Below are 55,050 nucleotides of genomic sequence, written 5' to 3'. Positions count from 1 at the left end.
TGGATGTTCCCCAGCAGCAGCACGAACTCATCGCCACCCATCCGCGCAACGGTGTCTGATTCGCGCACACAGCATCTCAGGCGTCGGGCAATTTCTTGCAGCAGCAAATCGCCCACCGCATGGCCCAAGGTGTCGTTGACCTGTTTGAAGTTGTTTAGGTCGAGGTACAGCAGGGCGAATTGGCTTTGTTCGCGTCGCGCTCGAGTGAGCACCACTTGCAACCGATCATGAAAAAGCCCGCGATTGGGCAGGCCGGTCAATAGATCGTTTTGGGCCATGTGCTGCAGCCGCGCCTCCATTTGCTTGCGGTCAATGGCCGCAGCAAGCTGAGTGGAGATGAATTGCAGCAGCTCAAGATCCTTCTGGGTGTCCCGTAAGCTACCCGCTTCGCTTCTGATGACCAGTGCGCCAATAGTGCCGCGTTGAGCGAGCAGTGGCACGCCAAGCCAACACAGTAAATCGGTCTCCACAACGTTGTTTAACAGCGCGGAAATGGCGTCGGTGGTCTCCGAGTTCAGGCACCGGGATTGTCCGGTACGGACCACCTCGGTACTCAGGATTTGGGCGACGGAGTTCGGCGTTGTCGGCTGGTCCAGCTCATCCATGTGGTAGGCGAAACTCAACTCGCCGGTGTTTTCATCACGCAGGGTTATGGAGAAGCTAAGGGCAGGCAGCAGTTCGCCAACGATCTGATGACTGCGCTGAAACAGCGTCAGTAAATCTTCGGCGGCGTGAGCGGCTTCAGAAATCGAATACAACGCTGCTTGCAAGGTTTCAGCCTGTTTGCGCTCCGTGATGTCACGCGCGACGCCGATCCGCAGTTGATCAAGCTCTGACCAGCGCGCCGACCACATGATGTGAACAACTTTGCCGTCTTTACGCACATAGCGATTTTCGAAGTAGGACTTGGCATTCCCCGACGAGACCTCTTTGGCAACCGCCAGCGTACGTTCGCGATCTTCGGGCAAGACCATATCTATCATCAATCGCCCGACCATTTCCTCAGGGGTATAGCCAAAAATTCGTTCGCACGCAGCGCTGGCAAAGGCAAAGCGGCCACCCGTGTCGACAACGCAGACGGCATCGAGCATCAGGTCGACCAAATTACTCAGCGGCGCGTAGTTTTTCTTCATTGAGGCGGCGACTTATTGAATAGTGAGCAGCCAATATCGGCATTCAATTGGGTAGGCTGCTACAGAAAGTCGTTAAAGCAAAGCACGATCTTTTGGATGTCGTTAGATTAAGTGCTTTGACGCGCAGGGCAGCCGCTTAATGGGGCGCCAAGTGAGCGTTTTCGCCAACTAATGGGGGGCACCGAAGTATCAATAAGACAGCCCGCACCCAAATGGATGCGGGTTTCGATTGCTTGGAGGCGGTTAGAAGGGTTACGCCAGTGTGCGGCCCGTCAGACGTTCTAGCACTCGAAGCGGCGCTTGGGCGGGATGTTGCATGTGTTCGACTGGCAGTAAAAACGTTTGCTCCAAAACGAATTTACCGCTCATGGCTGCATGGGGCACCTGATCGGTGAAGACCATCCAAGTCGTGCCTGAGGCAAATCGATGTTCCTGGTGCGACGGTTGAGTCTGGTATTCCTGATCGGCTTTCATGTGGTCATGCAGACGCAGCATGTAGTGATCGTAGGCGCTGCGCGGGCTTTTGGTGATGCCCAACGCGTTCATCACCGTACTGGCGCCCCACAAAGGTTTTGGCAATGACGCCAAATAGCGCTGTGCAACCGCCTCGAACTGATCGCCAAGCCGCCATACGCGAGGTTGATTCTGCGGATTGACGTTGCTGAAGACACGAAGAATGCGTTTGCCCGACGTCGGTGACGACGGGAAATTATCAACGTGCAACCGAGTGTCATCCTTGCGCCACGAGCTAGCGCGCCCAGAGATCTCCACTGGTCGAAAGCTGGTGCGAGCTTGTTGCAGGCTGTCTTCGTAATGGCCGAGCAGGTTGGTAGTCAAGGTTTTGGTCGACATCGCGAAGCGCGTCATCATCGACTGTAGCTGGCGCTGTTCAGCTTCAGTGCCCTTGCTGCCTTTAAACGTGCCGTTGGCGGGTGTTAGGCTGACGTTCTTGATGCCCTGAATCACAGTGGATTTGAGCAGTGTACGTTCATCCTCACGAACGACGAATGGCAGTTGAGGCAGAAGGACAACATTGCCCGACTCCAACGCCTCAAGGGCGAGGGCTTGGTCGGCACTGCTAATCGGTTGGTCCCACGACCTGATTGGTAGACTGACAATTGCAGTCATGTTACTTGCCTCCGGAGTTACGCTTGCGCTCGCAGTCACAGGGAATGGCTATCGCGTGAGTGCGTCAAAAAAAGTTGCCACCGCCGCTTAGCAGTGATGTAACAAGCTATGTATCATTCGGTGTAGCCTACAAATTAGTCGTGCAAAGGGCAATTGATTTGCCGCAACCCTTTGCAGGATTCGACAGACGTCGTCTGCAAGCAGGCCTTGCCACCGTTGTGTGTTCAGTCTGCGGAACGATCTAAAAGGCCTTTAAGAAACCGAAAAACTCAAGGGCGCTGATGGCCTCTAAACATGGTGAATTATGCCCGGAGTCCTATCATGTATCCTGTGCGACGGCGTAAGTAACGTCTGACTGTTGCGTCAGATGGGTCACTGGCCTTAGAGCGATTCAACAGTGAGGGGTGTGTGTAATGAACGGAAGTGGCCTGACCAAGGATCTGCTCCATCTCAGCCTGTACTTGGTAACTATCGTTATCTGGATGCACCTTTGGCTGATTTGCGTGTTCAACGCCAAAGGGCCCTTAAAGCGTTTTTTTGGCGCCCATGCATTAATTATCTGCGTATTGGGTGTTCCGGCAGTGGCCGCGCTGCTGTTCGGGTGTGCGTACGGTATTTTTGGCCGTGAAGGCATGGTCGGTAGCCTGGTCATTGTCGGACTGGGATTCCCCATTGCCGCCCTTATGTTCCTGCGCAGACAGGCTCGACACGCCCACTCGTAATACGTGTTTATCCCGCGCAGCTCTTTGAATGCGCAGACGGGCTGGGCCATAATCGCGCCTTTATTCGTATCGGTAGTCCTTATGAAGCAGATCACCCCCGCCGACCTGGATGCGCTCGCCGCTCAGGCCCAGCAATCATCTCGCCTGCGCGCCAACCGCAATCTTCATGTGGAGCTGAGCGACCCAATCCAGCGCCTGGCAATCGCCATGGAGCCTGGCACTTACGTTCGTGCGCAACGTCACCCCCATACGTGGGAATTGCTCTACCCACTGAGCGGTCGTTTCGTCGTCTTGAATTTCGATGACGCCGGTGCTGTGATCGAGCGCACCGTGCTGGGCGAAGATTGCGCTGTTCTGGAGATTCCTGCAGGTTGCTGGCATGCCGTGCTTTCGCTGGACGTCGGCGGGGTGATCTTCGAAGTGAAACATGGCCCGTACATGCCCGTTGCCGAAGAAGACTTTGCCGACTGGTCCGGCGCCGAAGGCAGTCCGTTGGCAAGTACCCTTATGAGTTGGTACGCGACGGCGCAGATTGGCCAGCATTTTTCGGGCGTTTAACCTTCAGGACTCAGCGACGCAGGGCATCAATTCTGCTGTTTTCCACTCGGTTTTGGGTCCGGTTTTTAACATGATCCATGTCAGTGACGACGGTCAGCGGTTCAGGTATTCTGCGCGGCTTCGGCGACCCCACCACTTGCGGTAAGGGTCCCAAGTCCTCAATGGACAGGAGCAATTGCATGACCGATAGCCCGGCGCCTGTTCTGGTCGAAGCCACCCATTCGGCGGCGAGCCTGCGCGAACGGATCAATTACAGCATCGCCGTTCTGGATCTCAAAGGACGCGGCTTGTTGTTGATCGGGGGGCTCATCGTATTGGCCTGGATCTTCTCGGGCATTTACAAGGTTCAACCGGACGAGCAGGGCGTGGTGCTGCGCTTTGGTCGTTGGGCGGACACCACTGACTCTGGCCTGCATTACCACTTTCCTTTCCCCATCGAAACCGTGCTGTTGCCGAAGGTGACTCAAGTCAACCAACTGCAGTTGGGCACTGCTAGCACCGCGTTGACGACGGGTAATAGTGGTTCGCGGGACAAACAGATGCTGACCGGCGACGAAAACATCGTCGAAGCCGATTGCACAGTATTCTGGCGAATAAAAGACGCGGGGCTTTACCTGTTCAAAATCAGTGAACCCGAGCGCTCGGTTAAAATTGCAGCTGAAAGCGCTTTGCGCGAAGTCATTGGCCGCACGCCTATTCAGGCGGCTATGTCCGACAAGCGCGCACAAATTGCCGATGAAGCTCGGGAGTTGCTCCAACAGTTGCTGGACAGTGAGCAAGCCGGCATTTTGATCACTCAGGTTCAGCTGCAACGGGTTGACCCGCCACCGCAAGTTATCGACGCCTTCAACGATGTTCAGCGTGCGCGTGCCGACCAAGAGCGCGCGCGTAACGAAGCCGAAGCCTACGCTAACGATGTCATCCCCCGTGCGCGCGGCGACGCGGCGCGAATCACCCAAGACGCCGAGGCCTATAAATCCCAAGTCGGTAACCTGGCCGAAGGCGAGGCCAAGCGCTTCCTGTCTGTGTATTACAGCTACGTGCAATCCAAAGACGTCACGGCTTGGCGTTTGTACATGGAAAGCATGGACGAAGTGCTGAAAAAAGCCTCCAAAGTCATTATCGATTCTTCAGGCAAAGGCATGTCCGGCGTAGTGCCCTACCTGCCGCTTTCCGACCCTGGCAAGACCGTGCAAAAGGACGCCAAATCGTGAGTTCGACGCTGAAGTGGCTTCTGGCAGGTCTAGGCATCGCCGTACTCTGGGCCTTGGGTTCATCGGTGTATGTGGTTGATGAAACCCAACAAGCACTGATTATTCGATTTGGCGCGCCCATGGGCGTGGCCGGTGCGCCGGGGCTGAAATTCAAAATCCCGTTCAGTGACTCGCTGGTGTTCTACGACAGCCGTTTGCAAATGCTCACCTCGCCTGCCGAACAGGTCATTCTCGGTGACCAGAAGCGTGTGGAAGTGGTCACCTACACTCGCTTTCGGATCAGCGACCCGCTGCGTTTCTACCAGGCGGTGGGCACCCTGGACCAGGCCAATGCTCAACTGACGCAAATGGTCAGCTCGTCGTTGCGCCGGGAATTAGGCCAAGTGTCGCTGCGGTCATTGCTGTCGGACGAGCGTCGGCCGGAAGTTGCGATTATTCAGAAAGACGTTGCTGACAAGGCGCGCGCGCTGGGCGTCGACGTCACCGAAGTGCGACTGCACCGTGCCGATTTGCCGTTCGAGGCCAGCCAAGCGATCTACGACCGGATGAAGTCCGAACGTAACCGTGAAGCGAAAGAACTTCGCGCCCAAGGCTTCGAGTGGGCGCAACAGATTCAGGGCAAAGCCGACCGGGACCGGACCGTGTTGTTGTCCGAAGTGCAGCGTCAATCGGCAATTACCCACGGCGAGGCCGACGCCGAGGCTAACCAGGTGTTGTCGGCAGCGTTTAGCAAAGACCCCGAGTTCTACAAGTTGTACCGCTCGTTGCAGACGTACCGGCAAGCGTTGGCCGACAGCCAGCCGATGTTGGTATTGACCCCGGACGCCGAGTTCCTCAAGCAGTTCCGTTCGGGCCCTGCAACGACGCCCCACAAGTAATGACGCGAGTGATCAAGCTCCATGGTGTTTGAAGGTTTACTGCACGCGCTCAGCATGATTTTCCAGATCGGTTTGCTGGACCTGATTTTGTCTGGAGACAACGCGCTGGTGATTGCGCTGGCTTGCCGTGGGCTGCCGGCCGAACAGGTCAAAAAAGCGGTGATGATTGGCACCAGCGGCGCGATCATGTTGCGCGTCTTGCTGACCACCCTTGCCGGGTGGTTACTGCTGGTCCCTTTTTTGAAAATCGCCGGCGCCGGTTTGTTGATCTTCATCGCCATCAAGCTGTTGATCGAAGAGCGCATGGATGACGACAGCAGCCCTGTCGAAAACGTTACGACTACGTTATCCGGTGCCGTGGCCACCGTGCTGATCGCCGACTTGGTGATGAGCATGGACAACGTCGTCGGTCTCGCCGCCGTCGCGCAAGGCAGTGTGTTCTATCTGGTACTGGGCCTGTTTTTAAGCGTGCCATTGCTGATGTTCGGCAGTATCCAAATCGTCCACGTGCTTCGACTCAATCCGATGTTGGTGTCGGTGGGCGGCGCATTGCTCGGGTACGTCGCGGGCGATATCGCCGTGTCCGACCCAGCAATCGTGGGCTGGGTCAACACCCAGTCTCCAGCGTTGAACGTGATCGTGCCGCTGCTGTGCGCGGCGTTCGTGGTCCTGCAAGCGCGCATCATCCGCGTCCGGCGCACCCAGCTTCCGAGGCCGGCGCCACGCCTGCGGGTCATCGCACCGGTGCCGGAACCCGTGCGGCCGCGGGTGATCGCCGAATCGCCACTCGACAGCGTAATGGCCGTCGCCGTAGTGGCTGCCGTCGAGGTCAGCGAACCGCTGCCGATTGACGTGCCCGAGGGCCCGTTGGCCCCATTGTCTGAAGCAATCACACCAACCCCCACACCCGTGCGCCCACGTCGGACCCTTAACGGCCCGGCACGCATTATATTGACCCTCTGCGCGATCTTTACGGTGAGCTGGCTGGTTTACAGTTTTATCGGCAGCATCGCGAACGGCTTGCTTCCCAAGCCTATGGCTGACAGTGCTTACATTTGCCCCGGTTCGATTGCCACCATTTACTATCGCCCTGGTGGCAGCTCAATCCGCATCGTGACCGGCGACGGTGAAGCGTCTGGTTATGTGAGCCTGCAAAAGATATTGTGGGAAAACCCGACAGCGGCCGTCAGAGATCTTCACCTCTCGCCGCCTACCGAGCTGGAGAAGACCAACAACAATGTGGTGACGGTCAGCGGCGGTAGCTTCTCGCAGATCCAGTGTGTCCGCCCCCATTAACCGCCATGCCTACGCACGTCAGGGATAAAGGCGTTGCGCGACGTTAACGGCGTCATCGACGCTCAGGGCGCATAACGTCTCTATCGGCAATCCGGGAATGGCGGCTCGCACCAACACCTGTTGAACGGGCGGTTTCAGGCGTGCAAACAGCAAGTGCTTATCCTCACTGATGAGCGCCGTGCAGAACTCCGTTAACGCTTCCACGCTTGAGCTGTCCAGATCCGGCGACTCTTCCAGGCTGATAATCAAGGTATGCACCGTGTCCCCGGCGGCGGTGATGTAGTTGCGTATCTGCGCCAGAACCCGTTCGGCATTGGCAAAGAACAGAGCCGTGTCGGGGCGCAAAATCAAAATATGGCTAACCGCTTGTGCGTTCGGATGCAGGGCGCGACTGACAAAATCATGACCATGATTGAGCTGGCCGAGTATCGTCACCGATGACTCAGACATCCGTCGCAACATCATCACCAAACTGACCGCGATGGCGGCGAGCAAGCCATCCATCACCCCCAAGGCCAAGACCGCCAGAACTGCGGCGATGACCACCGTTCGGTCACGGTGCAAGATGAAGTTAGGCGCAAAAACTGCGGGCCGCAGTGTATGGCTGACGGCTTGCACGACAATCGCTGCCAGTACCGGCTCGGGTAATAGCGCGATACTCGGCAACAGCGTCAATACCACGATCAATAAAATCAGCGCTGCACTCCAACCTGCCAGACGGGACGTCGCACCTGCCGCCTCGTTTGCCGACGTCGCCGAATACCCCGCGCCCACCGGCATGCCATGGAACAGACCTGACAGCAGATTGGCGGCGCCCAATGCCAGCAAATCACGGTTGGGCGAAACATTGTCGCCATACTTCATTGCGAAGCTACGGATCGAACCATAAGACTCTGCGTAGAGGATCAGCAGCATGGCGACGCTCAGCTCACCGATGCGCAGCCATTGCGCGTACGACAACGAAGGCAGTGTCGGGGCGGTCAGTTGCAGGTCGATAGTGCCCACCAGACCGACACCATATTGCGCCAGATTCAACCATTGACCGGCGGCAATGCCGATGACGATCACCACTAGGCCTCCGGGCAAACGTGGTATCCGGGCGAACAGCAGCAGAAGCCCCCACGCCACCAGCGCCACTGCCCCAGCAGCCCAATTCCATTGGCCGATTTCGCCAAATAATTCCGCGAGGAAACGCACCAGGTCACTGTGTTGCGGGTGAACGCCCACCACACTGGCGACCTGTTTGAAAATGATCACAATCGCCAGGCCGAAGGCAAAACCGCGCAACACCGGCTTAGCGATAAACGCCGACATGCTGCCTGCTCGTGCCAGCCCGGCGAAGGTGAAAAACAACCCCGTCACGAGGACCAACGCTACCGCAATCATCAGCCTCAGGCCGTTGTCCGGTCCAGCCATGGTAGCTGAAGCGGCGGCCAGCACCGCCGCTGAAGACGAGGTGGCGGAAACGATAGCAAAGCGACTGGTACCCATTAAGCCGTAGCACACCAGCCCGGCGAACAAGGCAATGACCCCGGCTTGTGGGGGCAGGTTGGCGATACTCGAGTATGCCACCGCTTCTGGCAGCAACAAGCCCGCCAGCGACAATCCGGCAATGATATCGGGCCATGAAACACGGTCTAACAGGCTGGTTTTACCGGGATTTGAAAGGGGAGCGGGTGTTGACATCAATGTCGCCTCAATCACGCCATGCCGGAAGGCAAAATACGCGGCCATTATGAGCCACGCGGGGCCAGCAGGGACGGCTAAGTTACGCAAGAATTAGCCTGTTTTTGAGGCGTTAACGGCGATGTCCTAAAGTGTTCGAAACCGAGCCGGTTTTGGCTGGAACATACCCGGATGTTGACGAATAATGGCGCCATGGCCGAACCAGCCTGTGGGTCGGCTGATGGGTAACTTTTAGCGTTATGGAGACTTCTATGCTTGAACTCAGACCGAGCTGCGAACACTGCAATGTTGCACTACCTGCCGACAGCGCCCAGGCGATGATTTGCTCGTATGAGTGCACGTTTTGCGCGGACTGCGTGGATAAGGTGTTGGGCAATGTCTGCCCCAATTGTGGTGGCGGCTTTGCTCCGCGCCCGGTTCGTCCGTCCCATGTCGATGTCGGCGGCAGTACGCTGGCTCAGAACCCCATGAGCGCCGTGGTTCGGCATCGTCCGGTCGATCCGCCCACGCAAGCCCAGTTGATCGCAACCATTGGCGCCATCGCTGCAGAACATCGATGACCCACGACGGCCAGTTGCTTATCGAGGTCTTGTTCGTCCTTTTGCCGGATAGCGTTCTGTTGGATTGGGCTGGCCCGGCGCAAGCGTTTCGGCTGGCTAACCAGTCCCTCGGACGGATGGGCAAACCTCCCAGTTTTGCGGTCCGAGCGGTGGGGCCGCAAACGGAGATGCGTTCTTCGGTTGGTATCATGCTCGCGCACATTGAGCCGCTGCCGCAAACCCTGCGTCATCCCACCTGGATCATTCTGGTTGGAAATACCGACGAAAGCTTCGCCCCGCTCAACGCAGCCTTCGGTTTACTCTAGTGCGGGTATTACCACCGGCATCGACCTTGCGCTACACATGGTCGGACAGGTCTGCGGCGCACCGCTGGCCGCCCGCATCGCTGAAACCATGGTCGTTGCGTTACGCCGAGGTGTGGACGACCCGGCTATTTCTCCCTTTCTGAAATATCGACACCACATGCACCCGGCGTTGCATCGCCTGCAAGACGCAATCAACCAAACCCCTCAGGCAGACTGGACGCTGCAGGCCATGGCCGCCGTCAGTTGCACGTCGTCCCGACACCTGACGCGCTTGTTCGCCCTTCACTCCGGCATTTCACCGCTGCACTACCTGCGCAGCATCCGCTTGGCGGTGGCTGAGATTGCGTTGATGTCCGGAAAAAACGTCACACAGGCAGCCGAGATAGCCGGGTTCAAATCGGACACGCAATTACGCCGCAGTCGCCGTAGCGTGGGCGGTTGATTACCTAAAGAAGTCTGGTTCGCTGCGTTGGAAGTATGGTGTCCATCGGCCGATCAAAATAGACTGGCTCGCAGACCATAAGGGGCCGATATGCACACCGACTTTCCGACACACGTCAGTTACCGCGCTCAACGTGAACAGTTTTTAGCGGCGGCGACGGCTGCGGGCGCGAGCCTCACTGAATATTCGCACCCGCTTCCAGGCCCCTTCGGCGAGCCGTTAAGCACCGACGTAGCGGTGCTCGGCGATCCCGGCGCCTCTCGCTTGTTAGTCGCAATCAGCGGAACCCACGGGGTTGAAGGCTTCTACGGCTCCAATTGCCAGGCTCAATGGCTACAACTGCTGGGCGGTCGCCCACTGCCCTCCGACACGGCCATCGTGATGATCCATTTGATCAATCCATGGGGCACCGCTTGGCTGCGCCGGGTCAACGAAGACAATATCGACCTGAACCGAAATCATCTCGACTTCAATCGTCCACTGCCAGCCAACCACGCCTACGCCGCACTTCATTACATCTACGCGTGCACTGAATTGCGCGGACCGCTGCGAGAACGCGCCGATGCGTTGCTCGATGAGCAGGTCCAAAAACACGGCTGGCCGACGGTGATGTCGATTGTCGAAGGCGGCCAACACAGTCATCCGGATGGACTGTTTTACGGCGGACTGTCGCCCAGTTGGTCTAATACAACTCTGCACGCCATCATCCAGAAACATCTTTCAAACGCCAAAACAGTCATGTGTTTTGACCTGCATACCGGCGCAGGTGCTTACGGTCATCCGATGTTATTGACCATCGCCGAGCGGGCCTACTTCGCATTAGCCGATGCCCAGGCGGCCTACGGTCCTTGGCTCTATACCCTGCTGACCGGTGCCGAACATTTGAGTGAAACCGGAATCGCAGCCACCGCAACCGGTTACACCTCGCAAGCCCTGATCGATGCGTTGCCCCAGGTTCGCGTGATGCCCTTCGTCATCGAATGCGGCACCTATCCGGGCGAAGCTGTTCATCGCCACCTGCGCGACGATCAATGGCTGCACCTGTACGGTGATCCCCTTGATAACGTCGGACGAGACATCAAGCTCGGTCTGTTGGAGCAGTTTTATCCGGCGGATAAAGACTGGCAGGAAATCGTCTGGGTCAGGACTCGACAGATTTGGGAGCGTGGGTTGCTGGAATTGAACTCGATCAAATAACAATGAATAAGGAACATTCAAATGTGCATGATGGAAACACTCCGCGGCCTATGTCTGTTAAGCAGTTGCGTCTTTTTCGGCAGTGTTGGCGTGGCGAATGCCGGACAACAAGAGATCGATACCCTCGTTAAAGACGCCGCTCAGGATGTCATGCAGCGGTATAAAGTCTCTGGATTGGCCATCGCAATCACCGTGGACGGCAAGCCGCAGTTCTACAACTATGGCGTTGCCTCCAGAGAAACGCAGCAGCCGGTTAGCAACAGTACGCTGTTTGAAATAGGTTCGATCAGTAAGACGTTCACGGCAACCCTGGCGACTTACGCTCAAGCCAGCGGCAAGCTACTGCTGACTGATCGCCCAAGCGCCTATGTGCCTGAACTCAAGGGCAGCCCGTTTGACAACGTGACACTGATCAATCTGGCGACGCATACGGCCGGCGGTTTCCCACTGCAGTTTCCCGATGACATACAGAACGCCACGCAGATGATGGCGTACTTCAAAGCATGGCAACCGACGTTTGCCCCCGGCACCTACAGAACCTATGCCAACCCAAGCGTCGGAATGCTCGGAATGACTGCCGCCAAGAGCATGGGAATGCCTTTCGACCAAGCCTTGGAGCATCGGCTGTTTCCCGAACTCGGCATGCCCAACAGCTTCATCACCGTTCCGGCGAACAAGTTGCCCGCCTACGCTCAAGGCTACGACAAGAACGACAAGCCCGTCAGACTCAGTCTTGGCGTGCTCGGCGCCCAAGCCTACGGGGTGAAAACGACTTCCAAAGACATGATTCGCTTCGTCGAAGCCAACATGGGCCTTGCAGAAACGAGTCCATTGCTCAAGCGCGCGATGGCCGACACCCACACCGGTTACTTCCAGTTGAGGGCCATGACGCAGGACCTGATCTGGGAGCAATACCGCTATCCAGTCTCACTGGACGCATTATTGGAAGGCAACTCGAACAAGATGGCATACGAGAGCAACGCCGTCACAGCGCTAAATCCGCCTCTGCCGCCGCAGCAATCTGTCTGGATAAACAAGACCGGATCAACCAACGGATTTGGTGCGTATGTGGCGTTCGTGCCAGCGAAAAAGCTCGGTATCGTGATGCTCGCGAACAAGAACTTTCCCAATGAAGCCCGAGTTCGCCTGGCTTATCGCATCCTGACTGAACTTCAACCCTGACGGTCATTGGATGGACTCGTCCACGCCGAGGCGTCAATGCGCCACGGTGGCAGTCTAAGAATCCAACGACAATGCGGACTTTTTAAGATGACGCGCTGTGATGCCGGGATACCTGAAAAGCTCAGGTGTAAGGGATTAGTTGGATTTTTCCACGGCTTTACCGACAAAGCCCAGTTCAATGGGCATCTTGATATAAAACAATGCGACGTCTTCGATGGCCAAACGCTCAAATAGCCGCTGGTCCTCCTCGTCAGTCATTGCCAGTCGTACTTCCATCGGTTGATCGGCCAGCTCGAAAAAGTGAGCTGAATGGATCTTGCCTGTGTGCCCAAACCCCTCGATGCCAGACACCATTGTTGCGCCACGCAGACCCAGTTCTTTTGCCAGGTCGACAATCCATTCCCCGAGCATTTTCCCGTCATGGCGACGGTTCTGCTGGGTGTAGAAAATCACTTGAAAGCCATTCATGGGGTCTTCCTTCAGCGTCCGCTGATGAGTTGAAAGGTCAGCAATCCTAGTGCGGTCATCGCAAGGGAGCCGAGTACATGCACGGCGATCGAACTGAGCGCCCAGAGCAGCCGCCCTTGTTGAATCAAAATAATGGTCTCGGCCGAAAAAGTGGAAAACGTGGTCAGACCACCGCAAAAGCCGGTGATGACCAGCAGTCTCCACTCGGCACTGAGGGTCGGGGTTGCCGCAAAGAATGCCACTGCCAGACCGATGATGTAGCCACCGACCATGTTGGCGACCACCGTACCGGGGGGAAGCGTCGGAAACACCGAGTTGAGCTTCATGCCTAATTGCCAGCGCATCAACGCGCCTACGGACGCTCCGAAAGCGATGGCGAAAATTGACTTCAGCATAGGCGTAACGCTCCCGACCATTGGAGAGCAGGCTGATGCCAGGGGCGCGAGGTTTTATCGAAGGGGAGCTGGTAGGTCGTATTCAAGGGCCTGTTCTCATAAGGAACAAGGCGCACACCTACGCGCCTTGTTCAGGATTCACGTAGGCATCATCAGCACAAGGCGGTTAGAGGAGGAATGCCATCTCCTGCGTGCATCCTATAGCACGGCGGGGAAATGTATCAAGGTATTAGCCGGGAGCGCTCCCGGCTTTGTTGCTGGCACTTAATGATCTGCCGCGATTAACCCTCGGAGCGCTTGTGTCGCCCGGAGAACATAGTCTGTTTGAACTGCTCGCGTTCTTCGGCCGTCATCGCTTCCCATTTGCGCCAGTCCCGACGACCGTGCCAGCCACCGCGCCCACGGAATCCGCCAAACAAGATCCGGCTGAGCAACAGCAACCCTAACGCATGCCCATAGTCGATCACTCGCCCACCTGTGAATAACTCTGGAATCACCCAGTTCCACAGCGCCATGACCACCCAGCCCAGCATGGCCACCGCCACGATCCCCAACAGCACCCGTGCCGCAATTCTCAGTCGATATTTCATGTGTGCTCTCCGTTACGAGTCAAGTTCGTCATAAACCGTTTGCAGCCGACTGCGCAAATGCAGGACGGCATAGCGCTTTCGTGCCAATAAAGTGTTCACCGCAACGCCGCTTTGCGCCGCGATTTCCTTGAAACTGATACCCGCGATTTCGTGGGCGATAAACACATCGCGCTGATTCTCTGGAAGTTCGTCCAACGCTTCTTGCAAGGCGTTAAGTACAACCGAGCGGGCGAATACAGCGTCCGGCCCGGCGTCCATCGACGGCAGCGCGAGGTCCAGTCGATACGCCTCATCGTCGCCATCGAGGTCTTCGTTCATCCCACTGATGGGCAGTTCTTTCTTCTTGCGAAACCGATCAATAATCCGATTTCGCGCCACCCGGAAAAGCCATGCACTGGCCTGCTCAATCGTTGCCGGAAGGCGATAGGCTTGGACGAACTCATAAAACACGTCCTGCAAAATGTCCTCGGCTTCAGTGGCGTCGCGCACCCGCCGCCGGATGAAATTCCCCAGCTTGGTGCGTTCGCGCAAGACAGTCGCGGTGATGTCGCTGTTTCGATCGGTCATCAGGTTCTGGCTGTGCGAGGGGTCCATGACATTGAAGACGTTTCATCGGCGGAAATATTGTAAGGGGCGATGTTTTATTGTTGAGGATGGGCGAGATGGGAGTGGGGTGACTGAAGAATAGGAACTCCAGAAACAATAAAACCCGCAGTGGGCGGGTCTCAGCGATACGGCTCAAAGCGATCATGGCTGACGTCGATACAGACAGGTACAGCCCAAGACAAACTCCGCTGAAGCGGGGTTTGCTTCGTTCAGTTATTTCAACAGCATTTTATGCAGTGACGCTGATGGTCTGGCCAATGGCCTGGCCGTTGCTGTCTACAGACGGTGAAGACGTAGGCGTTGCGGTTGAGCTGCTGGCGGTGCTGCTTTGTGCTGAATGGTGGTGGTGATGATGAGGTTTGCTGGTTGCCGTGGTGTTGCTGGCAGTTGTGGCAGTCGTGGCAGTCGTGGCTGCGGTCGTGCTGGCAGTCGCGGTTTGCGTAGCTGCCTGGCTCGACGCCGTAGCTGCCTGAGTGGAAGCGGTGGCGGTTGAAATCGAAGCTGAGATTGCACCAATAGACATCGTTACCTCCTGGACACTTGGAAAGCCTGGGCAAGTCGTAGCAAAGCGACGAGGTGGACAAGTAACCAACTGTTATCTCTGAATTTTCGACCATTCAGACGGGCCTGCTACGGGAAATCCCGCAGCCGACCAAAGGTAACATCGGCGCTTTGTCAGGTTTGTCAGCCTCAGGTCAGGCCTGAGTAAAGTTTTTTCTACACGTTGTTCAGGTTGGTTTTTTGTCATCAAAAAACGGCTGCGCCATAGCGTTTTTGTTCGGGTTCTAAGCCTGATCGCTGATCTGCAGCGACGGTCGCACGACAGGCTCGACGCATGGTATCGGTTAGGGCTCGCAGCCAATTGTCGATATCAATTATTGTGGCTACAATAAATAAATGCAGATTACTTATGACCCAGCCAAAGACGCACGAAACATTGAAGAGCGTGGACTCCCATTCGCACAGGTGCTGGAATTCGAATGGTCTACTGCGTTGATCGTGGAAGATGAGCGATTTGACTACGGAGAGTGCCGCTACCAGGCAATGGGATTCATAGAAGATCGACTGTATGTTGTGGTGTTCACCCCTCGGGGCGATGCAGTTCACGTCATCAGTTTTCGTAAAGCCAATAAGCGGGAGGTCAAAAGCTATGACCAAGAAACCCAATCCTGAAAGGGTTGATTCGACCAACCCAGAGTGGTCCGCCAAGGATTTCGCAAAGGCCAGGCAGGCTAGTGACGTGCTGCCGTATTTGTTCGGCAAAGCCCAAGTGAAAGAGATGCTTCAGCCAAAGCGTGGACGTCCCAAGTCAGGGATCACCAAAGAGCATGTCAACTTGCGTCTTGATCCAGAGGTCTTGGCGCAGTTCAGAGCATCCGGCCCGGGTTGGCAAACACGCATGAATGAAGTCTTGGCCGACTGGCTTAAGACACATACGCCCAACGAGGTGAAGGTGTGACTGTTGGGTTTGCCAAGTGGAATACATGTCAGGTTCCAAGCTGCTGAGAATCGTGCTTGGCTGAAGCGCTGCTTTTTTCCTAAAAAGCGATTGCCATCCATTGAGCTTTTGCCAACTCGCCACGAGCCTGATGTATTTCGTTCAGCGCGGGTATGAACTCATCATCCTTCTGGCTCGTGGTGATAAGGCGAGCCAGGCCAAAGACATTAGGGCCGCGCTCAAGTTGGCCCGCGATCTTTAGGAGACCGTCATGATAACTATCAAGCTGACCAAATGGGGTGCTGTGGACCATTTGAAAACCAATGCCGACAAGCGGTACTGATTCTAGAGGCCTTCCCCAGAAACGGCTGGACGACGGTTAAGGGTTTTCCAGGGGCGCCGGTATGAAGCCCTGCTCTCTCAGTGATTTGATCACGCCTCGAATCAGATAATTGTTCGAAAATCCCATCGTGTACTGCCTGGCTCCGGGATTAAGCGGAAGGAGCATTCCCTGATCGACGAGTTTCTTGATCAGATACGTTACCTTCCTTTGTGCCTTTGTCGGCCATGGAAAGCATCGCGTAATAACGCTCGCGATTGTTGGAAAATACGGCCGTTGGATTTAAGACACGACCTCCCTTGTTTACGTTGAAGCCATATTTCATCAAGAGTGCATAGGTGAGCAGCCTCACAACCCGAACATTGCCAATGGGGTGTATCCATCCAAACCTGTGGTGCGCCAGTGCAACTTTCATAAAGTCATATTTCGGAGAATCTTCACGATTCACGAATTCCACCAGATCCTGCATACAAGCTTGAACCTGGATGAAATCTGGAGGCAGGTGTTCAGATTGAGATATTCGAACAGCTCCGTTGCGATAAGCTCCGGGCGTTTTGTCGCCTTCTCGCAGAAGGTCATCGACAGTCATCGCATGTAACTCTCGAATCATTTGCTCGGTCAGCGCTACGCCTGGCTTCATGATTTGCTCGATGTACTCCATCGCTTTCTCGATATTGGCCACCTCGCGTAACTGATCTGTATCTTGAGCCTTGCCTCCACCTTGCTTTCTGTGTAGTCGGCCAAAGTAGTGTGGTTGCCTTTTATACGGGCCGAACCAAGGCTTTCCAGTGTGGAAAAGCGATTTGAGTTGATAGAACACCTGCGACGGGGTATCGCCCTCGAGTCTCAAGCGACGCAGATGCTCCAGCGCACTCAAAACATCAAGACCATTTACCGTCAGGCCTTACGCGGAATTAAAGGCCGCCGATAAGGGCGCCGCTTGATTTCTTTGCATTTCATAGTGTGTATCCCCTCTGTTCGATAACTATCAAAGGACACACGTGGGGATACGCGGAGGGGATAGATCGGGTGAAAAAAGAGAGCCAGCCAGAAACAAGAAAGCCCGCACGAGGCGGGCTTCTTGTTGTTTCATGAGCATCGAGCGATGCCATGAAACAGTACTTGGTGGTACACAGTCATTTGAACTGGGTCGTTAAGTGGCTGTATTTAAGGGGTTTTGTTCTGTGTGTGTTTTATAGGGATACACCGGGGGATACACGGCGCTCGCTGCTGGTGGCTGTTTCGTCATCACAATGCTCTCAACGCCGTCCTGGCAATCCCCACCACCTTCCAGATGAGCGGTACTCCGCTGGCGTCTCGATTGTGGCGGTTTCACCACAATAGCTCGCTGGTACCGATGACTTCCTCTGAATCGTGGAAGGCGTAGTGGACGAACTCATATGGATTGCGACCTAAATTAATCCAATGCTTTTGGATGATTAGCCTACACTGGCTTGTGAGCGCCGGGCCAGATTTACCTCAGGCAAGCTCATCAAGTCGTAAATAATTACGGCTTCCTTATCATCTGAGGCGAGAGTCATTTGGGCTGACTTTTGTTAGGATTATTTTAAAATGATTTCGACACTGGAACTACGACATATTGTGGAGCAAAGCTTCCTGCCAAACCGCTGTGAATGCACTCTCTCGGCCGATTCGTCTTTGACCGTGCGCGTTTTTCAAGAAGGTGGAGACAGGGAGAGTCTGGTTGTCACCGGAATCACCACTGCGTCGCTCAATACCAGTCGTACTATTTCAAGTTTCATTGCGGAACTTCAGCAAGACCTTGAAAACGCTAGCTCCTCTCATAACCATCTTGAGCCAATAGGCACAGGCTATTCAGTTGCAGCACCCTACCTGGTGAAGTGACAATCCTACGACGGATACTCCCCTGTCATCCCTCTCACTGCCATGCCCTATCTATATCAACCTCACTGACGAAGGAATAAGTGAGGTTGCGGCCTATTCCTGTGAATCTTGTTCGAAAAGGGTCGAAATCAATTTTTTGATGTCGTCTTGTACGTCTTTCGGCAGGCCGTCCAGCTCATGCAATACCTTAGTGTCCATAATGGTCATGCTATCCGTTGGCCGTACTTTCTTGACTCCCGTCACCACAAATAAAATATCCACACCTGCTTTTGCGACTGAAGACAGATAGGTGGCATTCGGAAACCGCGCACCTCGCTCGTACATGCCCTGAGCGTTTGGTTCTATTTCACCGATAGTCGCCAATGCTTGCTGCGAAAGGCCGAGGCGTTTTCGCTCTTCCTTCAATCTTGCACTCATACCGTGCATGGGAATTCCTTCTAGCTCGTCTAGGTATTTCTATGAGTGTACGAGCGATTGGCTAGTGTGTGAACCGCGCACATGGTTATCACAAACTTCACATCTTTCCACTTTGTATATAACTCCCTGGTCTATCGGTAGGGGTGCGCTAAATATCATCCGAGAGATCCCGACGTACCAATGGTTCATCAGGTCGTGACTCAGGCTCTACGCAAAGCTTCATCCCGAGCGCAACCGCAGACGTATGAGACTTACCCCGGAACCCTTTCTTAATTCCGTACAGCACCTGATAAGTCGTAGCAGGATCAAGGCCATGAGTTCGAGCAAAGTCCGAAACGCTAATTCCCTGCGCTCGAAGCCAACTCCTTGCCTCTTCAGGCGTCCGTATAGTCATTATGTTTCAGTTCCAATCTGCATAATTTGTGTCCAGCCGAGTCAAAAGGATTTTTCATACTCGTGAATTGGTTGACCGATGGACATCAGAGGAATTCAAAGCGTTTTGGATGAAAGTGACATTCTATTTGACGTCTATGATGAGGATGACATCGACTTTTGGTCCGCACGAAATAACAGGGAGGTTTTCCGCTGTCAGACCCAGAACGCGCTTACTGGTTATCTTCAACTATGAGCGACAGCGCCGACCTTGGCGAGCAGCTGATCGGTTGGAATGGGCGGTGGTTGATGATGGGCAATCTTGTCGTCTGTTATACGTGCCTGGCTTCGCAACCCGCGTCTCTTGCAGGAATGTCTTTTACGAATCTTCCGGGATGCATAGCGGGCAGGGACAAGCTTTATCCGTAGCGCGAGCTGGCTGAAATCCTTTCTGAGTTCCCGCCAATGCTTGATTGATTAAGTACATCAATTGTCCCGCCGGCGGGACACACCGTCTCGCGCCGCTCCTTTTTTCTCATGCTTTGTGGGGCTGATTGCCTGTAATACGGCTTTTACAACTTCTGACAAATGGTTCAATACAGTTCAACTTCGTTAGCTAAAATTGAGTGAATAGTAGAAGCTGCGGAAGACACATGCTGGGTGCGAAGATGAATATCACTATGCTTAGGCGAGCAGTGCGCTTGCGGATAGATGCGATTCTTGAACAAGCGAACGAGGATGATCGTCTGTACGAGAAGGGTGTCGCGGATGGCTACATTGCCGCACTGGTGGATTTTAAAGGGTTAAGCGCAATTGAAGGTGTTTCAATGACGGAGGATGCCAAGCAGGCTTATCTAAAACAGTAGCTCAGGCAGGCATAGGTTGCGAATTTGTCGCTTATGCAAGACTAGGAAAAGGATTACTTCATGGGCTTTTTAGTAACGTACAAAATAGGAGGACGCATACGCTTGGTATCGGTGGTTCCGATCGCGTGAGCGACTTTGACTTACAGTGGGTGGTGGCACTTAATGTCTGTGCAAGGTCATCACCGGCAGAGGCTAAAAGGCTGGATCTCACGCTGGATCAGCTCCTAAGGGAGCGCCTCACTCATGCTGGCGTGTCTGATATCGAGATCAGCCAATAGTTGAGAGTTCCAGTAGGGGATGTTGTCTAACGCGGATAGTCGACAAAGCATGTCGACCTGAATGCGGAGTACAGACGATGTCCGATGAGAAGTACCTTCATCGACTAGATGTGTCAAAGAGCGCAAACGAAGACGTAGGCGATCGATTGATCACCTGGAACCACCGGTGGTCAATGATGGGTAAATTCGTCATCTGCGATTTTTGTCTTGTGTCTTGTGGGGCGAAGGACGCTGCTAAACCGTTTGTGCATTTATCCGGATGCAGATCCTTAGCAACCAGTCTTTATCCTTGGCGAGAGCTCGCCAGTATATTGTCAGACCTTCCGCCGATACTTAATTAACTTGATGACCGCAGCGCCAGCAGTGTTGTAAGCCTGCTGGTTCTCAGCTTCCCCGTAACCATCAGCGTAACCTTGCCCGTAACGAAGCGGCGCCCGACACCGGCTTATCCGTGGATACTGCTCCTTGGATGCCGCGTGTAAATATTACGGAAGTAGCTGTTTGCGCATGGGGGGGGCTGTATCGAATAGAGCGGTGCTGTCTATCGAGCTTGAAGCGCCCAAACGGACATGAACGTGTTCCGCCTCATAGCTGATTTCAGCACCGTGCTTCGTGGGCGCTGAAACCTGCCTTGTGGCTTAGCTGGGCCTCGACATGATCGGCAGAGAAACCATGTTCGTTCAGCGTGGTGCTGGCGATATGGCGGAAGCCGTGGCCGGTCTGGCGACCTTCGTAACCCAAGCGGCGCAGTGCCATCAGGAAAACCGTATCGCTGCGCGACTTGGTGCGATCACTCCGGCCAGGGAACAGCAGAGGATATGAGCCGGTGAGTGCCCGCAGTTCCGTTAACGCTTCCACGGACTGGCGGCAGAGCGGCACCAAGTGTTCGAAGCCCTTTTTGCGGCCTTTGCGATCTACTGGGATCGTCCAAAGCTTTTTGTCGAAATCGAATTCAGACCATTGCGCCTCGCGCAACTCGCTTGGACGCACCGCCAGCAGGGTAAGCAGACGCAGACCAAGCTGTACGTCTTGGGCGTGCGGATAGGATCGAATGGCGCGAAGGAGGGCGGGTAGTTCTTCAATCGAGACGTGGGCGTAGTTTTCGGCTTTGCCAGACGAGAGGAAATTGTGGACGCCTTCCAGTGGATTATTTACGGCACGGCCAGTTACTCGGGCCAGGTCGTAAACGTCCTCGCAGTAAGCACGCACCCGGCTCATTTGCTCCAGGATGCCTTGCTTCTCAAGTCCGCGTAGAAGATCCATCCATTCCATCGACAGAATTCCAGTGTATCGACGCTTTCCGAATTCCGGGAATACATGACGCTCAAGGGCGCCCATCACACGCTTGGCCGTACCTGCGTCCCAGTTGCTGATGCGGGAAGTGTGCCATTCGCGGGCTAGTGTCTCGAAGGTGTCGTTTGCGGCCTCAACCTCGGCAGCCTTGCGCTCCTGCTTGGTCGCCATCGGGTTTTTCCCTTCTGCGGCGTCCGAGCGAAGATCCGCCGCTTTTGCCCTTGCCAATGCGCCGCTGATTTCGGGGTAACCGCCAAGCCCAAGCCAGGACCATTTGCCGTCCGACTTCTTGTAGCGCAATTGCCAAGACTTCTGTCCGTCCGGTTTTACGCGGAAATACAGGCCGCTGGCGTCCAGCTCGCGATATTCCTTCGAATCGGGCTCTAGGCCGCTGAGAGCCTTGTCCGACAAGGGGCGCCGCTTGATTTCAGTGCGTTTCATGGCGTGTATCCCCTCGGTTCAATTATTTTCAAAGGATGCACGTGGGGATACACGGAGGGAAGAGATAGGGGGATACAAGGAGAGATAGCCAGAAACAAGAAAGCCCGCACTAGGCGGGCTTCTTGAGGTGGTTTATAGACTGCTGTAGACGTCTGTAAACCGGTACTTGGTGGCTACACAGGGACTTGAACCCCGGACCCCAGCATTATGAATGCTATGCTCTAACCAACTGAGCTATGTAGCCAAGTGGCGCGCATTATTCGCGGATACGGGAAATGTGTCAAGCGTTGTTCTTGAAAATTTATCCGTGCGATCAAGCGGTTAGCCCTCGCTACGGTTAAACCCCACATTTTTCCACGCTCTCAGCGAGCAATCGCGCAGCCTCTATCTCTTCAATTCGTCAAAACTGCTCGGCATTCAACCCGTACAACGACTCGCTCCCGGCACGAATGCTGTGTTCCAGGCTTAATATTCGCGGCAGCATCCGGCTGAAGTAGAACTGGGCCGTGGCGATTTTTGCGCCATAGAACGTCTCGTCTTCAGTTCGTTTGCTTTCGGCGACGTGGGCCATGCGTGCCCAGAGGTAGGCGTAGGCGACGTAGCCGAACAGGTGCAGGTACTCGACCGAGGCGGCGCCGATTTCGTTGCGGTTGCTGTCCGCCCGTTCCTGTAACCAGTCGCTCAGGTTTTCCAGGCGTTCTACCGCGTCGAGCAATTGCGCCGAATAAGTCACGTTTGGTTGGTCGGCGAAGGTTCGAATTTCGGCGGTGAACTGACGCAGCGCGACGCCTTTGTCCATGACGACTTTGCGCCCTAGCAGGTCCAGCGCCTGAATGCCGTTGGTGCCTTCGTAGATCTGGGCGATGCGCACGTCGCGCACCAGTTGTTCCTGGCCCCATTCGCGAATGTAGCCGTGGCCGCCGAGTACTTGTTGGCCGTGGATGCAGCTCTCCAGCCCAGTGTCGGTGAAAAACGCTTTGGCGACGGGTGTGAGCAGGGCGACCAGCGATTGAGCGTCTTGGCGCTCTTGGGCGTCGTCGGAGAACTTGGCGAGGTCCAGTTGTTGCCCAACGTAGCTGGCAAACGCGCGGCCGCCCTCAGTCATGGACTTCATGCTGAGCAGCATGCGGCGCACGTCCGGGTGGACGATGATCGGGTCGGCGATTTTGTCCTTGGCGACGGCGCCGGTCGGGGCGCGGCTTTGGATCCGCTCCCGGGCGTAGGCAACGGCGCTTTGGTAGGAGGCTTGGGCGCAACCAATGCCCTGAATACCGATGGACAGACGTTCGTAGTTCATCATGGTGAACATCGCCGCCAGCCCTTTATGCGCCTCGCCGATCAGCCAGCCGCTGGCGCCGTCGAAGTTCATGACGCAGGTGGCCGAGGCCTTGATGCCCATCTTGTGTTCAATCGAGCCACAAGTGACCGCGTTGGCCTCAGCCAGCGAGCCGTCGGCGTTAACGCATATTTTCGGCACCAGAAACAGCGAAATACCTTTGGGGCCGGCCGGAGCATCGGGCAATTTGGCCAATACCAAATGGATGATGTTCTCGGTCAGGTCTTGCTCGCCGCCAGTGATGAATATCTTGCTGCCGCTGATACTGAAACTGCCATCGGCTTTTGGTTCGGCGCGGGTGCGAATGATGCCCAGGTCGGTGCCCGCATGGGCTTCGGTCAGGCACATGGACCCCGCCCAGCGACCTTCATACATCGGCGGCAGGTACAGGCTTTTCAGGGCTTCACTGGCGTGGGCGTCGATGGCCAGGCACGCGCCGGAACTGAGGGCTGAGTACAGCGCGAAACTGGAGTTTGCGCCGTAAAGCATTTCTTCAAATTGCACAGCAAGCATTTTCGGCATGCCCATGCCGCCGAACTGATCGTTGCCGGACAGGCCGACCCAACCTCCTTCTATATAGGTGGCGTAGGCCTGCTTGAAACCGGCGGGCGTGCTGACTTGGCCCGCGTGCCATTGCGCGCCTTCTTCATCACCGCTGCGGTTCAGTGGGGCGATCAGCTGTCCGGTGACTTTGGCCGCTTCTTCAAGAATGGCGTCTGCGGTGGAAGCGTCGACGGTTTCGGCCAAGGCGGGCAAGCGTGCCCACAGCGCTGGGGCGTCAAATACTTCGTGCAGGACAAAGCGCATGTCCCGCACGGGAGCGTTGAATTCAGGCATCAGGTGAACCTCGTTTTAACAGTTAAAGGTTCTTGGCGGTTTCGCGCAGCACGAACTTTTGAATTTTACCGGTGGAAGTTTTCGGCAACAGGCTGAACACCACCGTGCGCGGAACCTTGAAACCCGCCAGGTGTTCGCGGCAGAAGCTGATGATGTCGGCTTCGCGAACGTGCTCGTGATCGGCTTTGAGGGTAACAAACGCGCAGGGCGTTTCGCCCCATTTCTCGTCGGGGCGCGCAACCACAGCGGCTTCGAGTACCGCTGGGTGGCGATACAGCACGCCTTCGAGTTCGATGGTGGAGATGTTTTCGCCGCCGGAAATGATGATGTCTTTGAGCCGGTCCTTGATCTCGACATAACCGTCGGGGTGACACACTGCCAGGTCGCCGGTGTGGAACCAGTCGCCTTCGAACGCTTCAGCGGTGGCGCTTGGGTTCTTCAGGTAGCCCTTCATGATCGTGTTGCCACGCATGAATATTTCGCCGATGGTTTCGCCATCGCGCGGGGTCGGCTCTAGGGTTTTCGGGTCTGCGACCATCAACCCTTCCAGCGTCGAGTAACGCACGCCCTGGCGAGACTTGACCTGGGCGCGCTCGTCCAGCGGCAGCTCATCCCATTCGCTGTGCCAAGCACAAATCGTGACCGGGCCATAGCTCTCGGTCAGGCCATACACGTGGGTGACTTTAATGCCCATTTCTTCTACCGCGCCAATCACTTTGGCGGGCGGCGCTGCACCCGCGACCATGGCGTGTACCGGGTGATCGATGGCGGCTTTGGCTGAGTCCGGCATGTTGATCAACGCGTTGAGCACGATGGGCGCGCCGCAGAAGTGGGTGATCTGATGCTCATGAATCAAGGTCAGGATTTTTTGTGGGTCGACCCGGCGCAAAAATACATGCACGCCGGCCATGGCGGTAATGGTCCACGGGTAGCACCAGCCGTTGCAATGAAACATCGGCAACGTCCAAAGGAAAATCGGGTGGTTGCCCATGCTCCAGGTCATTTGGTTGCCCAATGAGCTCAAGTAAGCGCCGCGATGGTGGTACACCACGCCCTTCGGGTTGCCAGTGGTGCCAGAGGTGTAGCTCAACGAAATCGCGTCCCACTCATCCGTTGGCCACTGCCAGGCAAAGTCCGGGTCGCCTTCAGCCAGCAAGGCCTCGTAATCCAGCGTGCTGACGGCCTGACCTTCGCCATACTCGGGGTCATCCACGTCAATCACCAGCGGTGGATGCTCCAGCATGCTCAGCGCGGCGTGCACGACATCATAGAATTCACGATCAGTAATCAACACTTTGGCTTCGCCATGCCCCAGCATGAAGGCAATCGCCTCGGCGTCCAGACGTACGTTAAGCGGGTTCAAGACGGCGCCGATCATCGGCACTGCAAAGTGCGCTTCCAACATGGCCGGAATATTGGGCAGCATCAGTGCCACAGTATCGTTTTTGCCAATGCCACGACCTTCAAGCGCCGAAGCCAGGCGCCGACAGCGGGCATAGGTTTGCGCCCAGGTACGACGAATCGAACCATGGATAACAGCAGGATAGTTAGGGTAAACGTGGGCAGTGCGCTCGATGAAGCTGAGCGGAGACAACGCGATATGATTGACCGCCGCAGGGGCGAGCCCTTGCTCGAAGATCGACATGTAGGGGTACTCGGTTGGCTGATTGTTAGCTCTGTCGCTGACCCTTTAGGCATTTGCCGTATCGGGTAGCTTTAAGTCCGGCGTGTTTTATATATCAATCGTTGTCAGGTATGGAAGTAATACCTTAATCATATAGTATTTATACTATATGTATTTTTTGCCACCGTTTGGCTGCCTTCGCAAGGAATGAGGCGGACATCCGCGTACTCATTTCACGACAGGGCATCTGATGACTTCCCCCCGGACTTTCCCTTTGCACACCTCGGTGCTGTTGAGCCACGACCCGCAACCCAGCCTATTGCTCGATGGTCAGGCGCGTCCGATTGAACTCAACCCAGCGCTGCTGAAAGTACTGGCGCAGTGGCCCAACACCGACGTAACGGCGCTGTTGCCGGTGAATCAATTTGCGCTGGTACGCGCCTGCCTGGAACAGCAACGGGCGATCGAAGACGTTGAAGCCTGTTGGGAACAACGAATTTTTTTATGGACGTTTATTCCCGTTCCCCAGGGAAACCAGGTGTTGGCGCGCTGCCGAGAGGCCACTGAGCAGGTTGTGGCCGAGCGTGAAGCGGCCAAAGCGCGACGGCTGTATCGATTGATCACCGAAAACACCACTGATCTTATTTCCCGGCACACGCCTGAAGGTCATTTCATTGATGCGTCACCCGCGGCCTGGACGTTGCTGGGTTATTGGCCCGAGGAACTGCGTGGTTTATTGGCCCAGGGTTTGTTTCATGGGCAGGACTTGGCGGGACTGATCAACCGGGCCCGGGATGCGCTGACCCAAGAGGGTTATCACACGATGACCTACCGAATCCGCCACCGCGATGGGCATTACTTGTGGTTCGAAACCGCCAGCCGGGCGATCCGCGAAACCTACACCGGTGCCGTGGTCGAGGTGGTCAGCGTGTCCAGGGATATCACTGCTCGAGTTCAGGCGGATGAGCGTCAGCGGCGTCTCGAAGATGAGTTGGCGCACACGGCGCGGCTAGTGACCTTGGGCGAATTGGCCTCGGGCATTGCTCATGAAATCAATCAGCCATTGGCGGCAGTCGTCAATTACGCCAGCGCCAGCCAGCGTTATTTGCAGGCCTTGGGCACTCACCCTCAGGCCGCCGAACGGGTGGCCCAGGGTTTAGAGCACATCACCGACCACGCCAATCGCGCGTCTGAAGTGATCAAGCGGCTGCGGGCTTTTCTGCGCAAAGGGCGGCGGCAAATGCAGGCCTTGGACGCCAGCGAAGTGGCCCGTGGGGTGGTTCGTTTGTGTGGGTGGGAAGCGAACGATTGCCAGGTCACGATAAAAGAGCGATTGCCGGATAATCTTCCGCCGATCTACGCCGATAGAGTGTTGTTGGAGCAGGTGTTGCTTAACGTATTACGCAACGCCATCGACGCCAACCGCGAGGCTCATCCCGGTCGATCATCGACCATTGTATTAGCGGCTGAAGTGGCGCGTGACGGGCGCATCGAGCTGAGTGTTCAGGATCAAGGACCGGGGGTGAGCGAGCCGGAACTGGAAAAGATTTTCACACCGTTTTACACCAGTAAAGTCGATGGCCTTGGCCTGGGATTATCCATGAGTCGCAACATCATCGAAGGGCTGGGTGGCGAGCTAAAGGCCCGGCGCCTGCCGGTTGGCCTGATGCTGTTGTGTTCTTTGCCTCGCGTGGGTCCGTCGGCAACCGCATCAGGAGTGAGTGAATGACCCGCGTCGCGGAGCAAGTGGTGTATGTGGTCGATGACGACCAAGGCATGCTCGACTCGACTGTCTGGTTGCTGGAGTCGGTGGGCCTCAAAGCGCTGCCGTTTACCAGCGGGCGGGCTTTTCTGGAAGCGTGCGATGCCGAGTTGAATGCGTGCGTGTTGCTGGATGTGCGGATGCCGGGTATGGGCGGCCTGAATGTGCAGGAAGAGATGCGTGCGCGGGACCTGCGTTTGCCCGTGATTTTTGTCAGCGGCCACGCTGATGTGCCAATTGTGGTCCGGGCGTTCAAGGCCGGCGCCCATGACTTCATTGAAAAACCGTACAACCAACAGCTGTTGTTGGACAGCGTGCAACAAGCGCTGCAAAGCGCGGATGCACACCCGTCAGACGCTCAAGGTCAGGCGGCATTGCAAGCGCGCTTGCTGACGTTGACGCCCCGCGAGCGCGACGTATTGCTGCCGCTGGTGCAAGGCTACACGACTCGGGAAATTGCGGAGCAATTGGGTATCAGTGCAAAAACCGTGGATCTGTATCGGTCGCGGGTAATGAAACGCATGCAGGCCGAGCATCTACCGGCATTGGTAGGCATGGCGATAGTCGTCAAGCTCGTCAACCCGCTGGCGCTGCGCTCAGGTCGCGATTGAAGGGCTATCCGTTCCGTATTAGCGGTCTGGTTCTTGCTTCCCAATCGAATATAACGGCGATCCGCCGGGTTTTTTGCAGTTGGCGCCTCCATGGCCACAAGCGATGGGAGGGTGTCCAGATGAGAGGTTTTAAATGCTGACGCTTTTGTCCCCGGGGATCCGCCTGCTAGGGCGTTTTGGATTTGCTCGAAAGTTTCAGCTGCTTTTCCTATTGTTCATGCTGCCGTTGGTGGGCAGTTTATGGATGATCGGCCAGGATTATCGCGACAAGCTGGCCCTAATATCTGGGGAGCGCGCGGGTGTTCGGCAGTTATTGGCGCTGGATTCGCTGGATGATCTGTTGGCGGCGCAACGCGACCGAGCCGCACGTTGGAAGGCGGCCGATATTCTCCACGAGCCCACCCCGGCGGCACGTGAAGCGATGGCCGCACTCGATGCCGCGAACCCTGTTGTAGGTCAGGCGCTCGTGCAATTGGGCATTGATTTGCACAGCAATGGTGCGCAAGCCGACACACTCAATCGTTACCAGACGCTACAAAATGCCACCACGGGTTTGGATTCTGCGGCCCTACGCACGGTAGGCTGGTGGCCGGACGGATACGAGCGTTTCACCACGGCGTTGACCGCACTGCAAAACCTGCGTGAACAAATCGTTTTGGACAGCGGCCTGAACATCGACCCATGGCGTGAAACCTATGTGTTGATGCAAATAGCTACACAGCAAACGCCGGACCTCATCGAGCGTGTTGGTCGGCTGGCCAGTGTCGGGCAAACGTCGATCTCGTCCGGCCAGTTCACCATGCAAAGCCGCTTGCAGATGCGTGACCTGCGCAGCCGCCTCAGCGACGCGCGTGATCAGCTGAACAAAACTGGCGCGTCATTGGAAGCCAAACTACCGCAAGAAATGCAGCCGTGGTCCGACCAGTACCGCAAAAGCCAGCAGCGGCTGGACAGTGAATTAAAAGTGCTGGATGACGGGGTGTTTGGCGGCAGTATCAGCCTCAAAACCGATGGTTTCGAGCGCAGCATTGACGCATTGCTGAGTGACCTGGCCGCATTGCGCCACCAATCGTTGGCGTCATTGGATGATCGCTTGGGCTATTACCACGACCAGTCCATTAAGCAGTTCATTCCAGTCGCCGCCGTGTTCGGTTTCTTGCTATTGGCGGCGCTGTATTTGTTTGTGTGTTTGCAGGCTTCTATCCGCCGCAGCGCCAGTGGCATCACGACCCTGGCGCAATCGCTGCGTGACGGTAACCTCTGCGTTCAAGTGCCGGTGGAAGGGCGCGATGAACTGGCCGCGATCAGCACCGCACTCAACGTCGCGGTGGTGCAATTGCGCACCAGTCTATTGGGTGTCGATCACGAAACCCTGCAATTGAGCGGCGCGGTACAAACGCTCAATACCCAGTCCAGCCGCACGCTGAACGAAGTCGAAGATCAACAGCTACAGATCAGCCAGATCGCGACGGCGGCCACTCAATTGGCGGCGACCTCCCAAGGCGTGGCGAAAAGTTGCGAGCAAGCATCCGCCAGTGCCCAGCACACCCGACATGTGGCAGAAGAAAGCAGTCGTGACAGCCTTCGGACCACCGAAAGTATCCAGCAGCTTAATCAGCGCCTGACCGACACGGCCGCAGCGTTGGGACGTGTCAGTGAGCAAGGGCAACAAATTCAATCGGTGGTGGACGCCATTCGCGGTATCGCTGAGCAGACTAACTTGTTGGCACTCAACGCAGCCATCGAAGCGGCGCGAGCTGGCGAGCAGGGCAGAGGTTTCGCAGTGGTTGCCGACGAAGTGCGCAGTCTTTCACAGCGCACTCAGGCGTCGACTGCGCAAATCGCGGGTACCGTCGACAGCTTGCGCAACACCGTCAGTCAGGCCGTGGGGCTGATGGACGCGGCGTGCGGTCAGGCCGTCAATGACGCGGCAGCGGTGACCGGGTTGGGCCAGCGTTTGGGTGAGATCGCCAGTGCAGTGCAGGGCGTAACCGACACCTTGGCGCAGATATCCACGGCGGTTGAAGAACAGGCCAGCACGGCGGATGAAGTGAGCAGTAATATTCAACAGGTCGATCAAGCTGCCGGGCGCTTGCTGGATGGCGCACGGGCGGTCAATCAAGCGGCCGACATGCTCAGCAAAGGCAGCCGGGCGCTGAGTGACAATACCGCGCGTTTTCAATTGAACTGATCGCGTGGGCGTAGGCCTTAACAGAGCGTCCTCAGCGGGTGGAGGCGCCTGGAGGTCGGATGAATGTAACCAGGATCGCAATCGCAACGGTGTTTGTTGTCCTCTGTGCCGGTGCGGGGTTTTGGTTCGCGAGCGAGCCGGAGATGCCTGTCCTTAGCGCTGCCGCCCGCCAGAAACCGATGGTCGAAATCGGCCCTAACGTCATTCAGCACGGCGCTCAGCTGGTCGCGCTGGCCGACTGCGCCGTGTGCCACAGCGCCAAAGGCGGCGCATTGTTGGCCGGTGGTCTGAAACTGGAGACGCCCTTCGGTGCGATTTACTCCACCAACATCACCCCGGACGACGAAACCGGTATCGGTACTTGGTCCCTGGATGCGTTCAAGCGTGCGATGCGCAATGGCGTTTCGCGGGACGGGCATTTGCTGTACCCGGCTTTTGCGTATCAGCACTTCACCCGAGCCCGTGACGCCGACATCGCGGACATTTACGCGTACCTGATGAGCCGACCGCCGGTGCACGCCATCGCGCCGGACAATCACCTGATCTTTGCGCTGAACATTCGTCCGCTGCTGGCGGGCTGGAACCTGCTGTTTTTGCATCCGGGTGAAGTACCTGCCGACCCCGCACAGAGCGCCGAGTGGAATCGCGGACGCTATCTGGTGGACGGCCTCGGGCACTGCGGCGCCTGCCATTCGCCGCTGAACCTACTGGGCGCTGAAAAGGCCGGCCAAGCGTTCGCCGGTGGTTCTATCGATGGCTGGGACGCCCCCGCGTTGACCCGGTTATCGGGCGCGCCGGTGCCGTGGACCCAAACGCAATTGGTCGCCTACTTGCAAACCGGTTTAGCGTCCGAGCACGGCGCAGCGGCTGGACCGATGCGGTCGGTGAGTCGTGAACTGGCCGAGGCGCCCCGTGGGGATGTCGAGGCGATGGCGGCGTACCTGCTGTCGCTGCAAAACCCTGCCTCACCGATGCGCACGGCCGTGGAACAGGCCAATCCGGTCATCGCGCCCTCGCAACAAAGGGCGCATGCGTTATTTGTTGGTGCGTGCGCTGCCTGCCATGAGGCTGGCGCGCCGATGTCGGCAATGGGCGGCAGGCCGTCGTTGGCGCGAGGTACGGCGATCAATGCCGACAACCCGAACAACACGGTGCGCATGATCCTCGACGGCAATGGTTGGCAAGGCAGTGACGCCGCGCACTTTATGCCCGCATTTGCGGACAGCCTGACCGACACGCAAATTGCCGACCTCGCTCATTACCTACGCGCGCGTTACAGCGCCCAGAGACCGTGGAATTCGGTGGATGAAACCTCGGTCGCCAAGATTCGCAAGGAGACCCCAACGCCATGACCACGCTTACTGTGAACGGCGTGCAGCACACGATTGATGTCGATCCGTCATCGCCGCTGCTCTACGTGCTGCGTAATCAGTTGCAACTGAACGGCGCCAAATTTGGCTGCGGCTTGGGTCAGTGCGGTGCCTGTACCGTGATCGTCGGCGATAAGCCGGTGTTCTCATGTTTATTGCCGGTGTCGGCGGTGGGCGAACGGCCTGTTCGGACCATCGAAGGCTTGGGCACTGTCGAGCATCCGGGTCCGCTGCAACAGGCATTTATCAACCAGCAAGCCGCGCAGTGCGGATACTGCATTGCCGGAATGGTGATGCGCGCCCAGGCACTGCTCGACAAAGTACCAACGCCCAGCGACGGGGACATTCGCGACCACCTGCAACCCCACCTATGCCGATGCGGTACGCACATGCGGATTCTTGCAGCGGTCCATGAGGTGGCTGAAGCAAACGCGGCGACTAATGCGCAGGCGCCGTCATGAGGCCCGATGACGCGCAAGACGTATTGAGCAATCCCGGCCGCAGGCACTTTTTAGTTGCCAGTTCGCTGCTGGTCAGTTTTTCATTGCTGGCGAGTTCCCGGGTATTCGCCGTAACGTCGACCACCGAAGCTGGGACGTTCACCACCAGCACGCCGAGCCTGCCGGGTAGCTTGAAGACCGAGCCGAACCTGGATGCGTGGATCAAGATCGATGGGCAAGGGCAGATCACGGTGTTTACCGGCAAAGCTGAATTGGGCACCGGCATCCGCACGGCACTCATTCAGATTGCCGCCGAGCAGTTGGACGTCGCGCCACATACCCTGCGACTAATCACGGCCGATACCGCCCAAACCCCGAACGAAGGCTACACCGCCGGCAGCCATTCGATTGCCGACAGCGGCACGGCGATCTTCCACGCAGCCGCTCAAGTGCGTAGCCTGTTGGTGCAAGCCGCCGCTATCGAGTGGGACGTCGACCTCGAGACGTTAGCTGTGAAAGACGGCATCATCACTTCATTCGACGGCCGTCGTATCAGTTACGGCGAGGTGGTGGGGCGGGTCGAACTGCACCAGGCGGCCAGCGCTGTTTCCGCGTTGAACGATCCGAAAACCTTTGCCGTCATCGGCCAATCGATGCCCCGAGTCGATATTCCCGGCAAGGTCACGGGCGGTCCCAGTTACGTGCAGGACATGCGCCTGCCCGGCATGCTCCATGCGCGGGTGGTGCGTGCGCCGTCGATTGGCGCGACCTTGGTCAGCCTCGACACCCGCGAGGTAGAGAAGATGCTGGGGGTGATCAAGGTCGTGCGCGACGGTAATTACTTGGCGGTGGTGGCAGACGATGAGTGGCGAGCCATTCTGGCAATGCGCGCATTGACCGCCGCCGCCACTTGGACACTCGGTCCGCCGCTGGCTGATCAGGCGACGATTCATCAGCACTTGATCAATTCTCCGATTCAGGAAATACCGGTCGCTGATCAGCACGGTCCTGCCGCGCCAGCGGTTAAAACCGTGCGTGCGCGATACAGCAAACCGTATTTGACCCACGGCTCCATCGGACCGTCTTGCGCAGTGGCGCACCTCGACCGTGACCGGCTCACGGTCTGGACCCACACTCAGGGCGTTTACCCCATGCGTGCGGGTTTGGCGGAAATGCTGTCGATGCCGCTCCAGAACATCCGCTGCGTTCACGTCGAAGGATCCGGCTGTTACGGGCATAACGGCGCCGACGACGTTGCCGCTGATGCTGCATTGATTGCACGCGCATTACCCGGACGTCCGGTGCGCGTGCAGTGGATGCGCGAGCAAGAACATACCGGCGAGCCGTTCGGTCCGGCCATGACTACTGAGGTTGCCGCTTCGCTCGACGCCGCTGGAAAAATCGTTGATTGGACCTTTGAGGTCTGGAGCAACACCCACAATTTCCGCATCGCGAACGCCGGGCGTTTTATCCCGGCTTCGCTGCTGTCCAAGCCATTTACCCCCGCACCGCCCCAGCCGATCCCAATGCCCGAAGGCGACGGCCAACGCAACAGTGTCCCGCTGTACACCCTGCCCAATCTGCGGGTGCAGTACCACTTTCTGCCGATGATGCCGATCAGGGTATCGGCCATGCGTTCGCTGGGCGCTTACCACAACGTCTTCAGCATCGAGAGCTTCATGGATGAACTCGCATTGGCAGCTAACGCTGATCCGGTGGCGTTTCGCTTGGCGCACCTCGACGATCCACGAGGGCGCGACGTCATTACGCTGGCCGCGCAAAAGTTTGGCTGGCAACCCGGCGTGAAGCTGCCCACCGGACACGGCGTCGGCTTTGCGTTCGCCCAATACAAGAACCTGATGGCGTATTTTGCCATTGCGATGGAAGTGTCGGTGGAACCGAAAACCGGGAGTGTGCAGATAGGACGGGTTGTTGCGGCGTGTGATTGCGGGCAGTTGGTCAACCCCGATGGCGCGCGTAATCAGATCGAGGGCGGCATCATTCAAGCCGCAAGCTGGGCGATGTTCGAGCAAACCACTTGGAACGCGCAAAACATCACCAGCTACGATTGGAGCACTTACCCGATCTTGCGTTTCTCGTCAGTGCCTACGTCGATTGAGGTTCATATGATCGACCGCCCTGGCATGCCGTTCCTCGGGGTTGGCGAAGCGTCGCAAGGCCCAACGTCCGCCGTCATAGCCAACGCCATAGCCAACGCGACGGGTAAGCGGCTTCGAAACACGCCGTTGACCGGGGAGCGGTTGAAGCTGGCGCTGCAGGCGCCGGACGTACACGGAATCTGATCAAGCGGCGGTCTTTGAGCGTCCGGCCCGCAAAAGAACGATAACCCCCAAAATGGCGGACAGAATCGAGCCCATAAGCACGCCTACCTTCACCTCATCTACCAGATGCGGAGCACTTGAGAATGCCAGCGCCCCGATGAAAAGGCTCATCGTGAATCCGATACCGCACAAAAGGGCGATCCCATACAACTGAAACCAGCCACAGTTTTCGGGAAGCTTTGCCAAACCTAATCGAATGGCCAGTGCTGCCAGCCCGAATACCCCAAGCTGCTTGCCTACCAATAGCCCTAAAGTGACCCCCAGCGGTACTGGGTCGATTAGATTATTGGGCGAAATACCAGCAAGGGATACGCCGGCATTGGCAAAGCCGAAGATGGGCACCACGGCGAACGCGACCCATGGATGCACTTTTTCTTCGAGGTAAAGAAGGGGCGACTTGCGCTCGCTATTTGGATCGCCCAGCGGAATGCAAAGGGCAAGAATAACCCCTGCCAGGGTTGCATGGATGCCAGATTGAAGCATGAAAAACCACAGCAGGGCGCCAGCTACCAAATAGGGAAGAAGTCTTCTCACGCCGCAGCGGTTGAGTATTACCAGGAAAACGATAACAGCGAGTGATGCCAGCAGCATGCTGATGGACAGGCCACTGGTATAGAACAGGGCAATGATCAGTACGGCGCCGAGGTCATCAAGAATCGCTAACGCCGACAGAAAGATTTTCAAGGAAAGGGGAACGCGCTTGCCGAGCAGCGACAGTACGCCTAAGGCAAACGCGATGTCGGTAGCTGCAGGAATGGCCCAGCCGCCCATGGTTTGGGTGTTGCCCCAGTTGACGGCGAGGTAGATCAACGCAGGAAACACCATGCCGCCCAGTGCGGCGAAACCGGGAAGCGCGCGCTGGCTCCAACTTGACAGCTGGCCGGCCAGCATTTCACGCTTGATCTCAAGACCCACTAACATGAAGAAGACGGCCATTAGGCCATCATTCACCCAGTGCTCAATCGACAGCCCCACGATTTTGATATGCAGAGTCGAAAAGTAAACGGCAGACCAAGGCGAGTTCGCCACGATCAGCGCCGCCAGAGCAGAGGCCATCAGGATCAAGCCACCTGCTGACTCAGCGGCGAAAAAACGAGAGATAAACGCCAGGGCGGAGGGTGATTCACTAGGCTCTTGGGTGTTACGAACACGCGAAGGATCAGAACTCATAGGCACGGCAGCTCCGCGTGGCGGCCCGACCTACGCATAATTAAACCTGCCTACCGCGATTTTGCGGCGACACCCAAGGCGGCATTCTACACCAGAGGCCTCCCATTGGGTTTCGCCAATGACGGATCATCGGATGCCCAGTCGTCGATCCAGCGAAAGTGATCCTGCGCCACGCGCGACGATGAGCAGCAGCAGACCCGCCCAGGAAAGATGCGTCGGCCAGGCGTCAGGGTACACAAACACCTCAATGACAAATGTCATGCCCAGCAACGCCAACGCTGACAGTCGGGAAAACAACCCCAGCACCAGAAGCACCGGAAACAAGTGCTCGCTGTAGGCTGAAAGGTGCGCAGCCAGTTCTGGAGAGATCAACGGCAGGGCGTATTCCGTGCGGAACAGTTCGTAGGTACTTGGTGTGATCGTCAGAAAGCCACTGACTTTGGTTCGTCCTGACATAAAGAAAATAGCGGCAATTGACAGACGAGCTATCAACGCCAACAGCGAATCGCCAATCAGCGACTCCAGTCGGCCTGCGACGCGGTTCCAGAGTCCACGCAGGGATCTATCGCCAGCAGATGGGTGAGTGTGGATAACGTCCATGAGGTGCTCCATCAGTTACGTGGGTACGTTTTTAGAAAGGTCGACCTGAATTCGCCGCGACGAATGCGTCAGCGCTCACCAAGCGGATGATCAGGTTTTCCAGGTTCAAGTCAGGCTCGACTGCACTGGCTCGATCGGCAGCTTTATCGAGGGGCAGGTCTGCCGCGCACGCATCGAGAAAGGCACATTCGGCAGCACTGGCAGCCTGCCAATGAACGCCGCCAACCTTGCGCGTCAGAAGCGCACCTTCGCCCTGCCAGTTGAGTTCGTCAGGCATCTCCAGCTGCTCACGATTGACACGCCAGATCGTGTACGCCGGACAGTCAGGTAACCAAACCCAGCGGCAAGCCGCACGGGGTGTAAGTCGGCTGTTGGCCAAGTCTGTCGGCGACAGCTGGGCCAAGGTACTCATTTCCAAGACGGGTTCATCTTTAGCGCAATGCACGTGTGTCCACAGCAGATCTAGAAGGGCGACGTCGCCCAGATAGGGCATTTCTCGTGCGTGCTCAAAGCCGTCGAGAAAATGCGGAAATTCGGCCCCGTAGTGCAGCAACCGGGCGTCCGTTGGCGGCGAAATTCGGGCATGGATTGCGGCGGCGCTCCGGAGCCAGTCGGTGCCCACGAGTCGTTCTATGGTCGGGAAGTTGGCGAGCAACGCGTCGGTTGCACCTTTGAGCACTGTATTGCGATAAACCGCAAAGCCGGGCTGTTGGGTAAGCGCTTGCATCTCGGATGAATCGGCACCGTAGAGTGCTTCTACGAACGCATCTTGAAAGTGTTCGAGGGATGGCTTCATATCGCCAGCCCCCGTTGCAGGCTTTGCCCAAGATTCAGGCGTGATTGCGCTCTGTCGCGTTCGGCGAGCAGAACATCGAAAGCAGGGATATGGTCGTCACGTTCGATCAATGTCGGGCGCATACCGATTCTATTAATCAAGCGTTCATACAAAGACCAGACATCCTCAGCGATGGGCGCGTCGTGAGTATCGATCAATAACGTTGAATTTCCCGGATCCTCAGTGTGCCCGGCCAGATGTATCTCCATGATTGCCGTGGCCGGAAAAGCATCCAGATAAGTTGCCGCATCGAAGCCCAGGTTGTGGGCGCTGATGTGTACGTTATTGACATCCAGCAGCAAGCCGCAGCCAGTCCTTTTACTCAATTCAGTCAGAAAATCGACTTCGCTGTAGTCATGACCAGCAAGGTGTAAATAGTGGGTCGGATTTTCAACGGCAATACGACGTCCAAGGGCATCTTGTGTGCAGTGGATATTGCTTGCTATGCGCTGCAATGCCTCGCTTGTGCGGGGAAATGGCAACAGGTCAGGATGGTATTGACCGCGCCAGGCGGACCACGCAAGGTGCTCGGAAATCAAGGCGGGTTGAATGCGATCAGCGAGCGTGTTCAAGCGCTTTAAGTGCTCTGCATCGGGCGGACAATCGGCCGCCAGCGAGAGTGATACGCCGTGTAATGACAGCGGGTGCCGGTTGCCAATTGCCTCTAGCCACGCCAAGCGGGGGCCACCACCGACCATGTAGTTTTCCGGATGAACTTCGAACCAGAGCCCGTCAACCGTGCAGTCGAGGGCGTCCTGGTAGTGAACCGGTTTGAGGCCGAGCCCGGCCCCCATCTGGAATTGATTCTTCATGATTGGCGTGTGCCCCGTGGTGCAGAAGTTACATAGGTGTCAGAGTGCCCATGCCTTTTGGGGTCTTGATGGACGTGCACGTACCCGCTGGAACGTTTTTCCAAGAGTTGGCCTGGTAATCCATTTTGGCGGTGCCTGCACAGGTAGTGCCTGCACCGGCTTTGCAATCGTTATGACCGGCCATCGAGACGCCGTAGCATTTTTCCATGGCGCCAGCAGCAGGGGTCTCTGCGGCCATAGCACCGGCTGCGAAGGAAGAGAAAGCAACGGCGAGGGCGGCAAGTTTCAGGGTGTTCATGGTTATTTCTCCGGACAATAATGAGCGGTCGTCGTGTCAGTGCGAAAGTGCGCTGTGCTTGCGATCCGAAAGGTAGTTCGCTGACTGTTCATATCCGGTTACAGCAATCGCAAAAAAATTCTCAGGTGCGTGAAAATAAATCCGCTGATTGCCTTACGCCGTTCAACGCAAGCATGATCCGCTGCCCGTTACTGGCATTGCCGTTATGCAGGTATGAAATATATTTACCCTTCGTGTAACCAGGGCGGACGATGGAACGAACTACAGATAACAATACGTTGCGCAGCCGGGAGCTCCATCTCCAAAGCGTGTTTCTCGCCGGTTTAAACGGAGACGAACGGGCTTATCGCGTATTCCTGTCTGAGTTAAGCGGTCATTTACGTGGCTTTTTGCGAGCGAAACTTCAACGACAACCTGATGAAGTCGAGGATTTGCTGCAAGAGGTTTTGCTCGCTGTTCACAATGGGCGCCATACGTACCGAGACGATCAGCCTCTGACAGCGTGGGTTTTTGCTATTGCGCGCTACAAGCTCACCGATTTTTTTCGAAGCCGGTCACGCCGTGAGGTGTTCAACGATTGTCTCGACGATGTGTCCGAGCTATTTGCCGAGCCCGAGCTTGAGCCCGCGCAGGCCAGTCGCGATCTGAGCAAGTTGCTGGAGCAACTGCCTGAGCGTCAGCGTCTACCCATCGTGCATGTGAAGCTTGAAGGGTTGTCGGTGACTGAAACCGCACAGATGACAGGTTTGTCGGAGTCCGCCGTAAAGGTAGGCATACATCGCGGGCTCAAGGCGCTGGCGGCGAGGATTATAGGTGCACGATGAAAACTGATGATTTTATTACCATGCTCGCCTCGGGCATTACCCCAGTCGACCGGAATACGCTGGCCAAACGCTTCGGCGTCGCTGTATTGGTCGGTTTAGCGGCGGCTACTTTGCTGGTGGCGATGAAGCTGGGTATTCGCCCTGATCTGGCTGAGGTGTCGGCAACGCCAGTCTTCTGGGCGAAGATAGCGTTTCCTTTGTGCCTGATGATCGGTGCGCTAAGTACCGTGGTGCGGCTGGCAAGACCTGGGATTACGGCTGGCTCGGGACAACGCCTGATCGTTGCGGCGGTTGCAGCGGTGTGGGTCGGCACCCTCTATGTTCTCCTGACTGCTGCGCCCGGTGAGCGTGTCGAAATTGTCCTTGGCAAGACATGGCGGGTGTGCGCGTTGAACATTACCCTGCTGTCGATTCCGGGCTTCATTGCGGTTTTCTGGGCCCTACGCGGGTCCGCGCCCACGCGCCTGGCATTGGCAGGTGCCTGTGGCGGATTGCTGGCCGGTGCGATGGCTACGCTTGCCTATTGTTTGCATTGCCCAGAAATGGAAGTTCCATTTTGGGGTGCCTGGTATTTGCTGGGCATGTTGGTCCCGGCAGCTATCGGCGCGTTACTCGGGCCGCGCTGGCTTCGCTGGTAACAAAAAAAAACCCGTATCGGCAAGCGATTACGGGGGTTTTTTAGGTTCGCCAAGCGCCGTGGAATTCCACGGAATTTGTCAGACGTTAAAGCGGAAGTGCATCACGTCGCCGTCTTTGACAATGTATTCCTTGCCTTCCAAACGCCATTTACCGGCTTCTTTAGCACCGGCTTCGCCTTTGTATTGAATGAAATCGTCATAGGCGATGACTTCTGCGCGGATGAAGCCTTTTTCGAAGTCGGTGTGGATCACGCCTGCGGCTTGAGGGCCGGTGGCGCCGACGCGAACGGTCCAGGCACGGACTTCTTCAACGCCTGCGGTGAAGTAGGTCTGCAGGTGCAGCATCTCGTAGCCGGCGCGGATTACCCGGTTTAGACCCGGCTCTTCGAGGCCCAGGGCTTCGAGGAACATGTCTTTTTCTTCGCCGTCATCCAGCTCGGCAATTTCTGCTTCGATCTTGTTGCAGACCGGTACCACGATCGCGCCTTCTGCTTCGGCGATGGCGCGAACCACGTCCAGCAGCGGGTTGTTTTCGAAGCCGTCTTCGGCGACGTTGGCGATGTACATGACGGGCTTGGTGGTCAGCAGGTGGAAGCCGCGAATGGCGGTCTTCTCATCGGTGCTCATGTTCTTCATCAGACTGCGCGCGGGCTTGCCTTCAGTGAAGTGAGAGATGAGTTGTTCCAGCAGACCTTTTTGAATGACCGCGTCCTTGTCACCGCCTTTGGCGTTGCGCGCGACTTTCTGCAATTGCTTTTCGCAGCTGTCGAGGTCGGCGAAGATCAATTCCAGATCAATGATCTCGATGTCGCGTTTCGGGTCGACGCTGTTGGAAACGTGAATCACGTTCTCGTCTTCGAAGCAGCGGACCACGTGAGCGATGGCATCGGTTTCGCGGATGTTGGCGAGGAACTTGTTGCCCAAGCCTTCACCTTTCGAAGCGCCCGCCACGAGGCCGGCGATGTCGACGAACTCCATGGTGGTTGGCAGAATGCGCTTCGGTTTGACGATGACGGCCAAGGCATCAAGACGCGTGTCAGGCATCGCCACGATGCCGGTGTTCGGCTCGATGGTGCAGAAGGGAAAGTTCTCTGCCGCAATACCGGATTTGGTCAGGGCGTTGAACAGGGTGGACTTGCCGACGTTAGGTAGGCCGACGATGCCGCAATTGAATCCCATGGTGTTTCCCCTCGGAGTTAGTCAAGCCTTCTGGCTGTGCAGGTTTTTCATCGCACGGTTCCATTCACCGGCGAAGATATCCGGCAGCACGCCGAGGGCAAAATCGATACTGGCGTCCAGTTTTTCCTGTTCGGCGCGAGGCGCTCGACCCAGAACAAAACCAGAGACCTTACTGGCATCGCCCGGGTGGCCAATGCCAAGCCGCAGGCGGTGAAATGTATTCTGATTGCCGAGCTGAGCGATGATGTCGCGCAACCCGTTATGACCGCCATGGCCGCCGCCTTGCTTAAGCTTGGCAACGCCGGGTGGCAGATCAAGTTCGTCGTGAGCCACCAGTATGGCGTCTACCGGGATGCGATAGAAGCCAGCAAGCGCCGCGACGGATTGACCGCTGCGGTTCATGAACGTGGTGGGAATCAGCAGGCGAACATCCTGACCCAGATGACTAAAACGCCCGGTCAGGCCAAAAAATTTGCGCTCAGGCAATAGGTTGACGCCTTGAGCCGCAGCAATACGCTCAACAAAAAAAGCCCCTGCGTTATGCCGGGTCTGTTCGTATTCGGCGCCTGGATTTCCCAGGCCAACGATCAGTTGTATGGCAGTCACGACAGGGGCTCTTCCTTGGAGTTGTAGATAACACCGCTATAGACAGCGGCAACAGCGGGCGAAATAAGCTCATTTACCATGATGCAAACTCCGCGACCTCACCCGCTTTGCCTGGCTATCGCTCGCGATGCTTCCTGAGCAACTCCGACGTTACCAAGTAATGAATTACTCGGCTGCAGGTGCTTCTTCAGTAGGTGCTACGCGTGGTGCGTGAACGTTGGCTACAGCCAAGTCGTTACCGTGCACGAGAGCAACAAACTCAACACCTTTTGGTGCTTTCAGGTCTGACAAGTGAACGATCGAACCAACTTCGGCGTTAGCCAAGTCGACTTCGATGAACTCAGGCAGATCTTTCGGCAAGCAAGTCACTTCAACTTCAGAAATAACGTGCGAGATTTCGCCGCCTTTCTTGATTGGCGCTTCTTGATTGATGAAGTGCACCGGTACGTGAGCGATCAGTTTCTGACCAGCAATTACACGTACGAAGTCAGCGTGCAGCACGTGGCCTTTAGCTGGGTGACGTTGCAGTGCCTTGATAACGACGTTCTGCTTGGTGCCAGCAACATTCAGTTCGATAACGTGGCTGAAAGCAGCTTCGTTTTCGAGCAGTTTGGCTACGTCTTTGGCGGTCATGCTGATGGATTCCGGGGCGTTTTCGCCACCGTAAACTACAGCTGGAACCAGGCTCGCGAGACGACGTAGGCGGCGGCTCGCACCTTTCCCCAGGTCGGAACGCAGTTCAGCATTTAAAGTAAATTCATTCATGGTGTTTCTCCAAAATAACCACATTCGCCCAGCGTTTGCGACCGGCGCTCAGGCGATATGGGCAAAAAAGCCCCGCCCCAACAATAGGTTGGGGCGGGGCGCTTTTCGACAACGAGATGCAGCGTAGGGCAGAGCCCTTAGCGGAACATCGCGCTGATCGATTCTTCGTTGCTGATGCGGCGAACCGCTTCGGCGACTACCGGTGCAATATCCAATTGACGGATACGTGAACAGGCTTGTGCAGCAGCGGACAACGGGATGGTATTAGTTACCACCAGTTCGTCCAGCATGGAATTTTCAATGTTCTCGATAGCCCGGCCCGACAGCACAGGGTGCGTGCAGTAGGCAAAGACTTTGGAAGCGCCATGCTCTTTCAGGGCCTTGGCCGCGTGGCACAAAGTGCCGGCGGTATCGACCATGTCATCGACCAGAATACAGGTACGCCCTTCAACATCACCGATGATATGCATCACTTCAGAGTGATTAGCTTTCTCACGGCGCTTGTCGATGATCCCGAGGTCGACGCCCAGAGATTTGGCAACAGCACGTGCACGCACGACGCCGCCAATATCCGGGGATACGATCATCAGGTTTTCGAAGCGTTGGTCTTCAATGTCATCCACCAATACCGGGGAGCCGTAGATGTTATCTACCGGAATATCGAAGAAACCCTGAATCTGGTCAGCATGCAGATCAACCGTGAGAACACGATCGATCCCGACCACGGTAAGCATGTCAGCCACAACTTTCGCGCTGATAGCTACACGTGCGGAACGCGGACGGCGATCCTGACGGGCATAACCAAAGTATGGGATTACCGCAGTGATACGAGAAGCCGAAGAGCGGCGGAAGGCGTCAGCCATCACTACCAGTTCCATCAGGTTATCGTTCGTTGGGGCACAAGTCGGCTGGATAATGAAGACGTCTTTACCGCGAACGTTTTCGTTAATCTCAGCGCTGATTTCGCCATCGGAGAACTTACCGACAGAGATATCACCTAGTGGGATATGTAGCTGACGTACTACACGTCGAGCTAGATCGGGGTTGGCGTTCCCCGTAAAGACCATCATCTTGGACACGCGCACTACCTGCCGGCTGAGGGTATACCTGGATGAGTATAGAAAATGGCAGGGGCGGCTGGATTCGAACCAACGCATGGCAGGATCAAAACCTGCTGCCTTACCGCTTGGCGACGCCCCTGTAATTGATGCATCTGAGTGCCCAGCACTCAGTTCTTAGAACAGCTCTTGCAGCTTGCGATGCAACATCGAAACGTTGCTTCCCTTTGCTACAAACCCTGTAAGGGTCTCTGTTAGAAGGGCCGAGACTTTATCAGCTTCAGCTTTGTTTGGGAAGGCCCCAAACACACAACTTCCAGTTCCGGTTAATTTTGCGTCGACATATTTGCCTAACAAATTCAAAGCGTTACGAACAGCTGGGTAACGCCTCTCTACAACCGGTTGACAGTCATTTCGACTGTTTCCCTCAAGAACGGGGCGCACTTTAATTGGAGGAGTGTCACGTGTCAACAGCGGATCGGAAAAAATTTCTGCTGTACTTACAGATACTTGCGGCACAAGCACCAGATACCACGGTTCTTCGGGGTCTACAGGGGTCAATATTTCTCCGACGCCTTCGGCAAAAGCCGCGTGTCCGCGCACGAAAACCGGGACGTCTGCGCCCAATGTCAGGCCTAAAGCGGCCAGGCGATCTTCGTCCCAGCCAAGTTTCCAAAGGTGATTGAGGCCCAGCAGCGTCGTCGCTGCATCGGAGCTTCCGCCACCGATTCCTCCGCCCATGGGCAAACGTTTTTCCAGCCAGATGTCTACGCCGAGGTTGCTGCCGGACTGTTTTTGCAGTGCGCGGGCGGCCTTGACAATCAGATTACCGTCGTGGGGGACGTTAGGAATGTCGGTCTGCAGACAAATTTCGCCGTCATCGCGCACGGCAAAACTGAGTTCGTCGCCATAATCGAGGAACTGAAACAACGTCTGCAGCTCGTGATAGCCGTCAGCACGTCGCCCGAGAATATGCAGCATCAAGTTGAGTTTGGCCGGTGCAGGCAGCGTCAGGCGGTCAGGAATCATGCTCACTGCCCCAATTTGCGTGGCTGCCAGTCCTTGATCACTAGCGTGACGTCAAGGTCTTGGCCGTGAAGCTTGATGCGTTCGGGTAGCCAGTAGCCGTTCTGTTGCGAATAGCTCAGGTATTCGACTTGCCAGCCATCTTGTTCAAGGCTGGCGAGGCGGCTGTCACCGTCCAGCGTCAATTTGCTTTTGCTGTCGGGGGCGGGGAGGCCGCGCACCCACCAGACCAGATGCGAGACCGGTAACTTCCAGCCCAGTTGCGCTTGCAACAGGTCTTCGGGGTTGGAGGCTTCGAAGCGGCCCTGATTGGCAACTTCCAGCGCTACGGCGCCAGGACGGCCAGTCAGGCGTGCTGCGCCGCGTCCCAGAGGGCCGGAAAGGCGAATGTCGTAGTAGTCCTGGCGTTGCAACCAGAACAAGGTGCCGCTGCCCGAGTCTTTAGGGGCTCGAATGCCGACCTTGCCGCTGATTTGCCAGCCGTCGAGGCTGCTCAGTTGTACTTTATGCTCGCGCCATTGCGCAGGGTTGCCCTGGCCTTGTACGGCTTCGCGGTTAGTAAAACCGGCGCAGCCGGCGAGCAGGGTGATCAAGCTGAAAACGATAACGTGGCGCAAAAACATAAAATTAAAGAGTCTCGGATCCGGTCAGGCGCCGCAGAGTGCTGCGCAGAATTGGGCTGTCAGGTTGTTGTTCAAGGGCCTTGCCCCAGACTTTACGGGCTTCGCGTTGATTGCCTTTGGCCCACAGAACTTCGCCCAAGTGAGCCGCGACTTCATGGTCGGGGAAGCGCTCTAGTGCTTGACGCAGTAGGCGCTCGGCTTCGTCGAGGTTTCCCAGGCGATAATTCACCCAACCCAGGCTGTCGAGGACAGCCGGGTCTTCCGGGTTTAGGTGATGAGCGCGTTCGATCAACTCTTTGGCTTCGGCATAGCGCGTTGTGCGGTCTGAAAGCGTGTAGCCCAATGCGTTCAGTGCCATGGCGTTGTCCGGTTCACGCTTGAGAATGGCGCGAAGGTCGGTTTCCATCTGCGCCAGATCGTTGCGTTTTTCCGCCAGCATGGCGCGGGTGTAGAGCAGGTTCAGGTCGTCAGGGTATTGTTTAAGCGCCAGCTCTAGCACATGGGCTGACTGGTCGAGCTGCTTGTTGTTCTCCAGCGTCTCGGCTTCGATCAAATACAGCTGAATCGCGTAATCGGGCTGAGTATCCCGGGCCGAGGCCAGCAACTTGGAGGCTTCGGCCGTGCGACCGTGACTCATCAAGATATCGGCCTGACGTAACTGAGCGGCCAAGTAGTCGTTGCCGGGACCGACTTGGGCATATTCGACCAGGGCTTTGTCGGGGTCGTTGCGTTCTTCGTCCACGCGACCGAGGTTCAGGTGCGCCGAATCAACGTGGCTGCCGCGAGTGATCAGATCATCGAGATAACCGACAGCTTCGTCCCAGGCTTTGGCCTCAAGGCACACCAGCGCCAGCGAGTAACGCAACTCATCGTCGTCCGGGAATTGCTGGACCAGGCTGGAAAACTCCACCTTGGCGTCTTCCATACGGTTTTGCTCGACCAACATCCGTGCGTACGTTAGGCGCAGACGTTTGTCGTCGGGGTATTTCTTGATGTTTTTTTGCAGGATTGGCAGGGCTTCTTTGCCACGGTCCATCCCTTGAAGAATGCGCGCGCGCAGTAGGATAGGTGCAACCTCACCGTCTGTCGGTGGGTTGTCTTCCAGCAACGTCAAGGCCTGCTGGGCATCGCCGTTTTGCTGAAGGAGCAATGCTTTGCCGAAAATCAACTGACCGTTTTTCGGGTATTTCTTGAGTAGGCGATCAAAGCTTTTCAGCAGGCCGGCGCGCGTATCGGCATCGGTTTCTGCCGCAGACAGGGCCAGAAAATCAAAATGCGTATCGCCTTTACCCTGGAGCACTTTTTCCATGTACGCCATGGATTCGTCGTAGCGACCGGCACGGGCCAGTTGAATCGCTGCGGCGCGCTGAGCTTCAAGGTTGGTCGGGTCGTCTTTCGCCCAAATCAACGAGGTATCAAGCGCGGCCTGATCGGCGCCCAAGTACTCGGCAATCCGGAAGGCTCGCTCGGAAACCCCCGGGTCCTGGGTAATAACCGCTTGGGTGACGTAGTTGTCCAGGGCAATGTCGAAGCGATTGCGCTGGCCAGCTAGCTCCGCCGCCAACAGGCTGACAACCGTCTCTTGAGAGAACGAGCTATAAACCTGCGGTTTGGCGGCAGGCGCGGGTGTCGTGTCTACGGCCGGCGCGGTGGCATCCGGGGAAACGGGAGCCAGAGCCTGGCAGCCGTTCAAAAAGACAAAGGCGAGAAATAACGCGGAGGATCTATTCATATATAGGGGAAGGACGACTTACCTGCGGTCAGATCATCATGACACAAGCCTTGGAGCAAACCCACAGCCCGTGCGAAAACTACTCAGCGTGCGATTGTCATGGGTGAAAACACCCCAGATTACCGGCATCAAGTGAGCAGTCCTATTAGGACAATAGTCTGCGGTGGTTGTTCTGAATCAGGCGAAGTAGGACAATTGCCGGCTTCACGTCACCATCAGCGACCTTGAATGGCCTTCCTTGCACTTGGTATTAACCATAAGACTGCCTCAGTCGATGTCCGCGAGCGCGTGGCATTTACGCCTGAGCTGTTGATAGAGGCGTTGCAGCAGCTCTGCCGTCTCACCGACAGCCGAGAAGCTGCGATCCTTTCGACCTGCAATCGCAGCGAGCTTTACATAGAGCATGACAACATTGCTGCCGACTCAATTCTGCGTTGGCTGGCCGATTACCACCATCTGAGCCTGGAAGAGCTGCGCGCCAGTGCTTATGTGCACGAAGATGATGCGGCAGTTCGTCACATGATGCGGGTCGCCTCGGGGCTTGATTCGCTGGTATTGGGCGAGCCACAGATTCTCGGCCAAATGAAGTCCGCCTACGCCGTTGCACGGGAAGCGGGGACCGTTGGCCCGCTGCTCGGTCGATTGTTTCAGGCCACGTTCAATGCTGCGAAACAGGTGCGTACCGACACCGCCATCGGTGAAAACCCGGTGTCGGTGGCGTTTGCGGCGGTGAGCCTGGCGAAACAGATTTTCAGCGACTTGCAGCGCAGTCAGGCGTTGCTGATTGGTGCCGGTGAAACCATTACGCTGGTCGCCCGGCATCTGCATGAGCTGGGCGTGAAGCGTATTGTCGTGGCCAACCGCACGCTGGAGCGCGCCAGTATCCTGGCCGCCGAGTTCGGCGCGCATGCGGTATTGCTCTCGGACATTCCCGCTGAGTTGGTCAACAGTGACATCGTTATCAGTTCCACCGCCAGCCAGTTGCCGATTCTCGGTAAGGGCGCGGTGGAGAGCGCCTTGAAGCTGCGTAAGCACAAACCGATTTTCATGGTGGATATCGCCGTTCCTCGGGATATCGAGCCCGAAGTCGGCGAGTTGGACGACGTTTACCTTTATAGCGTCGATGACCTGCACGAAGTGGTCGCTGAAAACCTGAAGAGTCGCCAAGGCGCTGCGCAAGCGGCTGAAGAACTGGTGACCATCGGTGCCAACGAATTTATGCTGCGCTTGCGCGAATTGGCGGCAGTGGATGTGCTCAAGGCCTACCGCCAGCAAAGCGAGCGTCTGCGTGACGACGAACTGCTCAAAGCTCAACGGATGTTGGCCAACGGCAGCAGCGCAGAAGATGTGCTGATGCAGTTGGCGCGTGGCCTGACGAATAAACTGATGCACGCCCCCAGTGTGCAACTGAAAAAGCTGACAGCCGAAGGCCGCCTCGACGCGCTGGCCATGGCCCAGGAACTTTTTGCCCTCGGTGAGGGCTCGACGGATAAACCCCCGCAATGAAAGCTTCACTGCTCAATAAGCTGGACATCCTCAATGACCGTTATGAGGAATTGACCGCACTGCTAGGCGATGCTGAGGTCATTTCCGAGCAAAACAAATTCCGCGCCTATTCCCGCGAATACGCTGAAGTCGAGCCGATCGTCACGACCTACAACCAATTGCTCAAAGTAGTGGGCGACATGGAAGGGGCACAGGCGTTGCTCAAGGACAGTGACCCGGACATGCGTGAAATGGCCGGTGAAGAAGTTCGCGACGCAAAGGCCCAGTTGCTTGACCTCGAAGGTCAGCTACAGCGCATGTTGCTGCCTAAAGATCCCAACGACGGCCGTAACGTATTCCTGGAAATTCGCGCCGGAACCGGTGGTGATGAAGCCGCGATATTTTCTGGCGATTTGTTCCGCATGTACTCGCGGTACGCCGAGCGTCGCGGCTGGCGAGTGGAAATTCTCTCTGAAAACATCGGCGAGCATGGCGGCTTCAAAGAAGTCATTGCTCGTGTAGAAGGCGAAAACGTTTACGGCAAACTGAAATTCGAGTCTGGCGCGCACCGGGTTCAACGGGTTCCCGAGACCGAATCCCAGGGTCGAATCCATACGTCTGCCTGCACCGTGGCGGTATTGCCCGAGCCCGACGAACAGCAGGTGATCGAGATCAATTCTTCCGACCTGCGGGTGGATACGTACAAATCCTCTGGCGCAGGCGGCCAGCACGTCAACAAAACCGACTCCGCTGTGCGCATTACCCACTTGCCGACCGGTATTGTGGTCGAGTGCCAGGAAGAGCGTTCCCAGCACAAGAACCGTGCACGGGCGATGTCATGGCTGTCAGCGAAACTCAATGATCAGCAAACCAGCGCGGCTGCCAATGCCATCGCCAGCGAGCGTAAACTGTTAGTGGGTTCCGGCGATCGATCCGAACGAATTCGCACCTATAACTTCCCGCAGGGTCGGGTCACGGACCACCGTGTCAACTTGACGCTGTATTCTCTTGATGAAGTTTTGGCGGGCGGGGTCGATGCAGTGATAGAGCCGCTATTAGCTGAGTATCAGGCCGATCAACTTGCGGCATTGGGTGAATAAATGACGATTATCGCCAGCTTGTTAAGAGCCGCCGAGCTACCGGATTCGCCGACTGCGCGTCTGGACGTGGAGTTATTGTTGGCCGCAGCGTTGGGGAAGCCTCGGAGCTTCTTGCACACCTGGCCTGAACGCATCGTCAGCACCGAAGCGGCGCTGATGTTTGCGTCCTACCTGGAGCGGCGACGAACCGGTGAGCCCGTAGCTTATATTCTGGGTCAGCAGGGTTTCTGGAAACTCGACCTTGAAGTTGCGCCGCACACGCTGATTCCACGGCCCGACACTGAGCTGTTGGTCGAGGCGGCGCTGGAACTGCATGCGACCACGCCGACATTGGCGCCGGTGACAGTGCTTGACCTCGGAACCGGCACCGGCGCAATTGCCTTGGCGCTGGCAAATGAGCGCTCGGCCTGGGTTGTGACGGCCGTGGACCGTGTGCCTGAAGCGGTGGCCTTGGCGGAGCGCAATCGTCATCGGTTGCACCTGGACAACGCCACCGTCTTGAACAGCCATTGGTTCAGCGCCCTCCAAGAACGGCGTTTCGATCTGATCATTAGTAACCCGCCTTATATCGCGGCCGCCGATCCGCACCTGTCAGCAGGCGATGTGCGGTTTGAGCCGAGCAGTGCGCTGGTGGCCGGCGTTGACGGCCTAGATGACATACGGCTGATCATTGCGCAGGCGCCGCAACACCTCGAAGCGGGTGGTTGGTTGCTGCTGGAGCATGGTTACGATCAGGCCGCTGCCGTACGCGACCTGATGGCCAGCGAAGGGTTTGAACGTATTCACAGTCGCATGGATTTGGGCGCTCACGAACGCATCACCCTTGGCCGTCGTCCATGCTGACTGACGCGGAACTGTTGCGTTACAGCCGACAGATCCTGTTGCAGCACGTTGATATCGACGGCCAATTACGCCTCAAAAACAGCCGCGCACTCATTGTCGGCCTCGGTGGCCTTGGGTCGCCGGTGGCGTTGTATCTGGCGGCGGCCGGGGTCGGCGAGCTGCATTTGGCTGACTTCGACACCGTGGACCTGACCAATTTGCAGCGGCAGATCATCCACGACAGTCACAGCGTCGGGATGAGCAAAGTCGATTCAGCCATCGAGCGGCTCACCGCCATCAACCCCGAAGTGAAACTGATCGCTCATCGCAGCGCATTGGACGCTGACACCTTGGCGGCTGTGGTTGCGTCAGTGGATCTGGTGCTCGATTGCTCCGACAACTTTGGCACTCGCGAAGCGGTGAACGCGGCCAGCGTCGCGGCCCGTAAACCACTGGTGAGCGGTGCGGCGATTCGCCTGGAAGGCCAACTGTCGGTGTTCGATCCGCGGCGCGCCGAAAGCCCGTGCTACCACTGCCTTTATGGCCACGGCAACGAAGACGAACTGACGTGCAGCGAAGCCGGTGTCATTGGCCCTTTGGTGGGGTTGGTCGGCAGCTTGCAAGCGCTGGAAGCGTTGAAATTGCTGGCTGGTTTCGGTGAACCCATGGTGGGGCGCTTGTTGTTGATTGATGCCTTGACCAGTCGTTTTCGTGAACTCAGGGTCAAGCGCGATCCGGCGTGCAGTGTCTGTGGCTCCGCGCATGACTAAAACGCCTGAAGCACCCATAGGGGTTTTCGATTCCGGGGTGGGTGGTTTGTCGGTATTAGGTGAGATACGCAGCCTGTTGCCCAATGAATCGCTGCTGTACGTGGCCGATTGCGGTCACATTCCCTACGGCGAGAAAACCCCGGAATTCATTCGGCAACGCTGTGTGGTCATGGCTGATTTTTTCCATGAACAAGGCGCCAAAGCGTTGGTCTTGGCGTGCAATACCGCCACGGTGGCCGGTGTCGCCGACCTGCGCCAGCGTTATCCGGACTGGCCCATCGTTGGCATGGAGCCCGCCGTCAAACCGGCTGCGGCGGCAACCCGAAGCGGTGTGGTCGGTGTATTAGCGACCACCGGCACGCTACAGAGCGCTAAATTCGCCGCATTGCTCGACCGATTTGCCATCGATGTGCAAGTGATTACCCAGCCGTGTCCGGGCTTGGTCGAGTTGATCGAAATCGGCGATCTGGTCAGTCCGACCATCCGCAACTTGCTACGCAGTTACGTCGAGCCCTTATTGGCTGCGGGGTGTGACACTATTATTCTCGGTTGTACGCACTATCCCTTCCTCAAGCCGCTGCTGCGCGAAATGATCCCGGAGTCCATCAGTTTGATCGACACCGGCGGCGCTGTAGCGCGTCAGCTTCAACGTTTGCTTGGTCAGCGCAACTTATTGGCGCAAGGCCCCGCTCAAGAAACTCACTTCTGGACCAGCGCCTCTCCTGAGTTGTTTAGAAACATATTGCCATTGCTATGGAATAAATCTGGCGATGTGCGATTCTTCGCAATGTAAAAAATGTGTCAAGGGCGCGGAGTTGAGCTGGAACTTAAGCGTGCGCCGGGATTTCTATAAAAAGTCTGTGTATTAAAAAAATTCCTGAAACGTTATGCAAATAGGGTGTTTCTGATGAAGCGACTGTTTTGTTTGGCTGCGATTGCGGCCGCATTAATGGGGCAAAGTGTTATTGCTCAAGCCGCGGGTCTTGAATTGTCAGTCGGAGAGACGGGGGAGTCGACGCAGACATACCGACTGGGCGTGCAGTTTGATTGGGACAAAAGCTGGTTCCAGTCCGACGTCGGGCGCCTGACGGGGTATTGGAACGGTGCTTATACCTACTGGACCGGGGACAAGACTTCGGGTAATAACAGCCTGTCGTTCTCGCCGGTATTTGTTTATGAGTTCGGTTCGGCAAGCATTAAACCGTATCTGGAAGCCGGTATTGGCGTGGCGGTTTTCTCCAGTACCCGCATAGAAGATCAGAAGCTGAGTACCGCGTTTTTGTTCGAAGACCGCGTCGGGTTTGGTTTGCGTTTCGCCGGTGGCAATGAAGTGGGCATTCGCGCGACACATTATTCCAACGGCGGTATCAAAGAGCCGAACGGCGGTGTAGAAAGTTACGCGCTGCACTACACGGTGCCGTTCTAGGTTTGAACGATGGCGGGAAATAACCCCACCCCTGCACAGAATTGGCTCTACAGGGGTGGGAGGCAGGTCGAAATACTTACCGATACGCTGTGGCTATTCCGCGGCGTTCGTTCAGGCAATCATCGGCCCCGGCCTCGAATTCGCGGCAAATCAGTGGGCGCTTTTCGTAGATGGTGCACAGCATGGTGTTGCGATCCAGGGCTGCGCACCAACCGTCATCCAGGCGCAACATGACCTCGCCACCCCAATCGTCGTTATCGATGTAACGGTCAGGCACACCAGTGTCGGTGATCAGCATCACTTCCAGTTGGCAGCAGCAAGCCGCACAGGTCGAGCACGTGATGGCCGGTTCTGTTGGGATTTGAGTCAGTGGGATGTTAGTGGTTGTCATAGGCGCGCAGTGTATGCCGTTGCGCAGCACTCGTGTGACCGCCGCGACAAAACACCTCCTCTATAGTCAGACTCGATGCTTACAGATTTTTGCCAACTTCTGCAAAAGCGGAAACAACACCGCCCAGATAACCCCCAGCAACAACATGCTTGGCCAAAGCCCCAGCGGCAGTTCAACGCCGGCCATCTGTGAGCCGGCGTAATACGACATCGGCCCGCCGATAGCGCCTAGGACACTGGCGCGCCACCAAGGTTTGGCGGTCCAATTCAGGCAGTGGTTGAGTGTGATTGCCAAAACAGCCCATAGCACCATCAGCCAGGGGGGAATCAACGGCCCGTCAGTGGCAAAACTGAATACACCGGCTTTCAGCAGCAGGCTGTCGATTAATGTGCCGATCAGCGCCACGCCGAGTATCAACGGACCTTCCGCCCGCCACGAACTTATCCACAGCAGATGCACCGCCAGCGCGCCCCCTGCCAGCAACAGCCAAAGACTGTCTGCGCCCAGTACGCAGGCAAACCAACCGATTTGGAACAGCAGCGCGTTGGCTAAGCGTTTAGGCATCGAAGCGGCCCAGCAGTGGTTGCGGCATGGCGTTGGGCTTGGCTAGCAGCAATTGCGCAGTGCCGATGGTGCGTTCGAGAAAGCCGCCTTCGCAGTAGCACAGGTAAAACTCCCACAGCCGCAGGAAATAATCGTCGTAACCCAGTTCCATCAAATAGCCGTGGGCATGACGAAAGTTCTCGTGCCACATCCGCAGCGTCCGCGCGTAATGCAAGCCGAAGTCTTCCATGTGCATCAGGTTCATGTCGGTGTCGCGACCCACCACCTCCAGCATCCGCTGTACAGAGGGCAGGGCGCCGCCCGGAAAGATATAGCGTTGGATAAAGTCGACGGTTTTTTTTGCTTGTTCGTAACGTTGCTCGCGAATCGTGATGGCTTGGATCAGCATTAATCCGTTGCTCTTGAGCAGTTGCGCGCACTGTTTGAAATAGGTCGGTAAAAACTGGTGACCGACGGCCTCGATCATTTCGATGGACACCAGCTTGTCGTATTCACCCGTGAGGTCGCGGTAATCCTCCAGCAGCAGCGTCACTCGATCTTGCAGCCCGAGCTCCAGGAGGCGTCTTTCGGTGTGGGCGAATTGTTCTTTTGACAGCGTGGTGGTGGTCACCCGGCAACCGTAGTGCTGCGCAGCGTAAATCGCCATGCTGCCCCAGCCCGTGCCAATTTCCAGTAAATGATCCGACGGTTTGAGCGCGAGCTTCTGGCAGATCCGCTCCAGCTTGTTCAACTGGGCCTGCTCCAGGGTGTCATCGGCGCTAAGGAACTGCGCGGCGGAGTACATCATGGTCGGGTCGAGAAACTGCTCGAACAGCTCGTTGCCAAGATCGTAGTGCGCCGCGATGTTTTTTTGCGAGCCTTTGCGGGTGTTGCGATTAAGCCAATGCAAACCGTGAATGAACGGTCGACTCAGTTTGGCCAGGCCTCCTTCCATTGCATCGAGCACTTCCAGGTTGCTGACTAACACGCGAATGACGGCGGTCAGGTCCGGAGTCGTCCAATAGCCATGGATAAACGCTTCCCCCGCACCAATCGAGCCGTTGCTGGCGACCATGCCCCAGGTGGCGGGATCAACCACCGTGATTTGCCCTTGCAGCAGCGCACCGACTGCGCCGAAGACGTAGCGATCATTGCCTTCAGTGACCACTAATTGCCCGCGTTGCAGCCGTGCAAGTTGACGCAAGACGCCGCGCCGGAGGAGGCTCGCCGTCAGGCTGTTGGTGCTGAAATTAGCCGTTATGCTGCTACTTTTCATGGCGAGGATCCTTGGGTTGCGCGGCGGCAATACGAAAGGCAGCGTCAGCAGCCTGATGGGAAAAAATCGGCATTCGTTTTATGAGCAAACGTAACGCTTGCCAATAAATCGCCAGACAGGTCTTGGCCGTCATCCAAGGGAATTCGAGCAAATAACGGTGCAGGCTGGCGCGGTTCAGGGCTCGGCGTTGCAGGTTGAGCGTCGCGTCGAACACCTTGAGTTCGCCTTGCCAGTCAGCCATGTGCACACCCAGTTTTTCAGCCGGGGGGCTGAAGCTCATGCGGTACTCCAGATCCCGAGGCAGAAACGGCGAAACGTGAAACGCCTTGGCCACTGCGAAGTGCTGATGCCCATCGCCGTCGGCGGGTAACACGTAGTGGTAATGCTCGCCCCACGGGGTATTGGTGACTTCGCACACAATGGCTGCCAGTTGCCCGTCGCCCTCATGGCAGTAAAAAAAACTCACCGGGTTGAACGACAGGCCCCAACTGCGGGCTTGGGTTAACAGACAGATTTTACCCAGCGGGGTATGGCCTAACGCTGCGCCCACCAGCTCGCGCACAGCGTCGATCAGCGGCACGCCGCGCCCGGTGTAGGTCTTCAAATAATCAGTTTGTCGAAATGAAAACGGCGCAAATCGGCTGCTACCGGCCAACGGCGACAGCGCGAGTACTCCGTCTTGTTCTGCCAGGTCCAGATACAACAGGCCAATCCGGTACCGAAAGTCATGGGCTTTTGGCGAGAACCGCCGATGAGCGATCCAGCCACTGTAAAGGGCGCTGTTCACAGCAGTTCCCCAAATGCCTGAGCCACCCGCAAGCCACTGACAACGCCGTCTTCATGAAAACCGTTGGCCCAATAAGCGCCGCAATAATAGGTGTGCTGCG

At 56.7% G+C, this 55,050-nt stretch carries 57 protein-coding genes, 2 tRNA genes, 2 pseudogenes and 1 riboswitch (2 of these 62 only partly in view); of the genes and pseudogenes, 28 read left to right on the top strand and 33 right to left on the bottom strand.

Going from position 1 to position 55,050, the window contains the following annotated elements; genetic code table 11:
* On the bottom strand, positions 1-1,133 hold the 5' portion of the coding sequence (locus tag RHM59_RS12310; RefSeq protein ID WP_322167675.1) for a diguanylate cyclase domain-containing protein. It extends 259 nt beyond the left edge of the window; the window shows 1,133 of its 1,392 coding nt (coding positions 1-1,133); its start codon is at positions 1,131-1,133; its stop codon lies beyond the left edge, outside the window.
* A gap of 252 nt (positions 1,134-1,385) precedes the next feature.
* A complete protein-coding gene (locus RHM59_RS12305) occupies positions 1,386-2,261 on the bottom strand; it encodes a Kdo hydroxylase family protein (RefSeq protein ID WP_322167676.1) in 876 nt (291 codons plus the stop codon).
* Between the two features lie 413 nt (positions 2,262-2,674).
* On the opposite strand from RHM59_RS12305, the gene RHM59_RS12300 reads away from it, so the two are divergent.
* From RHM59_RS12300 to RHM59_RS12280, 5 genes are all read left to right on the top strand, one after another.
* Positions 2,675-2,983 carry a hypothetical protein gene (locus RHM59_RS12300; protein WP_322167677.1) on the top strand — a complete coding sequence of 103 codons (309 nt, stop codon included), beginning with the start codon at positions 2,675-2,677 and terminating at the stop codon, positions 2,981-2,983.
* Positions 2,984-3,064: 81 nt separating this feature from the next.
* Positions 3,065-3,541 (top strand): WbuC family cupin fold metalloprotein, encoded by a 477-nt coding sequence (locus tag RHM59_RS12295; RefSeq protein ID WP_322167678.1) that lies wholly within the window; start codon positions 3,065-3,067, stop codon positions 3,539-3,541.
* A gap of 179 nt (positions 3,542-3,720) precedes the next feature.
* A complete protein-coding gene (hflK, locus tag RHM59_RS12290) occupies positions 3,721-4,755 on the top strand; it encodes an FtsH protease activity modulator HflK (RefSeq protein WP_322286643.1) in 1,035 nt (344 codons plus the stop codon).
* Positions 4,752-5,633, top strand: coding sequence for a protease modulator HflC (locus RHM59_RS12285; protein ID WP_322167680.1), 882 nt, complete (start codon positions 4,752-4,754; stop codon positions 5,631-5,633). Before hflK ends, RHM59_RS12285 begins: the two co-directional genes overlap by 4 nt.
* Positions 5,634-5,654: 21 nt before the next feature.
* Positions 5,655-6,929, top strand: coding sequence for a TerC family protein (locus tag RHM59_RS12280; protein ID WP_322286642.1), 1,275 nt, complete (start codon positions 5,655-5,657; stop codon positions 6,927-6,929).
* Between the two features lie 18 nt (positions 6,930-6,947).
* On the opposite strand, the gene RHM59_RS12275 is transcribed toward RHM59_RS12280, so the two are convergent.
* Entirely contained in the window at positions 6,948-8,615 is a 1,668-nt protein-coding gene (locus RHM59_RS12275; RefSeq protein ID WP_322286641.1) for a SulP family inorganic anion transporter, read from the bottom strand.
* A gap of 251 nt (positions 8,616-8,866) precedes the next feature.
* On the opposite strand from RHM59_RS12275, the gene RHM59_RS12270 reads away from it, so the two are divergent.
* The 5 genes from RHM59_RS12270 (at position 8,867) to ampC (ending at position 12,301) form a co-directional block, all read left to right on the top strand.
* Positions 8,867-9,175 (top strand): DUF1272 domain-containing protein, encoded by a 309-nt coding sequence (locus tag RHM59_RS12270; protein ID WP_322167683.1) that lies wholly within the window; start codon positions 8,867-8,869, stop codon positions 9,173-9,175.
* On the top strand, positions 9,172-9,480 hold the full coding sequence (locus RHM59_RS12265; RefSeq protein ID WP_322167684.1) for a hypothetical protein: 309 nt from the start codon (positions 9,172-9,174) through the stop codon (positions 9,478-9,480). The genes RHM59_RS12270 and RHM59_RS12265 overlap by 4 nt, the downstream gene beginning before the upstream one ends.
* 37 nt (positions 9,481-9,517) lie before the next feature.
* The gene (locus RHM59_RS12260; protein ID WP_322167685.1) at positions 9,518-9,922 is read left to right on the top strand and encodes a helix-turn-helix domain-containing protein; all 405 of its coding nucleotides are present in this window, start codon (positions 9,518-9,520) and stop codon (positions 9,920-9,922) included.
* 90 nt (positions 9,923-10,012) lie between these two features.
* Entirely contained in the window at positions 10,013-11,119 is a 1,107-nt protein-coding gene (locus tag RHM59_RS12255) for a DUF2817 domain-containing protein (protein WP_322286640.1), read from the top strand.
* 15 nt (positions 11,120-11,134) lie between these two features.
* Complete coding sequence (ampC, locus tag RHM59_RS12250) at positions 11,135-12,301, top strand: class C beta-lactamase (protein ID WP_416194783.1); 1,167 nt, start codon at positions 11,135-11,137, stop codon at positions 12,299-12,301.
* A 135-nt stretch (positions 12,302-12,436) separates the two neighbouring features.
* Here the strand turns inward: ampC and RHM59_RS12245 are convergent, their stop codons facing one another.
* The 5 genes from RHM59_RS12245 to RHM59_RS12225 form a co-directional block, all read right to left on the bottom strand.
* Entirely contained in the window at positions 12,437-12,769 is a 333-nt protein-coding gene (locus RHM59_RS12245) for a DUF190 domain-containing protein (protein WP_322167688.1), read from the bottom strand.
* Positions 12,770-12,780: 11 nt separating this feature from the next.
* Positions 12,781-13,164: a fluoride efflux transporter CrcB gene (gene crcB, locus RHM59_RS12240; protein ID WP_322167689.1), complete on the bottom strand. Its 384-nt coding sequence runs from the start codon at positions 13,162-13,164 to the stop codon at positions 12,781-12,783.
* Between the two features lie 136 nt (positions 13,165-13,300).
* Positions 13,301-13,361, bottom strand: a riboswitch (Fluoride riboswitch).
* 84 nt (positions 13,362-13,445) lie between these two features.
* Entirely contained in the window at positions 13,446-13,754 is a 309-nt protein-coding gene (locus RHM59_RS12235) for a hypothetical protein (RefSeq protein WP_322167690.1), read from the bottom strand.
* A gap of 12 nt (positions 13,755-13,766) precedes the next feature.
* Positions 13,767-14,321, bottom strand: coding sequence for an RNA polymerase sigma factor (locus RHM59_RS12230; RefSeq protein ID WP_322286639.1), 555 nt, complete (start codon positions 14,319-14,321; stop codon positions 13,767-13,769).
* A 268-nt stretch (positions 14,322-14,589) separates the two neighbouring features.
* Positions 14,590-14,883, bottom strand: a complete 294-nt coding sequence (locus RHM59_RS12225; protein WP_322167692.1) for a hypothetical protein — start codon at positions 14,881-14,883, stop codon at positions 14,590-14,592.
* 374 nt (positions 14,884-15,257) lie between these two features.
* Between RHM59_RS12225 and RHM59_RS12220 the strand changes: the two genes are divergently transcribed.
* Together RHM59_RS12220 and RHM59_RS12215 are read left to right on the top strand one after the other, a co-directional pair.
* The gene (locus RHM59_RS12220) at positions 15,258-15,533 is read left to right on the top strand and encodes a BrnT family toxin (RefSeq protein ID WP_322167693.1); all 276 of its coding nucleotides are present in this window, start codon (positions 15,258-15,260) and stop codon (positions 15,531-15,533) included.
* Positions 15,511-15,819 carry a BrnA antitoxin family protein gene (locus tag RHM59_RS12215; RefSeq protein ID WP_322167694.1) on the top strand — a complete coding sequence of 103 codons (309 nt, stop codon included), beginning with the start codon at positions 15,511-15,513 and terminating at the stop codon, positions 15,817-15,819. The genes RHM59_RS12220 and RHM59_RS12215 overlap by 23 nt, the downstream gene beginning before the upstream one ends.
* A gap of 358 nt (positions 15,820-16,177) precedes the next feature.
* On the opposite strand, the pseudogene RHM59_RS12210 reads toward RHM59_RS12215, so the two are convergent.
* Positions 16,178-17,039, bottom strand: a pseudogene (locus RHM59_RS12210) (Fic family protein).
* A 671-nt stretch (positions 17,040-17,710) separates the two neighbouring features.
* Here RHM59_RS12210 and RHM59_RS12205 point away from each other — a divergent pair.
* A complete protein-coding gene (locus RHM59_RS12205; protein WP_322201013.1) occupies positions 17,711-18,004 on the top strand; it encodes a DUF1652 domain-containing protein in 294 nt (97 codons plus the stop codon).
* 93 nt (positions 18,005-18,097) lie between these two features.
* Here the strand turns inward: RHM59_RS12205 and RHM59_RS12200 are convergent, their stop codons facing one another.
* The gene (locus RHM59_RS12200) at positions 18,098-18,430 is read right to left on the bottom strand and encodes a helix-turn-helix transcriptional regulator (RefSeq protein ID WP_322167696.1); all 333 of its coding nucleotides are present in this window, start codon (positions 18,428-18,430) and stop codon (positions 18,098-18,100) included.
* Between the two features lie 139 nt (positions 18,431-18,569).
* The gene (locus RHM59_RS12195) at positions 18,570-18,815 is read right to left on the bottom strand and encodes a DNA-binding protein (RefSeq protein WP_416194753.1); all 246 of its coding nucleotides are present in this window, start codon (positions 18,813-18,815) and stop codon (positions 18,570-18,572) included.
* A 631-nt stretch (positions 18,816-19,446) separates the two neighbouring features.
* Here RHM59_RS12195 and RHM59_RS12190 point away from each other — a divergent pair.
* A complete protein-coding gene (locus tag RHM59_RS12190) occupies positions 19,447-19,659 on the top strand; it encodes a hypothetical protein (protein ID WP_322184200.1) in 213 nt (70 codons plus the stop codon).
* A gap of 905 nt (positions 19,660-20,564) precedes the next feature.
* Here RHM59_RS12190 and RHM59_RS12185 read toward each other — a convergent pair.
* The 4 genes and pseudogenes from RHM59_RS12185 to RHM59_RS12170 form a co-directional block, all read right to left on the bottom strand.
* Positions 20,565-21,671: pseudogene (locus tag RHM59_RS12185) on the bottom strand (tyrosine-type recombinase/integrase); the annotation flags it as partial.
* A 167-nt stretch (positions 21,672-21,838) separates the two neighbouring features.
* A tRNA-Met gene (locus tag RHM59_RS12180) sits at positions 21,839-21,915 on the bottom strand.
* Positions 21,916-22,071: 156 nt separating this feature from the next.
* Positions 22,072-23,844, bottom strand: coding sequence for an acyl-CoA dehydrogenase C-terminal domain-containing protein (locus RHM59_RS12175; protein WP_322286638.1), 1,773 nt, complete (start codon positions 23,842-23,844; stop codon positions 22,072-22,074).
* Between the two features lie 22 nt (positions 23,845-23,866).
* Positions 23,867-25,489: an acyl-CoA synthetase gene (locus tag RHM59_RS12170; RefSeq protein WP_322167699.1), complete on the bottom strand. Its 1,623-nt coding sequence runs from the start codon at positions 25,487-25,489 to the stop codon at positions 23,867-23,869.
* Positions 25,490-25,718: 229 nt separating this feature from the next.
* Here RHM59_RS12170 and RHM59_RS12165 point away from each other — a divergent pair, with 229 nt between their 5' ends.
* The 6 genes from RHM59_RS12165 to RHM59_RS12140 all read left to right on the top strand — a co-directional run bounded on the left by RHM59_RS12165 (position 25,719) and on the right by RHM59_RS12140 (position 34,145).
* Positions 25,719-27,197: a sensor histidine kinase gene (locus RHM59_RS12165; RefSeq protein WP_322286637.1), complete on the top strand. Its 1,479-nt coding sequence runs from the start codon at positions 25,719-25,721 to the stop codon at positions 27,195-27,197.
* Complete coding sequence (locus RHM59_RS12160) at positions 27,194-27,841, top strand: response regulator transcription factor (RefSeq protein WP_322286636.1); 648 nt, start codon at positions 27,194-27,196, stop codon at positions 27,839-27,841. Before RHM59_RS12165 ends, RHM59_RS12160 begins: the two co-directional genes overlap by 4 nt.
* Before the next feature lie 133 nt (positions 27,842-27,974).
* Entirely contained in the window at positions 27,975-30,032 is a 2,058-nt protein-coding gene (locus RHM59_RS12155) for a methyl-accepting chemotaxis protein (RefSeq protein ID WP_322167702.1), read from the top strand.
* Between the two features lie 59 nt (positions 30,033-30,091).
* On the top strand, positions 30,092-31,384 hold the full coding sequence (locus RHM59_RS12150) for a cytochrome c (protein ID WP_322286635.1): 1,293 nt from the start codon (positions 30,092-30,094) through the stop codon (positions 31,382-31,384).
* Entirely contained in the window at positions 31,381-31,863 is a 483-nt protein-coding gene (locus tag RHM59_RS12145) for a (2Fe-2S)-binding protein (protein ID WP_322286634.1), read from the top strand. Before RHM59_RS12150 ends, RHM59_RS12145 begins: the two co-directional genes overlap by 4 nt.
* Positions 31,860-34,145: a xanthine dehydrogenase family protein molybdopterin-binding subunit gene (locus RHM59_RS12140; protein ID WP_322286633.1), complete on the top strand. Its 2,286-nt coding sequence runs from the start codon at positions 31,860-31,862 to the stop codon at positions 34,143-34,145. Before RHM59_RS12145 ends, RHM59_RS12140 begins: the two co-directional genes overlap by 4 nt.
* Here RHM59_RS12140 and nhaA read toward each other — a convergent pair whose 3' ends face one another.
* From nhaA to RHM59_RS12115, 5 genes are all read right to left on the bottom strand, one after another.
* Positions 34,146-35,354: a Na+/H+ antiporter NhaA gene (gene nhaA, locus RHM59_RS12135; protein WP_322286632.1), complete on the bottom strand. Its 1,209-nt coding sequence runs from the start codon at positions 35,352-35,354 to the stop codon at positions 34,146-34,148.
* Positions 35,355-35,480: 126 nt separating this feature from the next.
* A complete protein-coding gene (locus RHM59_RS12130; protein ID WP_322286631.1) occupies positions 35,481-35,954 on the bottom strand; it encodes a DoxX family protein in 474 nt (157 codons plus the stop codon).
* A gap of 31 nt (positions 35,955-35,985) precedes the next feature.
* Positions 35,986-36,750: a DNA-binding domain-containing protein gene (locus RHM59_RS12125; RefSeq protein WP_322286630.1), complete on the bottom strand. Its 765-nt coding sequence runs from the start codon at positions 36,748-36,750 to the stop codon at positions 35,986-35,988.
* Positions 36,747-37,583: a DUF692 domain-containing protein gene (locus RHM59_RS12120; protein ID WP_322286699.1), complete on the bottom strand. Its 837-nt coding sequence runs from the start codon at positions 37,581-37,583 to the stop codon at positions 36,747-36,749. The genes RHM59_RS12125 and RHM59_RS12120 overlap by 4 nt, the downstream gene beginning before the upstream one ends.
* A gap of 46 nt (positions 37,584-37,629) precedes the next feature.
* Positions 37,630-37,899 (bottom strand): DUF2282 domain-containing protein, encoded by a 270-nt coding sequence (locus RHM59_RS12115; protein ID WP_322167709.1) that lies wholly within the window; start codon positions 37,897-37,899, stop codon positions 37,630-37,632.
* 251 nt (positions 37,900-38,150) lie between these two features.
* Here RHM59_RS12115 and RHM59_RS12110 point away from each other — a divergent pair, with 251 nt between their 5' ends.
* Entirely contained in the window at positions 38,151-38,723 is a 573-nt protein-coding gene (locus tag RHM59_RS12110) for a sigma-70 family RNA polymerase sigma factor (RefSeq protein WP_322286629.1), read from the top strand.
* The gene (locus RHM59_RS12105) at positions 38,720-39,361 is read left to right on the top strand and encodes a DUF1109 domain-containing protein (protein ID WP_322167711.1); all 642 of its coding nucleotides are present in this window, start codon (positions 38,720-38,722) and stop codon (positions 39,359-39,361) included. The genes RHM59_RS12110 and RHM59_RS12105 overlap by 4 nt, the downstream gene beginning before the upstream one ends.
* A gap of 78 nt (positions 39,362-39,439) precedes the next feature.
* Here the strand turns inward: RHM59_RS12105 and ychF are convergent, their stop codons facing one another.
* The 8 genes from ychF to RHM59_RS12065 form a co-directional block, all read right to left on the bottom strand.
* Entirely contained in the window at positions 39,440-40,540 is a 1,101-nt protein-coding gene (ychF, locus tag RHM59_RS12100; protein WP_322286628.1) for a redox-regulated ATPase YchF, read from the bottom strand.
* 21 nt (positions 40,541-40,561) lie between these two features.
* Positions 40,562-41,146, bottom strand: a complete 585-nt coding sequence (gene pth / locus RHM59_RS12095; protein WP_322286627.1) for an aminoacyl-tRNA hydrolase — start codon at positions 41,144-41,146, stop codon at positions 40,562-40,564.
* A 165-nt stretch (positions 41,147-41,311) separates the two neighbouring features.
* Positions 41,312-41,911 carry a 50S ribosomal protein L25/general stress protein Ctc gene (locus RHM59_RS12090; protein ID WP_322167723.1) on the bottom strand — a complete coding sequence of 200 codons (600 nt, stop codon included), beginning with the start codon at positions 41,909-41,911 and terminating at the stop codon, positions 41,312-41,314.
* Positions 41,912-42,048: 137 nt separating this feature from the next.
* The gene (locus RHM59_RS12085; protein ID WP_297840316.1) at positions 42,049-42,990 is read right to left on the bottom strand and encodes a ribose-phosphate pyrophosphokinase; all 942 of its coding nucleotides are present in this window, start codon (positions 42,988-42,990) and stop codon (positions 42,049-42,051) included.
* Positions 42,991-43,036: 46 nt separating this feature from the next.
* Positions 43,037-43,111, bottom strand: a tRNA-Gln gene (locus tag RHM59_RS12080).
* 35 nt (positions 43,112-43,146) lie between these two features.
* The gene (gene ispE, locus RHM59_RS12075; RefSeq protein ID WP_416194754.1) at positions 43,147-43,998 is read right to left on the bottom strand and encodes a 4-(cytidine 5'-diphospho)-2-C-methyl-D-erythritol kinase; all 852 of its coding nucleotides are present in this window, start codon (positions 43,996-43,998) and stop codon (positions 43,147-43,149) included.
* Between the two features lie 2 nt (positions 43,999-44,000).
* Entirely contained in the window at positions 44,001-44,618 is a 618-nt protein-coding gene (gene lolB / locus RHM59_RS12070; RefSeq protein WP_322286626.1) for a lipoprotein insertase outer membrane protein LolB, read from the bottom strand.
* Positions 44,619-44,622: 4 nt separating this feature from the next.
* Positions 44,623-46,350 (bottom strand): tetratricopeptide repeat protein, encoded by a 1,728-nt coding sequence (locus RHM59_RS12065; protein WP_322286625.1) that lies wholly within the window; start codon positions 46,348-46,350, stop codon positions 44,623-44,625.
* Positions 46,351-46,578: 228 nt separating this feature from the next.
* Between RHM59_RS12065 and hemA the strand changes: the two genes are divergently transcribed.
* The 6 genes from hemA (at position 46,579) to RHM59_RS12035 (ending at position 51,953) form a co-directional block, all read left to right on the top strand.
* On the top strand, positions 46,579-47,856 hold the full coding sequence (gene hemA / locus RHM59_RS12060) for a glutamyl-tRNA reductase (protein ID WP_322167726.1): 1,278 nt from the start codon (positions 46,579-46,581) through the stop codon (positions 47,854-47,856).
* The gene (gene prfA / locus RHM59_RS12055) at positions 47,853-48,935 is read left to right on the top strand and encodes a peptide chain release factor 1 (protein ID WP_322167727.1); all 1,083 of its coding nucleotides are present in this window, start codon (positions 47,853-47,855) and stop codon (positions 48,933-48,935) included. Before hemA ends, prfA begins: the two co-directional genes overlap by 4 nt.
* Entirely contained in the window at positions 48,936-49,778 is an 843-nt protein-coding gene (prmC, locus tag RHM59_RS12050; protein ID WP_322167728.1) for a peptide chain release factor N(5)-glutamine methyltransferase, read from the top strand.
* Complete coding sequence (locus tag RHM59_RS12045) at positions 49,772-50,527, top strand: molybdopterin-synthase adenylyltransferase MoeB (protein ID WP_322167729.1); 756 nt, start codon at positions 49,772-49,774, stop codon at positions 50,525-50,527. Before prmC ends, RHM59_RS12045 begins: the two co-directional genes overlap by 7 nt.
* Positions 50,520-51,320, top strand: coding sequence for a glutamate racemase (gene murI, locus RHM59_RS12040; protein ID WP_322286624.1), 801 nt, complete (start codon positions 50,520-50,522; stop codon positions 51,318-51,320). The genes RHM59_RS12045 and murI overlap by 8 nt, the downstream gene beginning before the upstream one ends.
* 114 nt (positions 51,321-51,434) lie before the next feature.
* Positions 51,435-51,953 (top strand): acyloxyacyl hydrolase, encoded by a 519-nt coding sequence (locus tag RHM59_RS12035; protein WP_322286623.1) that lies wholly within the window; start codon positions 51,435-51,437, stop codon positions 51,951-51,953.
* A 76-nt stretch (positions 51,954-52,029) separates the two neighbouring features.
* Here the strand turns inward: RHM59_RS12035 and RHM59_RS12030 are convergent, their stop codons facing one another.
* From RHM59_RS12030 to RHM59_RS12010, 5 genes are all read right to left on the bottom strand, one after another.
* A complete protein-coding gene (locus tag RHM59_RS12030; RefSeq protein ID WP_322167732.1) occupies positions 52,030-52,344 on the bottom strand; it encodes a YkgJ family cysteine cluster protein in 315 nt (104 codons plus the stop codon).
* A 66-nt stretch (positions 52,345-52,410) separates the two neighbouring features.
* Complete coding sequence (locus tag RHM59_RS12025; RefSeq protein ID WP_322286622.1) at positions 52,411-52,908, bottom strand: DUF2878 domain-containing protein; 498 nt, start codon at positions 52,906-52,908, stop codon at positions 52,411-52,413.
* Positions 52,901-54,163 carry a cyclopropane-fatty-acyl-phospholipid synthase family protein gene (locus tag RHM59_RS12020; protein WP_322286621.1) on the bottom strand — a complete coding sequence of 421 codons (1,263 nt, stop codon included), beginning with the start codon at positions 54,161-54,163 and terminating at the stop codon, positions 52,901-52,903. Before RHM59_RS12020 ends, RHM59_RS12025 begins: the two co-directional genes overlap by 8 nt.
* Positions 54,153-54,950, bottom strand: a complete 798-nt coding sequence (locus tag RHM59_RS12015; protein ID WP_322167735.1) for a DUF1365 domain-containing protein — start codon at positions 54,948-54,950, stop codon at positions 54,153-54,155. Before RHM59_RS12015 ends, RHM59_RS12020 begins: the two co-directional genes overlap by 11 nt.
* Positions 54,947-55,050: the end of an NAD(P)/FAD-dependent oxidoreductase gene (locus tag RHM59_RS12010; protein ID WP_322286620.1), read on the bottom strand. It continues 1,144 nt past the right edge of the window; the window shows 104 of its 1,248 coding nt (coding positions 1,145-1,248); its start codon lies off the right edge, out of view; the stop codon is at positions 54,947-54,949. The genes RHM59_RS12015 and RHM59_RS12010 overlap by 4 nt, the downstream gene beginning before the upstream one ends.

Source organism: Pseudomonas sp. MH10, assembly GCF_034353045.1.
In the GTDB taxonomy this organism is placed as follows: domain Bacteria; phylum Pseudomonadota; class Gammaproteobacteria; order Pseudomonadales; family Pseudomonadaceae; genus Aquipseudomonas.
This window is presented reverse-complemented; position numbering and strand designations above follow the sequence as displayed.

Excerpts from the sequence above, each read along its gene's own strand:
- RHM59_RS12305 (WP_322167676.1), bottom strand. The coding sequence starts at position 2,261 with ATGACTGCAATTGTCAGTCTACCAATCAGGTCGTGGGACCAACCGATT.
- RHM59_RS12300 (WP_322167677.1), top strand. The coding sequence starts at position 2,675 with ATGAACGGAAGTGGCCTGACCAAGGATCTGCTCCATCTCAGCCTGTAC.
- RHM59_RS12295 (WP_322167678.1), top strand. The coding sequence starts at position 3,065 with ATGAAGCAGATCACCCCCGCCGACCTGGATGCGCTCGCCGCTCAGGCC.
- hflK (WP_322286643.1), top strand. The coding sequence starts at position 3,721 with ATGACCGATAGCCCGGCGCCTGTTCTGGTCGAAGCCACCCATTCGGCG.
- RHM59_RS12280 (WP_322286642.1), top strand. The coding sequence starts at position 5,655 with ATGGTGTTTGAAGGTTTACTGCACGCGCTCAGCATGATTTTCCAGATC.
- RHM59_RS12275 (WP_322286641.1), bottom strand. The coding sequence starts at position 8,615 with ATGTCAACACCCGCTCCCCTTTCAAATCCCGGTAAAACCAGCCTGTTA.
- RHM59_RS12270 (WP_322167683.1), top strand. The coding sequence starts at position 8,867 with ATGCTTGAACTCAGACCGAGCTGCGAACACTGCAATGTTGCACTACCT.
- RHM59_RS12265 (WP_322167684.1), top strand. The coding sequence starts at position 9,172 with ATGACCCACGACGGCCAGTTGCTTATCGAGGTCTTGTTCGTCCTTTTG.
- RHM59_RS12260 (WP_322167685.1), top strand. The coding sequence starts at position 9,518 with ATGGTCGGACAGGTCTGCGGCGCACCGCTGGCCGCCCGCATCGCTGAA.
- RHM59_RS12255 (WP_322286640.1), top strand. The coding sequence starts at position 10,013 with ATGCACACCGACTTTCCGACACACGTCAGTTACCGCGCTCAACGTGAA.
- RHM59_RS12245 (WP_322167688.1), bottom strand. The coding sequence starts at position 12,769 with ATGAATGGCTTTCAAGTGATTTTCTACACCCAGCAGAACCGTCGCCAT.
- crcB (WP_322167689.1), bottom strand. The coding sequence starts at position 13,164 with ATGCTGAAGTCAATTTTCGCCATCGCTTTCGGAGCGTCCGTAGGCGCG.
- RHM59_RS12235 (WP_322167690.1), bottom strand. The coding sequence starts at position 13,754 with ATGAAATATCGACTGAGAATTGCGGCACGGGTGCTGTTGGGGATCGTG.
- RHM59_RS12230 (WP_322286639.1), bottom strand. The coding sequence starts at position 14,321 with ATGACCGATCGAAACAGCGACATCACCGCGACTGTCTTGCGCGAACGC.
- RHM59_RS12225 (WP_322167692.1), bottom strand. The coding sequence starts at position 14,883 with ATGTCTATTGGTGCAATCTCAGCTTCGATTTCAACCGCCACCGCTTCC.
- RHM59_RS12220 (WP_322167693.1), top strand. The coding sequence starts at position 15,258 with ATGCAGATTACTTATGACCCAGCCAAAGACGCACGAAACATTGAAGAG.
- RHM59_RS12215 (WP_322167694.1), top strand. The coding sequence starts at position 15,511 with ATGACCAAGAAACCCAATCCTGAAAGGGTTGATTCGACCAACCCAGAG.
- RHM59_RS12205 (WP_322201013.1), top strand. The coding sequence starts at position 17,711 with ATGATTTCGACACTGGAACTACGACATATTGTGGAGCAAAGCTTCCTG.
- RHM59_RS12200 (WP_322167696.1), bottom strand. The coding sequence starts at position 18,430 with ATGCACGGTATGAGTGCAAGATTGAAGGAAGAGCGAAAACGCCTCGGC.
- RHM59_RS12195 (WP_416194753.1), bottom strand. The coding sequence starts at position 18,815 with ATGACTATACGGACGCCTGAAGAGGCAAGGAGTTGGCTTCGAGCGCAG.
- RHM59_RS12190 (WP_322184200.1), top strand. The coding sequence starts at position 19,447 with ATGCTGGGTGCGAAGATGAATATCACTATGCTTAGGCGAGCAGTGCGC.
- RHM59_RS12175 (WP_322286638.1), bottom strand. The coding sequence starts at position 23,844 with ATGCCTGAATTCAACGCTCCCGTGCGGGACATGCGCTTTGTCCTGCAC.
- RHM59_RS12170 (WP_322167699.1), bottom strand. The coding sequence starts at position 25,489 with ATGTCGATCTTCGAGCAAGGGCTCGCCCCTGCGGCGGTCAATCATATC.
- RHM59_RS12165 (WP_322286637.1), top strand. The coding sequence starts at position 25,719 with ATGACTTCCCCCCGGACTTTCCCTTTGCACACCTCGGTGCTGTTGAGC.
- RHM59_RS12160 (WP_322286636.1), top strand. The coding sequence starts at position 27,194 with ATGACCCGCGTCGCGGAGCAAGTGGTGTATGTGGTCGATGACGACCAA.
- RHM59_RS12155 (WP_322167702.1), top strand. The coding sequence starts at position 27,975 with ATGCTGACGCTTTTGTCCCCGGGGATCCGCCTGCTAGGGCGTTTTGGA.
- RHM59_RS12150 (WP_322286635.1), top strand. The coding sequence starts at position 30,092 with ATGAATGTAACCAGGATCGCAATCGCAACGGTGTTTGTTGTCCTCTGT.
- RHM59_RS12145 (WP_322286634.1), top strand. The coding sequence starts at position 31,381 with ATGACCACGCTTACTGTGAACGGCGTGCAGCACACGATTGATGTCGAT.
- RHM59_RS12140 (WP_322286633.1), top strand. The coding sequence starts at position 31,860 with ATGAGGCCCGATGACGCGCAAGACGTATTGAGCAATCCCGGCCGCAGG.
- nhaA (WP_322286632.1), bottom strand. The coding sequence starts at position 35,354 with ATGAGTTCTGATCCTTCGCGTGTTCGTAACACCCAAGAGCCTAGTGAA.
- RHM59_RS12130 (WP_322286631.1), bottom strand. The coding sequence starts at position 35,954 with ATGGACGTTATCCACACTCACCCATCTGCTGGCGATAGATCCCTGCGT.
- RHM59_RS12125 (WP_322286630.1), bottom strand. The coding sequence starts at position 36,750 with ATGAAGCCATCCCTCGAACACTTTCAAGATGCGTTCGTAGAAGCACTC.
- RHM59_RS12120 (WP_322286699.1), bottom strand. The coding sequence starts at position 37,583 with ATGGGGGCCGGGCTCGGCCTCAAACCGGTTCACTACCAGGACGCCCTC.
- RHM59_RS12115 (WP_322167709.1), bottom strand. The coding sequence starts at position 37,899 with ATGAACACCCTGAAACTTGCCGCCCTCGCCGTTGCTTTCTCTTCCTTC.
- RHM59_RS12110 (WP_322286629.1), top strand. The coding sequence starts at position 38,151 with ATGGAACGAACTACAGATAACAATACGTTGCGCAGCCGGGAGCTCCAT.
- RHM59_RS12105 (WP_322167711.1), top strand. The coding sequence starts at position 38,720 with ATGAAAACTGATGATTTTATTACCATGCTCGCCTCGGGCATTACCCCA.
- ychF (WP_322286628.1), bottom strand. The coding sequence starts at position 40,540 with ATGGGATTCAATTGCGGCATCGTCGGCCTACCTAACGTCGGCAAGTCC.
- RHM59_RS12090 (WP_322167723.1), bottom strand. The coding sequence starts at position 41,911 with ATGAATGAATTTACTTTAAATGCTGAACTGCGTTCCGACCTGGGGAAA.
- ispE (WP_416194754.1), bottom strand. The coding sequence starts at position 43,998 with ATGATTCCTGACCGCCTGACGCTGCCTGCACCGGCCAAACTCAACTTG.
- lolB (WP_322286626.1), bottom strand. The coding sequence starts at position 44,618 with ATGTTTTTGCGCCACGTTATCGTTTTCAGCTTGATCACCCTGCTCGCC.
- RHM59_RS12065 (WP_322286625.1), bottom strand. The coding sequence starts at position 46,350 with ATGAATAGATCCTCCGCGTTATTTCTCGCCTTTGTCTTTTTGAACGGC.
- hemA (WP_322167726.1), top strand. The coding sequence starts at position 46,579 with ATGGCCTTCCTTGCACTTGGTATTAACCATAAGACTGCCTCAGTCGAT.
- prfA (WP_322167727.1), top strand. The coding sequence starts at position 47,853 with ATGAAAGCTTCACTGCTCAATAAGCTGGACATCCTCAATGACCGTTAT.
- prmC (WP_322167728.1), top strand. The coding sequence starts at position 48,936 with ATGACGATTATCGCCAGCTTGTTAAGAGCCGCCGAGCTACCGGATTCG.
- RHM59_RS12045 (WP_322167729.1), top strand. The coding sequence starts at position 49,772 with ATGCTGACTGACGCGGAACTGTTGCGTTACAGCCGACAGATCCTGTTG.
- murI (WP_322286624.1), top strand. The coding sequence starts at position 50,520 with ATGACTAAAACGCCTGAAGCACCCATAGGGGTTTTCGATTCCGGGGTG.
- RHM59_RS12035 (WP_322286623.1), top strand. The coding sequence starts at position 51,435 with ATGAAGCGACTGTTTTGTTTGGCTGCGATTGCGGCCGCATTAATGGGG.
- RHM59_RS12030 (WP_322167732.1), bottom strand. The coding sequence starts at position 52,344 with ATGACAACCACTAACATCCCACTGACTCAAATCCCAACAGAACCGGCC.
- RHM59_RS12025 (WP_322286622.1), bottom strand. The coding sequence starts at position 52,908 with ATGCCTAAACGCTTAGCCAACGCGCTGCTGTTCCAAATCGGTTGGTTT.
- RHM59_RS12020 (WP_322286621.1), bottom strand. The coding sequence starts at position 54,163 with ATGAAAAGTAGCAGCATAACGGCTAATTTCAGCACCAACAGCCTGACG.